The organism is Variovorax sp. GW821-FHT09B05 (assembly GCF_059418265.1).
This window is the reverse complement of sequence record NZ_JBWKPN010000004.1, coordinates 336,999-392,462: the sequence shown is the minus strand read 5'-3', so window position 1 is coordinate 392,462 and position 55,464 is coordinate 336,999. Positions and strand designations below refer to the sequence as shown.

The 55,464-nt window shown below is 69.5% G+C and carries 54 protein-coding genes (2 of these 54 running past the window's edge); 28 read left to right on the top strand and 26 right to left on the bottom strand.

Going from position 1 to position 55,464, the window contains the following annotated elements; translation table 11 throughout:
- The 7 genes from AC07RM_RS13565 to AC07RM_RS13535 all read left to right on the top strand — a co-directional run.
- Positions 1-1,016, top strand: partial view of an ABC transporter substrate-binding protein gene (locus AC07RM_RS13565; RefSeq protein WP_093354963.1) — the 3' portion only. It extends 88 nt beyond the left edge of the window; the window shows 1,016 of its 1,104 coding nt (coding positions 89-1,104); its start codon lies beyond the left edge, outside the window; the stop codon is at positions 1,014-1,016.
- Between the two features lie 18 nt (positions 1,017-1,034).
- Positions 1,035-1,820, top strand: coding sequence for a class II aldolase/adducin family protein (locus tag AC07RM_RS13560; protein ID WP_495334840.1), 786 nt, complete (start codon positions 1,035-1,037; stop codon positions 1,818-1,820).
- Between the two features lie 128 nt (positions 1,821-1,948).
- Entirely contained in the window at positions 1,949-2,734 is a 786-nt protein-coding gene (locus AC07RM_RS13555; protein WP_495334839.1) for an alpha/beta fold hydrolase, read from the top strand.
- Positions 2,735-2,809: 75 nt separating this feature from the next.
- Positions 2,810-3,490, top strand: coding sequence for a heavy metal response regulator transcription factor (locus AC07RM_RS13550; RefSeq protein ID WP_495334838.1), 681 nt, complete (start codon positions 2,810-2,812; stop codon positions 3,488-3,490).
- The gene (locus tag AC07RM_RS13545) at positions 3,487-4,893 is read left to right on the top strand and encodes a heavy metal sensor histidine kinase (RefSeq protein WP_495334837.1); all 1,407 of its coding nucleotides are present in this window, start codon (positions 3,487-3,489) and stop codon (positions 4,891-4,893) included. Before AC07RM_RS13550 ends, AC07RM_RS13545 begins: the two co-directional genes overlap by 4 nt.
- 202 nt (positions 4,894-5,095) lie before the next feature.
- Complete coding sequence (locus tag AC07RM_RS13540) at positions 5,096-5,650, top strand: hypothetical protein (RefSeq protein WP_495334836.1); 555 nt, start codon at positions 5,096-5,098, stop codon at positions 5,648-5,650.
- Positions 5,647-6,000 (top strand): hypothetical protein, encoded by a 354-nt coding sequence (locus tag AC07RM_RS13535; RefSeq protein ID WP_495334835.1) that lies wholly within the window; start codon positions 5,647-5,649, stop codon positions 5,998-6,000. The genes AC07RM_RS13540 and AC07RM_RS13535 overlap by 4 nt, the downstream gene beginning before the upstream one ends.
- Positions 6,001-6,003: 3 nt before the next feature.
- On the opposite strand, the gene AC07RM_RS13530 is transcribed toward AC07RM_RS13535, so the two are convergent.
- The 4 genes from AC07RM_RS13530 to AC07RM_RS13515 are packed head-to-tail and all read right to left on the bottom strand — an operon-like array spanning position 6,004 to position 10,513.
- The gene (locus AC07RM_RS13530) at positions 6,004-6,999 is read right to left on the bottom strand and encodes a quinone oxidoreductase family protein (protein ID WP_495334834.1); all 996 of its coding nucleotides are present in this window, start codon (positions 6,997-6,999) and stop codon (positions 6,004-6,006) included.
- Between the two features lie 14 nt (positions 7,000-7,013).
- Positions 7,014-8,096 carry an isocitrate/isopropylmalate dehydrogenase family protein gene (locus tag AC07RM_RS13525; RefSeq protein ID WP_495334833.1) on the bottom strand — a complete coding sequence of 361 codons (1,083 nt, stop codon included), beginning with the start codon at positions 8,094-8,096 and terminating at the stop codon, positions 7,014-7,016.
- Between the two features lie 13 nt (positions 8,097-8,109).
- Positions 8,110-9,486, bottom strand: coding sequence for an MmgE/PrpD family protein (locus tag AC07RM_RS13520; RefSeq protein ID WP_495334832.1), 1,377 nt, complete (start codon positions 9,484-9,486; stop codon positions 8,110-8,112).
- A 49-nt stretch (positions 9,487-9,535) separates the two neighbouring features.
- Positions 9,536-10,513 carry a Bug family tripartite tricarboxylate transporter substrate binding protein gene (locus AC07RM_RS13515; RefSeq protein WP_495334831.1) on the bottom strand — a complete coding sequence of 326 codons (978 nt, stop codon included), beginning with the start codon at positions 10,511-10,513 and terminating at the stop codon, positions 9,536-9,538.
- A gap of 103 nt (positions 10,514-10,616) precedes the next feature.
- Between AC07RM_RS13515 and AC07RM_RS13510 the strand changes: the two genes are divergently transcribed.
- The 3 genes from AC07RM_RS13510 to AC07RM_RS13500 all read left to right on the top strand — a co-directional run bounded on the left by AC07RM_RS13510 (position 10,617) and on the right by AC07RM_RS13500 (position 12,213).
- Positions 10,617-11,564 carry a LysR family transcriptional regulator gene (locus tag AC07RM_RS13510; RefSeq protein ID WP_495334830.1) on the top strand — a complete coding sequence of 316 codons (948 nt, stop codon included), beginning with the start codon at positions 10,617-10,619 and terminating at the stop codon, positions 11,562-11,564.
- Between the two features lie 61 nt (positions 11,565-11,625).
- Entirely contained in the window at positions 11,626-11,943 is a 318-nt protein-coding gene (locus AC07RM_RS13505; protein ID WP_495334829.1) for a hypothetical protein, read from the top strand.
- A gap of 18 nt (positions 11,944-11,961) precedes the next feature.
- Positions 11,962-12,213 (top strand): hypothetical protein, encoded by a 252-nt coding sequence (locus AC07RM_RS13500; RefSeq protein WP_495334828.1) that lies wholly within the window; start codon positions 11,962-11,964, stop codon positions 12,211-12,213.
- On the opposite strand, the gene AC07RM_RS13495 is transcribed toward AC07RM_RS13500, so the two are convergent.
- The 4 genes from AC07RM_RS13495 to AC07RM_RS13480 form a co-directional block, all read right to left on the bottom strand.
- Positions 12,202-12,843, bottom strand: a complete 642-nt coding sequence (locus AC07RM_RS13495; protein WP_398493442.1) for a class I SAM-dependent methyltransferase — start codon at positions 12,841-12,843, stop codon at positions 12,202-12,204. The genes AC07RM_RS13500 and AC07RM_RS13495 overlap by 12 nt on opposite strands.
- 439 nt (positions 12,844-13,282) lie before the next feature.
- The gene (locus AC07RM_RS13490) at positions 13,283-13,615 is read right to left on the bottom strand and encodes a hypothetical protein (protein ID WP_495334827.1); all 333 of its coding nucleotides are present in this window, start codon (positions 13,613-13,615) and stop codon (positions 13,283-13,285) included.
- Positions 13,616-13,829: 214 nt separating this feature from the next.
- Entirely contained in the window at positions 13,830-15,359 is a 1,530-nt protein-coding gene (locus AC07RM_RS13485) for a tripartite tricarboxylate transporter permease (RefSeq protein ID WP_093354916.1), read from the bottom strand.
- Between the two features lie 10 nt (positions 15,360-15,369).
- The gene (locus AC07RM_RS13480) at positions 15,370-15,795 is read right to left on the bottom strand and encodes a tripartite tricarboxylate transporter TctB family protein (protein WP_177239571.1); all 426 of its coding nucleotides are present in this window, start codon (positions 15,793-15,795) and stop codon (positions 15,370-15,372) included.
- A 215-nt stretch (positions 15,796-16,010) separates the two neighbouring features.
- On the opposite strand from AC07RM_RS13480, the gene AC07RM_RS13475 reads away from it, so the two are divergent.
- Positions 16,011-17,210 carry a hypothetical protein gene (locus tag AC07RM_RS13475; RefSeq protein WP_495334826.1) on the top strand — a complete coding sequence of 400 codons (1,200 nt, stop codon included), beginning with the start codon at positions 16,011-16,013 and terminating at the stop codon, positions 17,208-17,210.
- Positions 17,211-17,237: 27 nt separating this feature from the next.
- Here AC07RM_RS13475 and AC07RM_RS13470 read toward each other — a convergent pair whose 3' ends face one another.
- Entirely contained in the window at positions 17,238-18,053 is an 816-nt protein-coding gene (locus tag AC07RM_RS13470; RefSeq protein ID WP_495334825.1) for an MmyB family transcriptional regulator, read from the bottom strand.
- Positions 18,054-18,445: 392 nt separating this feature from the next.
- Between AC07RM_RS13470 and AC07RM_RS13465 the strand changes: the two genes are divergently transcribed.
- Positions 18,446-19,315 (top strand): helix-turn-helix transcriptional regulator, encoded by an 870-nt coding sequence (locus AC07RM_RS13465; protein ID WP_495334824.1) that lies wholly within the window; start codon positions 18,446-18,448, stop codon positions 19,313-19,315.
- A 26-nt stretch (positions 19,316-19,341) separates the two neighbouring features.
- Here AC07RM_RS13465 and AC07RM_RS13460 read toward each other — a convergent pair whose 3' ends face one another.
- Positions 19,342-20,496, bottom strand: coding sequence for a helix-turn-helix transcriptional regulator (locus tag AC07RM_RS13460; RefSeq protein ID WP_495334823.1), 1,155 nt, complete (start codon positions 20,494-20,496; stop codon positions 19,342-19,344).
- Positions 20,497-20,693: 197 nt separating this feature from the next.
- Here AC07RM_RS13460 and AC07RM_RS13455 point away from each other — a divergent pair, with 197 nt between their 5' ends.
- The 3 genes from AC07RM_RS13455 (at position 20,694) to AC07RM_RS13445 (ending at position 23,047) form a co-directional block, all read left to right on the top strand.
- Complete coding sequence (locus tag AC07RM_RS13455) at positions 20,694-21,731, top strand: phosphate/phosphite/phosphonate ABC transporter substrate-binding protein (RefSeq protein ID WP_495334822.1); 1,038 nt, start codon at positions 20,694-20,696, stop codon at positions 21,729-21,731.
- Positions 21,732-21,811: 80 nt separating this feature from the next.
- Positions 21,812-22,360 (top strand): DUF6886 family protein, encoded by a 549-nt coding sequence (locus tag AC07RM_RS13450; protein WP_495334821.1) that lies wholly within the window; start codon positions 21,812-21,814, stop codon positions 22,358-22,360.
- A gap of 75 nt (positions 22,361-22,435) precedes the next feature.
- A complete protein-coding gene (locus tag AC07RM_RS13445) occupies positions 22,436-23,047 on the top strand; it encodes a CHAP domain-containing protein (protein WP_495334820.1) in 612 nt (203 codons plus the stop codon).
- A 32-nt stretch (positions 23,048-23,079) separates the two neighbouring features.
- Here the strand turns inward: AC07RM_RS13445 and AC07RM_RS13440 are convergent, their stop codons facing one another.
- Positions 23,080-24,651, bottom strand: coding sequence for a PGAP1-like alpha/beta domain-containing protein (locus AC07RM_RS13440; RefSeq protein ID WP_495334819.1), 1,572 nt, complete (start codon positions 24,649-24,651; stop codon positions 23,080-23,082).
- Positions 24,652-24,663: 12 nt separating this feature from the next.
- Complete coding sequence (locus AC07RM_RS13435; protein WP_398495960.1) at positions 24,664-25,458, bottom strand: CHAP domain-containing protein; 795 nt, start codon at positions 25,456-25,458, stop codon at positions 24,664-24,666.
- A gap of 240 nt (positions 25,459-25,698) precedes the next feature.
- On the opposite strand from AC07RM_RS13435, the gene AC07RM_RS13430 reads away from it, so the two are divergent.
- Positions 25,699-26,457 (top strand): hypothetical protein, encoded by a 759-nt coding sequence (locus tag AC07RM_RS13430; RefSeq protein ID WP_057591046.1) that lies wholly within the window; start codon positions 25,699-25,701, stop codon positions 26,455-26,457.
- Positions 26,458-26,561: 104 nt separating this feature from the next.
- Here the strand turns inward: AC07RM_RS13430 and AC07RM_RS13425 are convergent, their stop codons facing one another.
- From AC07RM_RS13425 to AC07RM_RS13390, 8 genes are all read right to left on the bottom strand, one after another.
- Positions 26,562-27,587: a hypothetical protein gene (locus AC07RM_RS13425; protein ID WP_495334818.1), complete on the bottom strand. Its 1,026-nt coding sequence runs from the start codon at positions 27,585-27,587 to the stop codon at positions 26,562-26,564.
- A gap of 284 nt (positions 27,588-27,871) precedes the next feature.
- Positions 27,872-28,948 (bottom strand): AraC family transcriptional regulator, encoded by a 1,077-nt coding sequence (locus AC07RM_RS13420; RefSeq protein WP_495334817.1) that lies wholly within the window; start codon positions 28,946-28,948, stop codon positions 27,872-27,874.
- Between the two features lie 133 nt (positions 28,949-29,081).
- Positions 29,082-32,447, bottom strand: a complete 3,366-nt coding sequence (locus AC07RM_RS13415) for a glycosyltransferase (RefSeq protein WP_495334816.1) — start codon at positions 32,445-32,447, stop codon at positions 29,082-29,084.
- A 168-nt stretch (positions 32,448-32,615) separates the two neighbouring features.
- Positions 32,616-32,918 carry an I78 family peptidase inhibitor gene (locus AC07RM_RS13410; protein ID WP_495334815.1) on the bottom strand — a complete coding sequence of 101 codons (303 nt, stop codon included), beginning with the start codon at positions 32,916-32,918 and terminating at the stop codon, positions 32,616-32,618.
- Between the two features lie 87 nt (positions 32,919-33,005).
- Positions 33,006-34,046: a hypothetical protein gene (locus tag AC07RM_RS13405; protein WP_495334814.1), complete on the bottom strand. Its 1,041-nt coding sequence runs from the start codon at positions 34,044-34,046 to the stop codon at positions 33,006-33,008.
- Complete coding sequence (locus AC07RM_RS13400; protein ID WP_495334971.1) at positions 34,043-35,044, bottom strand: hypothetical protein; 1,002 nt, start codon at positions 35,042-35,044, stop codon at positions 34,043-34,045. The genes AC07RM_RS13405 and AC07RM_RS13400 overlap by 4 nt, the downstream gene beginning before the upstream one ends.
- A 265-nt stretch (positions 35,045-35,309) precedes the next feature.
- Positions 35,310-35,450, bottom strand: coding sequence for a hypothetical protein (locus AC07RM_RS13395; RefSeq protein ID WP_495334813.1), 141 nt, complete (start codon positions 35,448-35,450; stop codon positions 35,310-35,312).
- A gap of 2 nt (positions 35,451-35,452) precedes the next feature.
- Complete coding sequence (locus AC07RM_RS13390) at positions 35,453-35,974, bottom strand: helix-turn-helix domain-containing protein (RefSeq protein WP_208508864.1); 522 nt, start codon at positions 35,972-35,974, stop codon at positions 35,453-35,455.
- Positions 35,975-36,072: 98 nt separating this feature from the next.
- On the opposite strand from AC07RM_RS13390, the gene AC07RM_RS13385 reads away from it, so the two are divergent.
- From AC07RM_RS13385 to AC07RM_RS13360, 6 genes are all read left to right on the top strand, one after another.
- Positions 36,073-37,056: a Bug family tripartite tricarboxylate transporter substrate binding protein gene (locus AC07RM_RS13385; protein WP_495334812.1), complete on the top strand. Its 984-nt coding sequence runs from the start codon at positions 36,073-36,075 to the stop codon at positions 37,054-37,056.
- A 5-nt stretch (positions 37,057-37,061) separates the two neighbouring features.
- Positions 37,062-37,712 carry a glutathione S-transferase family protein gene (locus AC07RM_RS13380; RefSeq protein ID WP_177239567.1) on the top strand — a complete coding sequence of 217 codons (651 nt, stop codon included), beginning with the start codon at positions 37,062-37,064 and terminating at the stop codon, positions 37,710-37,712.
- 17 nt (positions 37,713-37,729) lie between these two features.
- Positions 37,730-38,524, top strand: coding sequence for an aldolase (locus tag AC07RM_RS13375; RefSeq protein ID WP_495334970.1), 795 nt, complete (start codon positions 37,730-37,732; stop codon positions 38,522-38,524).
- Positions 38,525-38,557: 33 nt separating this feature from the next.
- Positions 38,558-39,250 carry a glutamine amidotransferase gene (locus AC07RM_RS13370; RefSeq protein WP_495334811.1) on the top strand — a complete coding sequence of 231 codons (693 nt, stop codon included), beginning with the start codon at positions 38,558-38,560 and terminating at the stop codon, positions 39,248-39,250.
- Positions 39,247-39,957, top strand: a complete 711-nt coding sequence (locus AC07RM_RS13365; RefSeq protein WP_495334810.1) for an MOSC domain-containing protein — start codon at positions 39,247-39,249, stop codon at positions 39,955-39,957. Before AC07RM_RS13370 ends, AC07RM_RS13365 begins: the two co-directional genes overlap by 4 nt.
- A gap of 100 nt (positions 39,958-40,057) precedes the next feature.
- Positions 40,058-41,689: a hypothetical protein gene (locus AC07RM_RS13360; protein WP_495334809.1), complete on the top strand. Its 1,632-nt coding sequence runs from the start codon at positions 40,058-40,060 to the stop codon at positions 41,687-41,689.
- A gap of 51 nt (positions 41,690-41,740) precedes the next feature.
- Here the strand turns inward: AC07RM_RS13360 and AC07RM_RS13355 are convergent, their stop codons facing one another.
- From AC07RM_RS13355 to AC07RM_RS13340, 4 genes are all read right to left on the bottom strand, one after another.
- A complete protein-coding gene (locus AC07RM_RS13355; RefSeq protein WP_495334808.1) occupies positions 41,741-43,252 on the bottom strand; it encodes a Fic family protein in 1,512 nt (503 codons plus the stop codon).
- Between the two features lie 56 nt (positions 43,253-43,308).
- Positions 43,309-43,566, bottom strand: coding sequence for a hypothetical protein (locus tag AC07RM_RS13350; RefSeq protein ID WP_495334807.1), 258 nt, complete (start codon positions 43,564-43,566; stop codon positions 43,309-43,311).
- Positions 43,567-43,590: 24 nt separating this feature from the next.
- The gene (locus AC07RM_RS13345; protein WP_495334806.1) at positions 43,591-45,270 is read right to left on the bottom strand and encodes a tannase/feruloyl esterase family alpha/beta hydrolase; all 1,680 of its coding nucleotides are present in this window, start codon (positions 45,268-45,270) and stop codon (positions 43,591-43,593) included.
- 261 nt (positions 45,271-45,531) lie between these two features.
- Positions 45,532-46,179 (bottom strand): TetR/AcrR family transcriptional regulator, encoded by a 648-nt coding sequence (locus tag AC07RM_RS13340; RefSeq protein ID WP_495334805.1) that lies wholly within the window; start codon positions 46,177-46,179, stop codon positions 45,532-45,534.
- Between the two features lie 206 nt (positions 46,180-46,385).
- Between AC07RM_RS13340 and AC07RM_RS13335 the strand changes: the two genes are divergently transcribed.
- From AC07RM_RS13335 to AC07RM_RS13310, 6 genes are read left to right on the top strand one after another with little or no spacing between them, the layout of a single operon-like run.
- Positions 46,386-47,852, top strand: a complete 1,467-nt coding sequence (locus AC07RM_RS13335) for an ABC transporter substrate-binding protein (protein WP_495334804.1) — start codon at positions 46,386-46,388, stop codon at positions 47,850-47,852.
- 5 nt (positions 47,853-47,857) lie between these two features.
- Complete coding sequence (locus AC07RM_RS13330) at positions 47,858-48,823, top strand: ABC transporter permease (RefSeq protein WP_398495985.1); 966 nt, start codon at positions 47,858-47,860, stop codon at positions 48,821-48,823.
- Positions 48,824-48,834: 11 nt separating this feature from the next.
- Positions 48,835-50,031, top strand: a complete 1,197-nt coding sequence (locus tag AC07RM_RS13325) for a M20 aminoacylase family protein (RefSeq protein ID WP_495334803.1) — start codon at positions 48,835-48,837, stop codon at positions 50,029-50,031.
- Positions 50,028-50,939: an ABC transporter permease gene (locus AC07RM_RS13320; RefSeq protein WP_495334802.1), complete on the top strand. Its 912-nt coding sequence runs from the start codon at positions 50,028-50,030 to the stop codon at positions 50,937-50,939. The genes AC07RM_RS13325 and AC07RM_RS13320 overlap by 4 nt, the downstream gene beginning before the upstream one ends.
- Positions 50,940-50,959: 20 nt before the next feature.
- Positions 50,960-51,964 (top strand): ABC transporter ATP-binding protein, encoded by a 1,005-nt coding sequence (locus AC07RM_RS13315; RefSeq protein ID WP_495334801.1) that lies wholly within the window; start codon positions 50,960-50,962, stop codon positions 51,962-51,964.
- Positions 51,961-52,953: an ABC transporter ATP-binding protein gene (locus AC07RM_RS13310; RefSeq protein WP_495334800.1), complete on the top strand. Its 993-nt coding sequence runs from the start codon at positions 51,961-51,963 to the stop codon at positions 52,951-52,953. Before AC07RM_RS13315 ends, AC07RM_RS13310 begins: the two co-directional genes overlap by 4 nt.
- Positions 52,954-52,966: 13 nt before the next feature.
- Here AC07RM_RS13310 and AC07RM_RS13305 read toward each other — a convergent pair whose 3' ends face one another.
- Together AC07RM_RS13305 and AC07RM_RS13300 are read right to left on the bottom strand one after the other, a co-directional pair.
- Entirely contained in the window at positions 52,967-54,916 is a 1,950-nt protein-coding gene (locus AC07RM_RS13305; protein WP_495334799.1) for an AMP-binding protein, read from the bottom strand.
- A 24-nt stretch (positions 54,917-54,940) separates the two neighbouring features.
- Positions 54,941-55,464: the 3' portion of an enoyl-CoA hydratase-related protein gene (locus AC07RM_RS13300; RefSeq protein WP_495334798.1), read on the bottom strand. 292 nt of this gene lie beyond the right edge of the window; the window shows 524 of its 816 coding nt (coding positions 293-816); its start codon lies beyond the right edge, outside the window — the gene reads right to left on this strand; it ends in the stop codon at positions 54,941-54,943.

Here is a 55,464-nt window from a genome sequence, read left to right as displayed (position 1 = left end):
AGCCCCTGAAGAAGGTCACGCTGGCCGTCGGCGGCGTGAGCGTGCTCAACGCGGCCTATCCCTGGCTCATGATGCCGCTGGCGCTCGGCTACTGGCGCGACGAGGGCTACGACGTCGAGGTGGTGGCCACGCCCGGCTCGCTGCAGACGGTGCAGCAGCTCGCCGCGGGCAGCATTGCGCTGTCGCAGATGAGCGCGGGCGCCCTGATCCAGGCCAACGTGATGAACAACCTGCCGATCCGCGCGATCAGCGTGAACAACGTGCTCGACTGGGCCGTGGGCGTGCAGGCCGACGGACCGGTCGCGAAGGTGGCCGACCTCAAGGGCAAGAACATCGGCATCGTGAGCCTGGCCAGCGGCGGCCTGCCGATGCTCAAGGCGCTGCTGCGCGCCGGCGGCCTCGATCCCGACAAGGACGTGACCATCGTCGCCGTGGGCACCGGCGCGCCCGCGCTGGAGGCGCTGCGCGCCAACCGGGTGCAGGGGCTGATGTTCTGGCACACGGCGCTGGTGGGCTTCGAGAATGCCGGCGGCCGGCTGCGCTACCTGTCGGACCCCGCCTGGGAGACCTTCGCCGACTTCAGCCTCGCGACCACGCAGCGCATCATCGACAGCGACCCGGCGATGGTCGAGGCCATCGCGCGCGGCGTGGCCAAGGCCAGCCTGTTCACCGCCACCAATCCGCAGTGCGCGCGCCAGCTGCACTGGAAGCGCTTCCCGCAGAGCAAGCCCACCGGCGCCGACGAGGCCACGCTGGCGCGCAACGACGATCGGCTGGTGGCGGCGGTGGTCGGGTCGATGGACAAGGCACGGCGGCTCGACGGCGGCCAGGCCTGGGGCCGCGTCGATGCGGCCGGCTTCCAGCGCATGCAGGACTTCCTGTTCGACAACAAGGTGATCGACAGGAAGGTGGCGCCCGAGACCTTCGTGATCCGCACGCCCGGCTTCGCCGAGCGCGTGGACCGCTACGACCACGAAGCGGTGATCCGCCAGGCCAAGGCCTGTGCCATCTCCTGAGACGAAGGAGCGCGAACGATGACCCCGATGGATGGTGCGTATGCGGCGGACGCCGCCGGACCGAAGCGCTCGCAGGCCGAGATCGCGGTGCGCTGCGACCTCGCGGCCGCCTACCGGCTGATCGCGCTGCACGGCCTGGACGACAGCATCTACACGCACATCTCCGCGCGCGTGCCCGATGCCGAGAACCAGTTCCTGATCAATCCCTTCGGCCTGCTGTTTCGCGACGTCACGGCCGGCTCGCTGGTGAAGATCGACCTCGAGGGCCGCCGGCTCGAGGACTCGCCGCACGACGTGAACCCCGCGGGCTTCACCATCCACAGCGCGATCCATGCGGCGCGCCACGATGCCGCCTGCGTGCTGCACACCCACACGGTGGCCGGCGTGGCGGTGTCGACGCTCGAGGAAGGGCTGCTGCCGCTCAACCAGTGGTCGCTGCTGTTCCACCAGCGCGTGGCCTATCACGACTTCGAGGGCATCGCGCTCGACCTCGACGAGCGCGAGCGGCTGGTGGCCGATCTGGGCGCCACCGCCAAGGTGCTGATCCTGCGCAACCACGGCCTGCTGACCGTGGGGCGCAGCGTGGCGGACGCGGTGCTGACGATGCTCGCGCTCGAGAAGGCCTGCCGGGCGCAGATCGCGGTGCTCTCGACCGGGCGGCCCGTGCGCGCGATCCCCGAGGCCATCCGCCAGAAGACGCTGCGGCAGCTCGAGAGCGGCGACGGCAACCGCATGAAGGGGCAGACCGATCCCGACCAGCGGGCCTGGCACGCCATGCTGCAGCGGCTGGCACCGGCCAGATGACATTTTTGTAATCGAAATGTGCGATCCAGGTCGAGGGCCTGGCGCCACAGTCCGCTCCAGAGCAGTGCCGGTCGTCACTGCAAGACCCTCGGCGCCGCAGCCGGCGCCGCCAGAACCTGGAGCCTTTCATGCATCGCAGAACCCTCATGGGCCGCATCGCGGCCATCGCCCTCGCCGGTGTCTTCTCCGCGGCCGCCGCCAGTGCGCAGACGGCGCCTTCGGCGCCGGTCGCCGTCCACAACGTGGTGCTGGTGCACGGCCTCTATGCCGACGGCTCGAGCTGGGGCAAGGTGATTCCGCTGCTGCAGGCCCAGGGCCTGCACGTGACCTCGGTGCAGAACCCGCTGAGCGACTTCCAGGACGACGTCGACGCGGTCAAGCGCGTGCTGGCGCAGCAGGCCGGCCCCACGCTGCTGGTCGGCCACTCGTATGCCGGCATGGTGATCAGCGAGGCGGGCACCGACCCGCACGTGGCGGGCCTGGTCTACATCGCGGCGCGCGCGCCCGATGCCGGCGAGGACTACCCGGCTCTCACTCGCAAGTTCGCGGCCGCGCCCGCCGGCGCCGGCCTGCAGTGGGACACCAACGGCTGGGGTTCGCTGAGCCAGCCGGCCTTCCTGAAGGACTTCGCAGGCGACCTGCCGCCGGCCGAGGCGCTCGCCTACTACGCGGTGCAGCAACCGTTCGCGCGCGCCATCACCACCGCCAAAACCACGGCGGCGGCCTGGCACGACAAGCCGACCTGGTATGCCGTCTCGCGCCAGGACCGCACCATCGATCCCGAGCTGCAGCGCTTCATGGCCCAGCGCATGAAGGCCAGCACGGTCGAGCTCGATGCGAGCCATGTGTCGCTGCTGTCGCAGCCCCAGGCGGTGGCCGACCTGATCGTGAAGGCGGCGCAGGGCCGGCGCTGAGCGCGCGGCCCGGCGATAGACTGCGGAACCGCCGCGCCGGTCGAGCCGCCGGCGGCGCCCCCGGAAGGACACAACATGCGCGTGCTCGTCGTCGAAGATCATCCCAAGCTGGCGGACTACCTGCGCAAGGGACTCACCGAGAACGGCTACGTCGTCGACGTCGCGGCCGACGGCATCGATGGCCGCCATCTCGCGGTGAACGGCGAGTACGACATCGTGGTGCTCGACGTGATGCTGCCCGGCATCGACGGCTTCGCGGTGCTCAAGGCGATCCGCGCCACCAAGGACGTGGCGGTGCTCATGCTGACGGCGCGCGACCAGGTCGAGGACCGCGTGCGCGGCCTGCAGGACGGCGCCGACGACTACCTGGTCAAGCCCTTCGCGTTCTCGGAGCTGCTGGCGCGCCTGACCGCGCTGCGCCGCCGCGGCGTGCGCTCGGGCGGCACCTCGGAACCCACCGTGCTGACCCTGGGCGAGCTGCAGCTGGACCTCGCGCGGCGCAAGGCCTCGCGCGGCGGCCAGGCGCTCGAGCTGACCAACAAGGAGTTCCTGATCCTGGCGCTGCTGATGCGGCGCCGCGGCGAGGTGCTGTCGCGCACGGTGATCGCCGAGCAGGTGTGGGACATGAACTTCGACAGCGACACCAACGTGGTCGAGGTGGCGGTGCGCCGCCTGCGCGCCAAGCTCGACGAGCCGTTCGAGACCCCGATGCTGCGCACCGTGCGCGGCATGGGCTACGTGCTGGAGTCCGCGTGAAGGCACCGCGGGTGCGCTTCGGGTCGATCTCGGCGCGCCTGGTGCTGATGCTGGCGGTGGTCGCGGTCGCGGTGTTCGCGGCCACCGGCTACCTGCTGCACAAGGCGCTCGAGCAGGTGCTGATCGCCGACGAGCGCTCGGACCTCAGCGGCAAGACCGAGGTGGTGCAGCACTTCATCGACGAGGTGCGCACGCCGGCCGACCTGCCGATGCTGCGGCGCCACCTCGCGGCCACCAGCGTGGGCGGGCGCTACCGCTGGAACGTGTGGCTGATCGCGCGCGACGGCGAGATGCTCTACGGCGCCGAGCCGATGCCGCCCACATTGCGCGGCGAGGGCAACAAGGTCTGGCTGCAGCGGCAGGACGGCGTGGTGCTGCGCGGCGCGCATTACCGGCTCGACGAGCACGCCATCTTTCCGGGTGCGCAGGTGCTGATCGGCATGGACCCGCGGCCGCGCGCCGAGATGCTCGACCGCTACGACAACTACGGCCTGCTGGTCGGCGCGCTCGGCGTGCTGTGCACCGTGGCGCTCGGCGCCATCGCCACCCGACGCGGCCTGCGCGCGCTCGCGGACCTGTCGCGCGAGGCCTCGGTGATACGCCCCGGCGGGCTGTCGCAGCGCCTGACCCTGCCGGCCGACAGCACCGAACTGCTGCCGCTGGCCCTGCGCTTCAACGAGGTGCTGGCGCGCATGGAGGATGCGTGGACCCAGCTCGAGGGCTTCAATGCCGACGTGGCGCACGAGCTGCGCACGCCGCTGGCCATCATGATCAACGGCGCCGAGCTCGCGCTCGCGCGCGACCGGCCCCAGGACGAGATGCGCGAGGTGCTCGAGTCGCACCTCGAGGAGCTGCGCACGCTGGGCTCGATGGTCAACGACATGCTGTTCCTCGCGCGCGCCGACCGCGGCGACGCGGCCGAGGACCTGCGCGAGCTCTCGCTGGGCGAGCAGGCGCGGCAGGTCGGCGAGTTCGTCGAGGTCTTCCTCGAGGAGAAGCGCCAGCGGCTCGAGATCGAGGGCGATGCCTCGGTGCCGGTCAACCGCGTGCTGCTGCGCCGCGCGCTCGTGAACTTGCTGACGAACGCATCGCGGCATGCGCCGCAGGAGGCCGTGATCGGCCTGCGCATCGAGGCACTGCCGGAGGGTGCGCGCATCACGGTCGCCAACCCGGGCGACGCGATTCCGGAAGAAGTGCGGCAGCACATGTTCGAGCGCTTCTGGCGCGGCGACAGCTCGCGGCCCAGGACCGGCGAGCGCTTCGGACTCGGGCTGGCGATCGTGCGCGCCATTGCGCGCATGCATGGGGGGGAGACCTTCGTGCAGGGCGCGGCGGGGACCAACGAGATCGGGTTCACGCTCGGTAGCCGCGTCGCCGCATCGACGCCGAGCTCGCCCGCGTAGGTCCACCCCGGCCCGCCCGGTCGTTTACTTGGTTTCGGGGATTCCCCGCATCGACCGGCCTGCCTACGCTTGCCGCGATGTCCAGGCGAGTTCCTCGGCCACTCACCGGGACCGGCGAAATGCCGCGCTTCTTCACCAGAGAAAAGCGGGCCCGCTTTTCGCACCATCGCACAGGCCGATTGCAGAGCAGGAGGAGCAATCCATGACCGACATGCATCTATCGCCCGACATCATCGCCAATGCGTCCTTGGTCCCGAGCGCGGCCGTCGACAGCGGCGAGATCAAGATCACTTTCGTCAACTACTCGAAGTTCGAGCTGCGGCGCGACGTCACCGGCTACACCAAGGACTTCGCGTTCGGCAGCGTGACCTCCTCGCCGGGGCCGGTGCTCAAGGCCCGTTCGGGCATGGAGACGCTCGACATCTGCCAGATCGCGTTTTCATGGATCGCCGACGGCGCCAACAACGCCTACGTCACCTGGTACAGCCCCGAGATCCCGGTGCGCTTCGGCGTGCGGATCGTCGCGCCGGTGCAGGTCTTCGGCATGGGCAAGCGCCCGTACTGGGACGTGTGCTGGGACAACAACCCGGGCCGGGATCCGCAATGGGCACGCTCGGGATCGGATCCGTCGGACCCCAGGACCTTCTTCGCCGACGGGCATGTCGGCGGCCTCGCGGCCATCGGCCGCGCGCAGTCGTGGCACACGGCGCTCGACCTGACCGTGACCATCAGCGACTACACGGGAGGCAAGCCATGAACGACCTGCTGATTCTCGAGATCGAGCAAGGACGGTGGGTCGCACGGGTCGCCAACACCGACATCCAGTACGTCTTCAAGTACCTGGTGGAGGAACCTCAGCTAAGCAGCCTCTGCGTCCAGTCGCTCGCCATGGCCATGCAGTCGGGGCGCCAGCAGGTGATCAACAGCATCGCGGGCAACGGCATCTTCGATCTTCCCCCCGGCACACAGCCCCAGACGGTGGTCGCCGAACTGTTCGACGCGACCGCGGCCCTGCGTTACGAGGAGGCCACGATCTTCGTGGCGCAAGCCGTCCTGGCCGACGAACTGGAGGAAGCGGGAATCGCGCTGCTCGCCGCCGTGCCCTGAGTCTCAGTCCGCTCCCGGCAGGCGCAGCACGATCTTCCCGATGTGCGCGCCGGCCTCCATGCGCGCCTTGGCCGCCGGCAACTCGGTGAACGCCACCACCTGGTCGATGCGCGGCCGGATGCGCCCGGCCGCGAACAGCGGCAGCACCTCGGCGACGAAACGCGGCACGCCCGAGGCGCGCTGGGCCTTGGTGCGCAGCTTGTTCGAGACACCGAACAGCACCAGCCGGCGCGCATGCAGGGCCTCGAGGTCGAGCTCGGCCTGCAGCACGCCGTCGACATGGCCCACGGTCGCGTGCCGCCCCTCGAAAGCCATCGCGCGCAGGTTCTCGGCGAAGACCGAACCGCCGACCGTGTTGACGACGAGGTTCGCGCCCTTGTCGCCGGTGGCCCGCAGCACGGCCGGCGCAAAATCGGCGGCACGGGTGGGCAGCGCGACATCGAGCCCCAGCGGCGCGAGGGCCGCGAGCTTGTCGGCCGAGCCCGAGGTGCCGATGACGCGCGCGCCGAGCGCCTTGCCCAGTTGCAGCGACGCCACCCCGACGCCCGAGGACACGCCGTTGACCAGCAGCCATTCGCCGGGCTGCAGCCGGCCCTGCAGCACCAGCATGTCGAACGCGACCAGGAACGCCAGCGGAATGCTCGCGGCCTCTTCCCACGACAGCGCCTGCGGCACGGCCATGGCCTCGGCCGCTTCCATCAGCGCGTACTCGGCGAAGGCCCCGGCGCAGCGGCCCATCACGCGATCGCCGACTTGAAATCCACTAACGGCATTTCCAACATCGACCACCCTGCCTGCACCCTCCCCGCCGGCCGGCCGCCACGCACCCGAAGCGCCGTGGCTCGCCAGGAACTCGCCCCGGTTGAGCGATGCCGCATGCAGGCGCACCAGCAACTGTCCCGGGCCCGCGGTGGGCACCGGCACCTCGCGCTGCTCGAGCACGCCGCCCGCCTCGCTCATCCGCATCCAGAAGGACTGCATGGTGGCCACTTCGGTCATCGAGAGATTCCCCTTCAAACACTCAGATGGCGCAGCACGGCCTGCGTGAACGCCACCGTGTTGCCGCTGCCGCGGATGTCGCCGGTGCGCGCCGAACGATCGGCCAGCGCGGCCGTGGTGGCGCGCGACATCGACGCCGCCATGCGCACCGCGCCCTCGTTGCCGCGGCTGTGGCCGAGCCAGTCGAACAGCATGCGCGTCGATTCGATCATCGCGTAGGGATTGGCGATGCCCTGGCCCGCGATGTCGGGCGCCGAGCCGTGCGTGGCCTGTGCCATCGCGATATCGCCGTCGCCGATGCACAGCCCCGGCGCCATGCCCAGGCCGCCGACCAGGCCGGCCGCCTCGTCCGACAGGATGTCGCCGAACATGTTGGTCGTGACCACCACGTCGAAGCTCTGCGGATCGCGCACCAGCCGCATCGCGAAGGTGTCGACGATCACGTCGTCCACGCGCACGTCGGGGTACTCCTCGGCGAGCTTCCGGCACTCCTCGACGAACATCCCGCAGCCGAGCTTGAACACGGTGTCCTTGTGCACATAGGTCAGGTGCTTGCGGCGCTGCCGCGCGAGTTCGAAGGCCGCGCGCGCCACGCGCCGGCTGCCGGTGCGGGTGATCACGCGCACCGACAGCGTGACCTCGTCGTTGGGCCGGAACTCGCCCGAGCCCGCGACCATGTTGCGGTCGGGCTGGAAGCCCTCGTTGTTCTCGCGCACGATCACCAGGTCGACGCCGTCGTGCAGGCAACCGATGTCCGGGTACGAGCGCGTGGGCCGCACGTTGGCGAACAGGTTGAAGGTCTTGCGCAGGATCGGATGCGGGTTGATCGCGTTCGGTCCCTTGGGATAGGCGCGGTGGCCGATGGGCCCGAGGAGCCAGCCGTCGAGCGTGCGCAGGGTCTCGAGCGTGCCGGGCGGCAGGGTGTGGCCGTGGGTCTGGAGCGCGCGCGCGCCGATCGGCAGTGGATGCCAGTCGATGGCCACGCCGTGCAGCTCGGCGGCCGCGCGCGCGATGTCGACCGAGGCCGGCACGATCTCGTGGCCGATGTCGTCGCCGTCGAGGATGCCGATGCGAAGCGATGGAATGCTGTTCGTCATGCGTGCCTCCTGTTCAAGCCGACGGTGCGGTCAATGCGGTCAGCGCGCGCAGGTCGGGCAACGCGGCCAGCGTGCGGCACACCTCGGTGATCCGGCCCGAGCGCTGCGCGCCGAGCAGCGGCACCGCGAGCGCGTCGAACTTGGCCTCGAGCTGCGCATCGGAGAGCGGGTTGTGCATCGAGCCGATCGCGTGATCGACCTGTACCTCGACGCGCCGGCCGTCGCGCAGCAGCGCGCTCACGTGCACCGATTCTTCCGCGATGCCGTCGTCGACCACCGCCTGCACCCGGTTGCGCAGCGCGACCACGCGCGGGTCGTTGACCACCGCATCCGAGAACTCCTCCTCGCCCGCGCGGCCATGGATCAGGCCCACGGCGCAGCCGTGGTAGACGCTGAACTTGCCCTGCAGCCCGTCCTTCGGCTCCTTCTTGCCCGTGAGCTCGAGCACCAGCGAATGCACGCGCAGCTCGATACGCTCCACGTCCTCGGGCGCGATGCCCTGCGCGCGCAGCCGCACGCAGGCGTCGATGCTCGGATGGATCACGATGCCGCAGGCGAAGGGCTTGTAGGTGTTGAAGGAGATCTCGAAGCGCTCGCCGAGTTCGTCGGTGACCTCGTGCCAGGCCCGCTTGTCGGAAGCCACCTGCACGAAACCGCGCGGCGCCTCGAGCGCCCGCTCGCTGGCCGTGAAGCCCTGGCTCGCGAGCAGCGCCGACATCAGGCCCGCGCGCGCCGCGGCGCCCGGATGGAAGGGCTTGGTCATGGTGCCGAACTGCTCGCGCAGGCCCACGGGCTGCGAGGCCGCGATGCCGATCGCCATCGCCGTGCGGTGTTCGTCCAGCCCCAGCAGCCGCGCGCAACCCGCGGCCGCGCCGAGCATGCCGGTCGAGCCCGTGATGTGCCAGCCACGGTCGTAGTGGTCGGGGTACATGGTGTTGCCGATACGGCAGGCCACGTCGATGCCGAGCACCAGCGCGTCGATCAGCTGGCGGCCCGAGGCCCCGCGGTGCTCGCCGAGCGCGAGCAGCGCCGAGGCGACCGGGCCGGCCGGATGGATGATGGTCTTGAGGTGCGTATCGTCGAAGTCGAAGGTGTGCGAGGTGATGCCGTTGAGCAGTGCCGCGCTGGCCATGTCGACCTTGTCGGCGCGGCCCGGCACACTGGCCTGCGGCGCCGGCTCGAGCAGGCGCACGGCGGCGATCGCGGCCTCGGCCGCCTCGTGGCGCGCGGCGCCGATCGCGCAGCCGAGCCAGTTGTAGAAGGTGCGGTGCGCCTCGCGCTCGACCGCGTCGCTCCAGCCGCGCGACGGATGCGTGGCGACGAAGCGGGCCAGGATGGCGGTGACGGGAGGGGCCGAGGTGTCGGCGGAAACGTGCGTGTTGCGGGCCACTGGTGTTCTTGCTGGTTGCGTTGAGAAAAGGAAAGGGAGCCGGCCGGGCCTACTCGTCGAGCTGGATGTTCCGGGCCTTGGCGAGCGCGGTCCACCGCGCGATCTCCGAGCCGATGTACTTGCCGAACTGGTCGGGCGTCATCGGCCAGGGCTCGACGGCCTCGCTCGCGAGCTTCTCGGCCAGGTCGGGCGCCTTGAGCACCGCGACCTGGGTCTCGTTGAGGCGGCGCACCACGTCGGCCGGCATGCCGGCCGGGCCGACCGAGCCGTACCACTGCATCGCGTCGAAGCCCTTGAAGCCGACCTCGTCCATGGTCGGCACGTCCTTGAGCTGCGCGCTGCGCTTGCTGCCGGTGACGGCCAGCGCGCGCATGCGGCCCGAGCGCAGGTGCGGCAGCGCCGCCGCGAGCCCCGGGAACATGGCCTGGGTCTGGCCGCCGAGCACGTCGTTGATGGCCGGCGCGATGCCGCGGTACGGCACGTGCACCATGACCACGCCGGTCTCCTGCTTGAACAGCTCCATCGTCATGTGCGTGAGCGAGCCCGCGCCGGCCGAGCCGTAGCTCACCTTGCCGGGGTTGCGCTTCACGTAGTCGACGAACTCGGCCACGGTCTTCGCGGGCACCTCGGCATTGATGGCCAGCACGTTGGGCGTGGCGCCGATCATGCCGATCGGCGTGAAATCCTTGATCGCGTTGTAGCTCACGCGGCGCGTCGCGGGCGTGGTGCCGTGGGTCGCGACATAGCCCTGCATCAGCGTGTAGCCATCGGCCGCGGCACGCGCCGTGTTCTGGCAGGCCACCACGCCGCCGCCGCCGCTCTGGTTGTCGATCACGAAGGGCTGGCCCAGCGCGCGGCCCCAGCGTTCCGCGACCACGCGGGCGATCATGTCGTTGCCGCCCCCGGCGGCGACCGGCACGATGTAGCGGATCGGCTTGCTCGGAAAGTCCTGCGCGATCGCGAAGCGGGGCATCACGATGGCGGCCGAGGCCGCGGAAGCGGTCAGCAGCAGTTGGCGGCGTTGCATGTCGGTGTCTCCTTGTTCTGCCGCGCATCTTCTGCCTGGGCGTCATTGCAGTAAATTGCAAGTTTTTGGGGGTTTATTGCATGAACTGCATGAGTGAGACCCGATGCTGAAGCCCTCGCTGGCCGACCTGCGCGCCTTCGTCACCGTGGGCGAGCTGCAGAGCTTCGCCGCGGCGGCGCGCACCCTGCACCTGTCGCAGCCCGCGCTGTCGCGGCGCATCTCGCACCTCGAGGAGCTGCTGGGCGTGCGCCTGTTCGACCGCACCACGCGCAGCGTCGAGCTCACCCTGCTGGGCCGGCGCTTCCTCGGCCAGATCCGCGGCCTGGTCGACGACCTCGACCGCTCGGTGCTGAGCCTGCGCGACGCGGCCGAGCTCGAGGCCGGCGACGTCACCATCGGCTGCGTGCTGTCGACCGTGCACCACTTCATGCCACCGGTGATCCAGGCCTTCCGCGCGCGCCATCCGCATGTGCTGGTGCGCATCATCGAGGAGGGCGCCGACGAGGTGCTTGCGAGCGTGAAGCAGGGCGAGGCCGATTTCGCGCTCAACTACATCGGCATGCAGGACCCCGAGGTGGAGTTCACGCCGCTGCTCAAGGAGCCCTATGTGCTCGCCTGCCCCGCGGACCATCCGCTGGCGCGGCGCAAGTCCGTGGGCTGGGAGGAACTCGCCCAGTACCCGCATGCGCGCGTCTCGCAGGCCAGCCGCAACCGCCTGTTCATCGACCAGGCCCTGGCCGAGCTGCCGCCGCTGCCGCGCCCGGTGTGCGAGGTGCGCCATGTCTCCACGCTGATCGGCATGGTCGAGAACGGCCTCGGCGTGGCCGTGGTGCCGCAGCTCACGCTTCCGCGCAAGCCGGCCGCGGTGGTCGGGGTGCGGCTGGAACGGCCAGAGATCGGGCGCACCATCGGCGTGATCCGGCGCGCGGGGCGCAGCCTGTCGCCGGCGGCGGCGGCGTTTCTGGAGATGCTGGCGCTGGCGAGCCGCTCGAGTGTGAAGCCGGCCAGGCCGACAAAGACCCGGGCGCAGCAACGGCGGCGAGAGCCCTGAAAACCCCAACGACACCGTCGACGATGCGTTCCACGCAGGCTTCATGGCTCGCACATCGAGATTGGGCATCATCGAACGGCGCCAGATTCCTCTCGAAGTCCTGAACCGCGCAATGATGGTCGCCAACGAGAAAGAAAACTGCGAGGAGTCCGCATGGGCAAGCGCTGCATCATCACCGTCGACGGTGGACGAGCAGGACACCGTGGCAGTCCTGGATTTCCTGCGGGGACTGCTTCGCCATGGGAAGCTCCGTGCTCCATTCGCCAACCGGAAAGAGACCCATCGAGCCCACCACCGCCACTGCCATGATTCCGGCGACGACGATGGCCTCCGGGTGCAAGCCCAGGGGCTCGTGCCGAAGGAATGCGTTGACGACTAAGAGTCCGACTGAAGTGCCATGATCGCCAAAGTCATCGTGACCCTGTCGTGGGCCGCACTGGGTTTTGCCATGGCGGCCGGCGTCCTCGCCGCCTTCGGGGCGCTGCTCCACGTCTTCGCGCTTGCCGGCGGCCTGCTGCGTGGCTTCCGGCACGACGACGCCGCCGACGACCGCCGCCAGGCAACGCATCTGCTGGCTGCCGCCGGCATCTGCGCGCTGGTCGCTGCTGCCGTCGGCGGCCTCGTCCTTCTCATCGCGTCATTCCAGTGAACCAGGCTTGCGCTTCGCGTAGAACACGTGGTGGCCCAGCGGGCTTCCTGCCTCGGCGATATGCTCATCGGTGAGCAATTCCATCCCGGCTTCCGCAAGCCAGGCCTTGTAGGTCTGCGAATCCGCGTGGCTCCAGTACATCTCGGCGCCCTCGACCCCCAGCCAGTCCTGCTCCGTGCCGGTCCAGGCACCGCTTCCCAAAGTGGCGACGAAGAGGCCGCCCGGCTTCAGCCAGCTCGCGATGCGCTTGAAGAGATCGGGCTGCTCTTCCAGGGGGACGTGGATGATCGCGTAGAAGGAAACGACCGCATCGAACGAGCCCGGCGGGAAGCGCAGCGCCGACATGTCTTCGCACAGGAATTCGGCCGCCGGTACGAGTGACCTGGCGCGCTCGATCTGCACTGGCGAGATGTCCACGCCGACCACGCTGCCGAGTGCGGCAAGCGCCCGGGTGGTCGGCACGCCGCAGCCGCAGCCCAGGTCGAGGAGGCGGGCGGACGGCGCGAGGTCGTTGGCCAGACGTGCGGTCCACCGCGCGTAGACGGGATCGTCGTCTGCCTCGTTGCCGCTTCGGTAGGCGAGGGACACCTTGTCGTAGCCGTCTCGAACGATCTGTTTGGGGTCTGTCATTTTTTATGCTCCCGGTGTTGAGGCGTGTGGGTGGCGAATCCAACCACGTCGGTGCGCGCAATCGCTGCCTCGCCTCAATGAGGCGACGAGAGGCGCTCGGCAGGATCAAGGCGAAGGATGAACCCTCTTTCCTTCTGGAGAAGAACGGACGGCAATGACGAAGTTTCGAGAATGTCCGTTCGGATAGCGGATTCGACGGTGATGCTGCTGCGCTACTAGATCGACGGGCGCCTTGGTGCCATGGTCAAGTGGTACTTCGTACATCCCGCATCACATCGAATGTCCGCACTGGCTCCATTACCCCGCAAAGTAAAAACAAGCGCGCCTCCGCATTGGACACACGCCTTCTCTTCGCCACGCATCGCCGCTTGGATCAGCGCATCCTGTTCAGCCAGCTCCGCGTGAATGTCAGCCCGATCAGGCAAGTTCTTGTGTTTCATCATGCATGTCCCAAATCATCGAGCCGCCGAAGCTCCTCGGCCCCCTCCTCTGATGCCTGCAAGATGTTTCGCAGGATCTCGGGAGTGATGGGCCGGCCAGCCTCACTGACAAGAGGCCGATGCCCGCCGCGCTCCAGTGCCGAAAGCACCGCACGCGCTTTGGCAAAGACGTCTTCCGTTCGATCGGAGAAAAGCGCCTGATCGAACACGGGCTTTCCGGTGGAAAGGCGGTCTCGCACATCGAGAACGCCGAGCTTCGTAATGCGCCGGATTTCGCTCACCAACGAAGCGGACGGGTCGCACGGCGCTGTGGAAATGGTCACGCGGCTCATCTTCGTTGGGAGGCGACAGGGAATGGATGGTCTTGGCCGGATGCTACCGCCATGGACATGCCGGCAAACGAGGATCGCCTTCCCCCAAAAAGAAAACGCCCGATGAGATTCATCGGGCGTCCATCGCCGGCTTCAACGGGCCGGCTCCGTGTCCTTCTCAGGCATCAGCCTTTGAAGAACGGATCAACGAAAGCTTGGCAGCTGCAACCGCCTCTCACGCCCCATGCGCCTCGCTCGCCGGCACCACCGCCGGCCCCTCGCGCCGCGCCTTCTGGATCGAGCGCACGAAGGCCACGAGCTGCCACACCACGAACACACCGATCAGGCCCAGCAGGGTCGCGCTGATCGGACGGTTCACGAACACGCCGAAGCTGCCGCGGCTGATCAGCATCGCGCGCCGGAAGTTCTCCTCCAGCATCGGCCCGAGGATGAAGCCCAGCATCAGCGGCGCGGCATCCAGCTCCAATCGCATGAAGGCGTAGCCAAGGCAGCCGAACACGGCGGTGATGAAGATGTCGTCGAGGCTGTTGTTGACGCTGTAGGTGCCGATGCAGCAGAAGAACAGGATCGACGGGAACAGCACGGCGTACGGGATCTTGAACACCGACAGCCAGTAGCGCACCAGCGGCACGTTGAGCGCGAGCAGGAAGCAGTTGCCCACCCACATGCTGGCCACCAGGCCCCAGAACAGGTCGGGGTGGCTGGCGATCATGTTCGGACCGGGCTGGATGCCCTTGATCACGAACGCGGCCAGCATCAGCGCCATCACCGGGTTCTCGGGGATGCCGATGCTCATCAGCGGGATGAAGCTGGTGCGCGCGGCGGCCTCGTCGGCCGCGGCCTGGCCGGCCACGCCTTCGATGCAGCCGGTGCCGATCTCGTGCTTGTACTTGCTGACCTTCTTGTCGATGGCGTAGGCCGCGAACTGGGCGATCGAGGGACCGCCGCCGGGCAGGATGCCGAGGAACGAGCCGATGGCACCGCCGCGCAGCGCGCTCGGGATGATGCGCTTGAACTCGGCCCAGGTCGGGATCAGGTTGATCTTGCCGTTGAAGGGCGAACGCTCCTCGCGCGCGTCGAGGTTCTTGGTGATCTCGGCGATGCCGAAGCAGCCCAGCGCGATGCTCACCAGGCCCACGCCGTCGGCGAGGAAGGGCAGGTCCATGGTGTAGCGCTGCATGCCGCTGTTGACGTCGGTGCCGATCTGGCCGAGCAGCACGCCGATGAAGCACATCGCGAGGCCGTTGAGCAGGCTGCCGGTGGTCACGAAGCTCACGCAGACGAAGCCCACGAGCATCATCGAGCAGTAGTCGGCCGGGCCGAACAGGAAGGCCACCTCGCCGAGCATCGGCGCCATCCAGGCCAGCACGACGATCGCGATGGTGCCGCCCACGAAGCTCGAGAAGCCCGCGGTGAACAGTGCCAGGCCGGTCTGGCCCTTGAGCGTCATCGCGTACCCGTCGATGCAGGCCACGATGCTGCTGGCATGCGGGATCTTCATGGTGATCGCGCTCACGCTGTCGCCGTACTGGGCGCCGTAGTAGATGCCGGCCAGCATGATCAGCGCGCCGCCGGTGGGGATCGAGTAGGTCAGCGGCAGCAGCAGGCTGATGGTGGCCAGCGGGCCCAGGCCCGGCAGCAGGCCCACCAGGGTGCCCACGGTACAGCCGATGGCGCAGAACAGCAGGTTCTGCATCGTGAGCGCGTGCGAGAAACCGAACGCGAGATTGTTCAAGACTTCCATGGCTTCGTCCTCAGAGCAGGGGCAGGTTCAGGCCCAGCAGCTTCTGGAGCGCGAAAGCCATCGCGATCAGGCCGAGGGAAATCTTGACGTTGCGCACCCACGAGTACGAGAGGCCGGCAGCCGTCGAGGCGAACACCATGAACACGATGCCCGCGACCATGTTGATGTGCTCCGAGATCAGCGCGAAGCCGCAGAGGCTGCCGATCACGATGCCGATGTTGCGCAGGTTGAGTTCCATCGGCTGGCGCGCGACGAAGCGCGAGCGGATCACGGTGGCCACGCCGATCAGGCCGAGCAGCACGCTGACGATGAACGGGAACATGCCGGGCCCGGCGCGCGAGAAGTCGCCGATCGGGTAGTTGCGCGCGGCGGTGATGCCGAACAGGAGGGAAATGGCAATGAGGAAGAGCCCTCTGCCTAGGTTGCGGTCGTTCATGTCTGTCTCTGTGGGCGTGCCTGCGCAGCGCGCCTGCGGCCTGTTGTGATGGAGGCAGGGATGCTCGGCGTCGGCGGCTGACCGAAAACTGACACGCGGGCCTCGGGAACTACGTACGGCCGACTACGCCGCAGGTAATCGACGGCCCGCGCCGGTGCGGCGAGGATGCGCGCCTTGCGTCGCTTCTACGCGTTTACCCGAATACCGGAGTCCGCTTGAATCCCTTCCGAACCCTCGCCCCGATCCGCCCCGCCTGGCTGCTGCTGGCCGGCGCGGTCCATGTCGCCGCGCTCGCGCAGACCGCGACCGTGACGGCCTCGCCGCCCGCCGCGCCTTCTCCCATGGCCGCGAACGCACCCGACGCCTGCAGGCTGATGCCGCGCGCCGACATCGAGGCGCTGTTCCCCGGACGCCCGGTCACCGACAAGGGCCCCACGCTGAGCCCCCTGAGCCGCGGCCCGCAGTACGCCGAGAGCTGCGCCTACGTGGTGCGGCTGCCGAGCCCGACCTCGACGCTGGACTTCGCGCGCTTCGCGAACCTGACCGTGATCCGCTGGGGCGACTCGCCCGTGGTCGGCCGTGGCACCGCCAAGGACAGCTTCGCCTCGATCCGCACCGCGCGCGAACGCGTGGCCACCGACCCCAAGCTCAGCCTGCGCATCGAGCCGCTGGCCGGCGTGGGCGAGGAGGCCTTCATGGAGACCAGCGCGCACCGGGTCGCGGTCTATGCGCGCAAGGGCGACCTGATCGTCTCGGCCAGCCTCGACGCCTATTCGAGCCAGACGCCCGGCAACGCGAGCGCGCTCGCGCGCCAGGCGCTGTCGCGCTGGCAGCCGGGCACCGGCATGGTGGCGGCCGCGGCGCCGATCGCGACCCAGGCGGCGGTCGAGGTGCCGGCCGACACGCGCGTGTCGCAGACCGCGCCCGCCGACCAGTGGCCCGATGCCTGCGCGCTGATGACGCCCGAGGACGTGAAGGCCGTGTTCCCCGACATGACGATCGCGGCGCCGGTGCAGTTCAAGGGAAAGATCACGCACGAGTCGCGCGAGAACCGCATCGAGGAGATTCCCAGGCCGATCGGCTGCCTCTACAACGTGCGCCGCACCGACACCCTCGACGGCAAGCGCGTGACCGTCTCGCACCAGGTGCAGATGAGCGTGCGCAACCTCGCGTCGACGCCCGCGTTCTCGCAGCGCTACTTCGAGGTCTCGAAGAAGGTGGGCGAACCCAAGACGCCGGTGGCGGGCCTCGGCGACGAGGCGAACATCGACATCCTCAACCGCATCCAGATCCGCAAGGGCCTGCTGAGCGTGGAGGTACGCGTGGGCGGCGGCGAGCGCGATGCGGCGCTGCACGCGGTGGCGCGCGAGCGCGTCAACGCGCTGGCCGCGCGCGTGGCGGCGAAGCTGCCCTGAGGCCACGCCGACGCCGACCTCACCGCTTCAGCAGCAGGCCTCCGCGTCGGCATCGGCGTCGCTCATCACCTCGCGCGTGTGCGCATCGGCCGCGAACCACAGCTCGATGCGCAGCGACGAGGAATTGATGTCCTGCGGAATGCCGAAGGCACTCTGGAAGGTGGAGAAGTTCAGCACGCCCAGCGGCGTGTCGAAGCTGAGGTTGAGGCTCGGCGTGGCGAGGCCGAGCGAGGGCACCTCGGGCAACCGGCCGTAGCGGCGGTGCAGCGAGTCGGCCAGCCGATCGACGCGCGGCCGCAGCGACGGGCGCAGCCAGCTCTCGGTCTGCAACTGCGCGAGCAGGCTGGCACCGACCTGCGCCGCGTTGCGCGAATGGCTCAGCAGGCCGTCGTCGTGCGCCACGCAGTCGATCATGTCCAGGCCCTCGAAGCGGTGGTCGATGGCCTCGCAGTAGCCGGGCATCACGACCGTGCAGAGCCACTGGCCCGCGCAGTTGGTCGCGAGCATCTTCCAATCGGGATCGAACACCAGGCCCGGCAGCGGGTTGTGCAGCTGCACCATGCGCTGCAGCGCGGCCTCGTTGGCGTCGGTCATGCCGATCCACGACGCGCCCTCTTCGCTGGCGACGGTGGTGAAGCCGCCGAGCGACAGCGCCGCGTTGCGCAGCGAGGTCGGCGCCTCGACCTCGTTCATCCAGGCCAGCAGCAGGTCGCGGCTCGGCGCGGCTCGGCCGGTCTCGAGGAAGCTGACGTGCCGCTGGGAGACGCCCAGCCGCAGCGACAGATCGAGTTGGGAGATGTTCTTGCTCGCCCTCGTATGGCGCAGCAGCAGAGGCAGGCTCATGGGATCGGGGTCCAGGGATCGAAAAGCCCGCCATTGGACCTGAACGAGAGGCGAAACGCTTCGTCGCGAACGCAACAAACACGCGTAATCCGGGTAACAGGCGGTAGCGCCTTTGCACATGGTGCGAGGCCATTATCTGGAAGGTTATCGACGCCCTCCAGCCAGGGCGGCAACATGCCCTTCGCACCGGTGCCAGGGGCCTCTCGCGCACGGGTCGCAGCGCCGGTCCGGCGTTCCCCGGACCGCACGCTCGCCGCGCGACACGCGCGGCCTCCAGCCTCCTCGTCCACCGCATCGAACCCTTGCCCGCCGCCCATGTCTTCCTGCCGTACCGACGCAGCGCGCGCTCGTCCGAGCTGCCGCAGCCACGCGCCGAAGCGCTACTGTCCGCCATGCCATCGGAAGACCCGGCGGTGGGCGGCATGACGGGGCTGCCGCTGCACAGCGCGGCGCCGGTTCGTTTCGTCACGGACGGCCCGCTGCCGCACGCCGTCGACGGCGGCGCCGCGGCCGGCGAGGACGACCCGCTGCTGCGCATGCGCCCGATGCTGCAGGCGCTGGGCTTCCAGTGGTTCGCCTACGGCACCGTGGCGCTGGCGCAGGGCCGGTGGCGACCCTCGAGCTTCTTCACCGGCCATGCCAATCCGCGCTGGACCGAACGCTATTTCTCGCAGCAATACCAGGAGGTGGATCCGCGCGTCGATGCCGCGCAGCGCAGCGCCGGCCCCTGGGTCTGGGACCGCGACAGCCTCGCGCGCCAACACCCGCCCGAGGATGCCCGCTTCGCGCTGCACGAACGCTTTCTCGAGGACCTGCGCGCCAGCGGCATCGGCAGCGGCGTGCTGTTCCGGCTGCCGGCACCGCCGCTGTCGTTGCCGCTCGGCGAGCACACGCTGGTGAGCCTGCAGTCGGAGCGCACGGACAGCGCGTGGATCGGCGCCGGTATCGTCGCGCTGGCCCGCATGCTGGCCGAGGACTTCCACCGGCGCGTGCAGTCCTGCGGCCTCGCTTCGGCGCGGACCGCGGACCGGCTCGGCGACATCGGCAACGCTTCGAGGATGCTCAGCGCGATGCAGCTGCGCATCCTCGAGGAACTGCGGCAGGGCCGCGGCGACAAGGAGATCGCGCACCGGCTGCAGATGTCGGGCCATGCGGTCGACTACCACCTGCGGCAATTGCGCGCGCGCTTCAAGGTGCGCAACCGCGTGCAGCTCGTGAACGCGGCCGCGCGCGCGATGCTGCCGGGCGCGCCGGCCGCCTGAGCGCGATGTGCGCGAGGCCTTTCGGCTCACTCCTGCGGAAAGCTCGCCACCAGCAGGCGCACCAGCTCGGCCTGCCGCTGCACGCCCAGCTTGGCGAAGATCTGCTTGAGGTACTGCCGCGCGGTGCCCGCCGACAGCGCCATGAGTCCGGCCGCGCCGGCCAGGTCCTCGCCCTTGCCGAGCAGCACGGCCAGCTCGGCCTCGCGCGCCGTGAGCCCGTAGGCCTCGACCAGCCGGGCCGCGGCGATGGTGCCGTCGGTGCCGGCGTTGTGCACCATCACCGCGACGCGCGCGCTGCCGAACTCGGCCTGCGCCGAGAGGCTGGCCGCCGGCACGATCGACAGGATCAGCGGCCGCAGCGGCAGCGCGCGCCGGATGGTGACCGGCAGGCCCTGCGCCGCCACCGCGCCATCGCTGAGCGCCGCGCGGCGCGACTCGGGCGCGAGCTCGGCCGCGAGCCGCACCGCCTGCTGCAGCCGGCGGTCTTCCGCGCCGTCGCGCGCGCGCAGGCCTTCGCGGTCGGCGCGCAAGCCGCAACCGGGTTGCGCCAGCAGCGCGCTCGCGCTGCGGTTGAGGAACACCACGCGGCCCGCGGCATCGAGCAGCAGCACCGCCTGCGGCGCCAGGTTCAGCATGTCGTGCGCCGCATCGACGCTGGCGCGCGTGCGCTGCCGCAACTGCGCATGCAGCTGCTCGATGGTCCGCAGGTGCGGCACCAGCGCCTGGATCGAGGCCAGCTCGTCCTCGCGGAAATCGTGGCCCGACTCGAGCGAGCGGCAGTAGCTGAGGCCGCGCCAGCCGTCGTGCTCGCGCCAGTACGACACCGCGGCCAGGCCGCCGTTGAGCGGCCGCAGCACCTCCTGGTAGAGCTCGGTGCTGGCCATCGCCCGGCGGCTCAGGAAGGTGGAGGTGCGCACCGGCAGGCCCGAGGCCGTGAGCCGGACCAGCGACTCGTGGTCGGCCATGGTGAGCCACTGGCCGAGCTCGCGTTCCTCGACCTGGCCGAACTGCGTGCAGGCGCGCCACTCGGTGTCGCCGTCGTGCATGCTCGTCATCACCACGTGCTCGGCGCCGATGCACTCGCGCAGCACGTTGAGGTCGATGCCGCCGGCACCCGGCGCCGCCACCTCGGCATACAGCCGCCGGACCGCGTCGGCCAGCGCCGTGGATTCCAGACCCATGTTCCCTCCTGTTCGGGAGTAGCGCGCGCGGGCGCGGATGCGCAGACTCCCTCCTCTGCTGTCATTGGCCGGACGGCGGTCGCGCCACGGCGCGCCGCAACGCGTCCGGGCCGTGCCAGCGTTTGTCGTGAACCCGCATGGCGCCGTCCTTCCTCACCCTTTCACATGCACCCCCGGGTGCCACCCGCCGCGACGCATTGCTGCGTGTCGCGCGCGGCGGCGCCGGCGTGCTCCTGTTGTCGGGCTCGCGTCTCGCGCCAGCCTCGGCGGCCTCGAGCGAGGCCTTCTCCCCTGTGTCTTCCGCCCGGTTGCGCTTCGCCCTGCCGCTGCTCGACGAGGCCCTGGCCTCGCGCGCCGCGTGGGAACCGCTGCTGCACCCGCTGTGCGCCGCCGTCGGTTGCGCGCTCGAGACGGCCACGCTGTCCAGCCTCGAATCGCTGGCACGGGCCGTCGCGCACGCCGAGGTCGACGCCGGCTTCCTGGCCCCCGAGGCCGCGCTGCAGGCGGTGGTCGAGGGGCGGATGCGGATTCTCGCCCAAGCGAAGCGCCCGGTGGCGCAAGACCCCAACCGCGCGGTGCTGCTGGTGCGCCGCGCGGCCCCGCCCGACGCGCTCGACCGGCTGCTGGCCGAGCCCCAGGACTGGCGCATCGCCTACGGCGAGCGGCGCTCCATCGCGGGCTATGTGCTGCCGCAGGCGCGGCTGTTCCTGCCGCGCGGCATCGACATGGAGACCGCCTTCCGCACCGAGACCGTCGGCTCCACCTTCGCGAGCAGCCTCGCGCTGGCCAACGGCGACGTCGACATCGCGACCGGCACGCTCGACGACCACCGCCTGTTCTGCCGGCGCTTTCCGCCCGAGGGCCGGCAGCTCAGGATCGTCTGGCAATCGGAGCCCCTGCCCGCCGAGCGCTTCGCCATCCGCGCCGACTGGCCGCGCGCCACGCGCCAGGAGGTCCGCCGCTTCCTGCTGCGCTACGGCGCCGCCACCGGGCCGCGCAGCGCCCGGGAACGCGCCGTGCTGCGCGCGCTGAACGCGCCGGCCGGCTACGAGGCAGCGCCCCACGCGACCCTGCTGCCGGTGGCGCAGCTGCAGCGCGACCTGGCGCTGCAGCGCGTGCGCGCCGCCCAGTGGACCAGCGACGCCGCGCGCGGACGCCGGCTGGCGCAGATCGCGGCCGAGTACGAGCGGCAGAAGGCGGTGCTGCTGCGCGACGAGGAGCGGGTCGCGGGCTGAGTGCCGGTGCGTCATGGCCACCGGTCTCCGTGGCTTTTCCGCAGCCCGCTTCGGGCTTCGTGCGAGGATCGCGGCCGCCCATGCCCGCGAACGTCACTCCACTGCCCCTGAAACTCTGGCACGTCAGCGAACAGCCCGACATCGCCGTCTTCGAGCCCCGGCTGCCGCCGAACCGCGACGCGGCCGTGGCCACGCCCGTGGTCTGGGCCGTGGACGACGCCTGCCTGCCGCACTACCTGGTGCCGCGCGATTGCCCGCGGGTCGCGTTCCGCGCGCTGCCCGCGACCACGCGGCACGATCTCGCGCACTTCTTCGGCGGCGGCAGCAGCCGGCACGTGCTGGCGATCGAGCAGGACTGGCATGCGCGCGCGCAATCGACGCCGCTGTACCTGTACGCGTTGCCGGCCCGGTCGTTCCGCTGCGTCGATGCCAATGCCGGCTACCACGTGTCGGACCAGGCGGTACAGCCCGAGGCCGTGCATCGCCTCGCGCAGCCGCTGTCGTTGCTGGCCGAACGCGGGGTGGCGCTGCGCGTGGTGCCGCAGCTCTGGCCGCTCGCGCGCGAGGTCGTCGCATCTTCGCTGGGCTTCTCGTGCATCCGCATGCGCAACGCACGCGCGCAGGACTGAGGACGATGGACGAAGCCCCGCCCCGCTGCCGTTAAGCTTGCACGCGCGTCCCGCTCCTTGATGCCCTCGCCTTCGATGCTGCTTCGCCGCCCCGCCCTTCTGCTCGCCACCCTCGCCGGCATCGCCGCGCTGGCCGTCGCCGGCTACTGGGGCGCCACCTACTTCAACCTCAACCCCACGCGCGAGGTCGGCGCGGTGGTCGACGAGTTCAACGGCGTGAAGGTCTACTACAACGGCGGCGTGAACAACGCCGAGGGCCGCGCGCTGTCGAGCGACGGCTACAACCTCGGCATCCAGTACCAGTGCGTGGAGTTCGTCAAGCGCTACTACTTCGAGCGCTTCGGCCACCGCATGCCCGACGCCTACGGCCACGCCAGGGACTTCTACGACGCGACCACGCCGCAGGGCATGCCGAACACGAAGCGCGCGCTGCTGCAGTACCGCAACGGCCAGGCCGAGAAGCCGCGGGTCGACGACCTGATCGTGTTCGCGCCGACGTTGCTCAATCGCTATGGACATGTCGCGATCGTGGCCAGCGTGGGAGACCGCGAGATCGAGATCGTGCAGCAGAACCCCGGGCCGTTCGGCGAGAGCCGCGCGCGGCTCGCGCTCGATGCGCAGGGCGGGAACTGGCGCGTGGCGGGCGGTACCCTGGGCTGGCTGCGGCGCGCGCAGGCACCGTCCTGAGCCAGGTGACGCGCGGGTGAGCCTTCCCCGCCTCAACGCCAGGGGCGCATCTCCACGCGCAGGGTGCCCGTGAGGCCGGGCCGGACGTCCTGGATGATCGTCATGTCGAAGGCATAGCCGTCGGCGCCCTGCAGCGGGTACAGCGTGGCCTCGATGCCGGGCTTGCCCGGATGAACGTCCTGCGCGCCATAGAAGACGCGCCACCCGTACTTGGCGGCGGCATCCGGAAAGGCCTCGACGATGATCAGGTCGCGATAGACGAAGCCGCCTTCGTAGTGGCGCTTGAGGAACAGCAGCCCGTCGATCTCGTAGTCGGGCACCAGCACCTTGACGTCGAAGGCGAAGCTCACCGAGCCCGAGGCCACCACGCTCTTGCTCGGGTCCAGGAACAGCGAGAACAGGTGCGGGCTCTTGCCGCGGTCGGGCGTGCGCGCTCCGCCCTTGGCCGGAAACAGCTCGTCGTAGCCGCGGAAGATGGCCGAGTTCTCGCGCGCTTCGCGCCGCGTGATCTGCCACTGGGCGCCTCGCACGCTGGCCACCACCTCGAACTGGTAGGAGGCCTTCACGCTCTTGCCGTCGTCGAGCGCCGCCTGCACCTCTTCGGGCAGCGTGATGTCGTCGATGTCGAGGATGCCGTCGGCGCGCAGCTGGCCGAACAGGAAGCGCGTGAGGTTCTGGTAGCCCTCTTCCGAATTGACGATGCCGTAGTGCCCCGAATGGCTGCGATTGACGAAGGCGCGCGGGGAACCGACGTCCGTTCCGTCGGCCGCCAGCCCGTGGGTGGTGGCGTTCTCGATGCGCACCAGGCCGTCGCTGGCATCGCCCGCGGCCCATGACGAGAGGCCGCCCGCCACCGCATAGTCGCGCGCGTTGGTGCCCACCAGGTTGAACACCCGCTCGGGCGGGAAGTTGGTCACCAGCGACACGTCGTCGCCCTTGGGCACGGCCATGTAGCCGGCCATGCGCTCGCGGTTGAAGTTGTTGACGTCGCCGAAGGACAGCCAGCCCGGCACGTTGCGCACGATGCGCATGTCGATGCCGTTGTGCGGCGTGGCATAGGTGAAGAGCTTGTCGACCGCCGCGCGCGCCGCAGCCGAGCCCAGCCTGGGGTTCTGCAGGAAGGCGCGGCAGACCAGGCCGCCCATCGAATGCGCGACCAGGTAGACCTTGAAGTCGGTCGGCGTCATCGCGTTGTTCGGGTTGGCGCACACCCGGTCGCGCAGGCGCAGGATCAGCTGGTCGAGCCCCTGGGCGAAGGTCTCGATCGCCGGCGTCTTGCCGTTGCCGAAGTCCTTCGAGGCATCGTCGTAGTAGCGGTAGATGACGATGCTGCGGTAGGGCACGGCCTGGTCGGCGCGCGTGGCGGCCATCAGGTCGTCGCCATCGACGAACACGTCCTCGTAGCGGTGGTCGCCCATCAGCCGGACCAGCGGCGACTCGAAGTAGAAGCGGCGCATGTCGCCGGTCCAGGCCATGCGCGTCTTGGTCGAGCCGATGTTGAAACCCATGTAGGGATCGGCCACGGTCTCCTCGATCTCGCCCTGCGTGGCGGCGAAGCCGCGCACGTAGATGATCGGGTGGTAGGGATGCTGTGCGTTGCTCATGGTCGGCGTTCCTCAGAGACCCGCGTAGTCGATGAAGCCCTTGTTCACGCTGTTGACCTTGCGGGTCAGCCGGAACACGCCGATCCCTTCGCGCGATCCGCCGACATTCGAATTGCCCTCGAGCGTCGTCATGATCCCGCCCGTCACGCTCTCGACCAGGCCGGTATGACCCAGGCCGCCACCGTGGTCCATGATGAAGATCATGCCGGGCTGCAGCACGGCCGGGTCGGCCTTGGCCGCGGATGCGTTGATGCGGCGCGCACCCTTGGAAGGCGCGCCGTTCCAGTGCGCGAGGCAACCCGCGGTCTTGAACAGGGGGTTGGCGCGGCCGAGCTGCCGGGCCGCCTGCTCGAAGCACCAGTAGACGTAGGCCGCGCACCACGAGTGGCCACCGCCGAGCCCGGTGCTGCGCAGGTAGGCCTCCACGTCGGGCCCCCGGTTGGAGCCGGGCGGCACTTCGCGCACCCGGCGCGCTTCCTCGCCCGACGCGACTGCCAGCGCGCGCTTCAGCAGATCGTCGGTGGTGCTGGTGGCCACGGGCACCTGGTCGTCGCCGAACAGGGCTGCCCAGGTGATGCTGCCGACCTCGCCGTCGATCTTCAGCGCATGGCCTTCGCTGTCCACGCTGCGCGACTGGAAGAGCTTGACCGCGCTCTTCATCATCGGGCCGAAGCTCGGCTGCTGGGGATCGAGCTTGACCGCTTCGCCGCCCTTCAGGACCAGCACCCGGTTCAACCGGTTCTTGAGTTCCTTGACGATGCGGGCATCGGTTTCGCCCTGCTTGATGACGCGGCCGGGATATTGCATGGCATGGTCCCCCAAGTTGATCGAATCGACCTCGAATCCACCGTGCGACTGACATGCCCGCCGTTGCACGCGGGCCCTGTCCTTGTTGTTGTGGGTTCGAGTCTTTCACCGCCGCCATCCCACGCCTATATCCCGCTTGCTCTACTTCCTCGGGAGGATGGTCGGTGCCGGGCGCGCGCCGTACCGTCGCGCCCATCGGCAGGTTCCCTGCGGCACGGCGGACTTCGCGTCCGGTTCCCCATGAGCGATCTTCCTTCCCAGAAATCATGGCTGGAACGGGCCACCACCGCGGTGGGCATTGCGGGGTCGCTGGTCACCGTCGCGCTCACGGCCTGGAACGCCCAGACCAAGCAGCAGATCGATCAGCGCGAGGCGGACCTCAAGATGCAGACCGCCGCGCTCGACGCCGAACTGCGCCGGCGCAGCACCAGCGTGGAGGAATCCAAGGAACGGGTGGAGCGCTACAAGTGGGTCTATGGCCTCGTGCCCGAACTCAGCGCGACCGACGGCTCCAAGCGCAACGCGGCACTGGCCATGGTGCGGCTCGCGCTCTCCAAGGAAGAAGCCGAGGGCCTGCTCGCCGGGCTGCAGCAGTCGCCCGATGAACAGGTTCGCAAGGCCGCGGCGCAGGGCGTGGCCACCATCGCCAACATCGAGAACGCCGAACTCGTGCGGCTGGTGTCGCAGGTGAATGCCGCCGGTGCCGACGAGCGCCGCCGCGCGACCGGTCGCCTGCAGCGCGACTTCAACGATTCGGCCGAGGCCATTTCGCTGGCGTTGAAGCTGCTCGATGCGAGCCAGGTCGACAAGCTGTCGCCGAGCGGGTTGATCAACGTTCTCTATTTCCTGTCGCGCACGGATCCGCGCGCATGGACGCCGACGGAAATCGCCGCGGCCAACCGGGTGCTGCCGGGCGTGCGTGCGCGCAATGCCGGGCCGCAGACGCAGGCCGAACTGGGGCGGGTGGAGGACACGGTGAAGGCGGCGGGGCGGCAGTAGCCCGCGTCGCGCCAGCCGCCCGCCGCGGCGATCGCGATCTTCCGGCCCTGCTTCGCCGAGAAGATCATCGCGGGGCCGCGACGATGAACGTCAAAAGGGCCGCGTTAGCAAAGCAGCCCGCGGCAATCGAATGCCGTCATGAAGACGATGTAGGGACGGCCACCATCGTCGTAGCTCCGCCAGGGCCTGGCGCCCGTGGCGCCTTCGCGGTTGAGGATGGCCATCAGCTCCGCCGCCTGCTCGATGGTGTTCGGCCTGGCCGCCGTCGTCACGTCCACCGCCTTGAACTTGAAGCTCGACACCTGCGCCTCGTCTCGAACGTAGAGGTTCACCAGCTTCTCGGCGACGAGTGCCGATGTCACGAACACCGAACCCTTGGCACCCTGCTCGTTCTGCTCCGCGACGAAGCCGGTGCTTCCGCCGGACTTGGCGGTCACCAGCTCGAAGGCGCAGCGAGCGGTCGATGGCGTCTCCTTCACCAGGGCAAGGCCCGCGCCCCGAACCTGGGTGCCGCAATAGCCCAGCTTGCCCAGGTCGTTGAGCGGCCGGAGCAACTCCTCCGGGCTTCCGGCCATAAGAGGGACCTTGATCGCGTCCACGTACTCGTACTGGATCGCCTCACCCGTCACCTTGCTGAAGACGTTCTTCGGCGAGGTACCGCCGCTGGGCGTGAGGCGATAACCCTCCGCGCCCTGCGCCTGGAAATCGGCCAGCGTCAGCGGCGCGCCCGTCGAGACGAAGCGATGGTCGTAGCGGGCCGTCTGGCCCTTGCGCTGGTAGATCGCTCGCCATTGGCCGCGCGCGGAGGCATCGACGAAGACGATCCGATCCAGCAGGTAGCCGGCGAAAGCGGGACTCGTGAGTTCCGTCGTGAAGGCATCGAAGCCGCTTGCATCGACGTTCCCCAACAGGAAGGTGTAGGGCGTCGTCTGCATCGGGCGGGTGGCCGGTTGTTCCGTGGCGGGATCGGGCACGGTCGCAGGCGGATTGCGAGCCCCCTCGATGCCCGCCAGCGCGGCCGCCGTGGCCGGCGGCAGTCCGGCATAGCCGTCGCTTCCTCCTCCACCGCACGAGGCCAGGATGGCCGAGATTCCGAGCATGGTCGGCAGCAGGCGAAGCGATCTGTTCATTGATTTCTTGTCGGGGCGGGAAAGCGACGCGACGGTGCATGCGCTTGCGGTCGCAAGAGACGCCCCTGCCGCTGGCACGACCAGCGCGAGCCTGCGGGCTCCGTGCGTCGACCTCTCTCCTCGTCCCCTGTGTAGTTTTGTGTGTCAGCGAATCTTACGTGGGAGATGCGCTGTCCCGGACCGCGTCGCTCGCTCGGCAGAAGAATTTCTTCTTACCGTTGCACGAATCGCACGCCTCGTCCCCTGCGTCGTCCCCGCACGGCAAGCGATCTGACGCTCGCCCCTCAGACCGCCCGCGACGGCCAGGTCCCGAGTTCGCGCTTGTAGGCGCGCGCGAGGATCGCGCCGGTCGAATAGCCCACCGCATCGGCCGCCTGCTGCAAGGTCAGCCGGCGTTCGCGCAGCAGCCGCGACGCCAGGTGGATGCGCCAGCGCGCCAGGTACTGCATCGGCGAGAGATTCATCTGCGCGCGGAATCGCGTGGCGAAGGCCGTGCGGCTCATGTGGCACAGCGCGGCGAGCGATTCCAGCGTCCATGGGTCCGCGGGCCGGGCGTGGATCGCCTCGAGCGCCGTGAGCAACCTCGCATCGGAAAGATCGGGGCCCGAGGCACCCGCGATGGGCATGCCCGCCTCCGGCCTGCGCAACCAGGCCAGCACCGCGTGCTGCATCAGCGCGCCCAACAGCTCGGTCACGCCCACGCCGTTGCCGCCGGCCCTGCGGTCGGCCATCCAGCGCACCGCGTCCGCCATGGCGCGCAGCCAGGGCGCGGCATCCGCGGCGCGCAGGTGCAGCACGGACGGCAGCGATGCCACCAGCGGATGGGCGGCCAGTTCCACCGACCGGTAAAAACCGCCGCTCCACACACTGTGGTCGCCGCCCGCCGGCGCGTGCCGCTCGGCACCGGCGGCGCCGGCGGAATGCGTCAGCAGTTCATCGAGGCTCGACGCGGGCAGGCCGGGGTCCGAGAAGACACGGTGCGCATCGCCGCGCGGCAGGAACACGACATCGCCATGCCGCAGGTGCAGCGCCGGCTCCCTGCCGACCTGCAGCCAGCAGTCGCGGCCGCCGACCACGTACAGCGGCGTGCGCCGCAGGCTCTCGACGCGAACGCAGAAGCGGGGACCGAGCTCGACCTGGAAATGCAGGGCCGGCTCGAAGCGCATGCTCTGGACGACGGACTCGGGCGCGGCCTCGGGCACCGGGAGGCGAGGCGCCTGCCTGGCCAGCAAGGCCGCGAGCGCGGCCGAATCCCCATGCCGCCAGCGCTCCGAAGACCGCCCGGGCCGGCGCGGCGCGGCATGCGGCGACAACGAGGACGGGGTCTGTCCGCGCCGGCAGGAGAAGGACATCCAGAGCATGAATTCGTGGTGAAAGGGTGGTGGCATGGGCCCGAAGAACCCACCCGCGATTTGTAAGCCCTTCCCCTGCTTCCAGCCCCCTCCCATCCGTGAGTACCGACCCGGTTTTCGGATCGGCCATTCGGACTACGCCTCAGGCGCCGGGGCCGCTGCCGTGCGCGGCGATCGGGATCACCGAGGAGCGCCATGCGCGCCGGGTGGTGCCCACGACGCGGGCCGCGGCCGGCGCGGCGGCGATGCGCTGCAGGTAGGCCTTGAGCTCGGCGGCCTGCTCGTCGTAGCCGCGGATGCGCGGCAGCATCGCGTTGACGCCGCCGGCCGGCAGGCGGTCGGGGCTGGCCAGCGCGTCTTCGATCGCGCCCCGGAACGCGTCGGTGTCGCCGATCTCGACCACGCGCCCGTTGACGCCGTCCACGATGTCCTCGACCACGCCGCCCGCCGCGGTCGCGATCACCCAGATGCCGCGGGCCAGGGCCTCGCGCACCACCAGGCCGAAGCTCTCCTTCCACAGCGAGGGCACGAGCAGCACGTCGATGTCGTCGTAGAACGCGTCCATCTCGGCCTGCTCGAAGGGCGCCACCACGCGCACCTGGCCCGACACGCGCCACTCGGCGGCGGCGACGGACGCCGCCCCGGTGCGCAGGGCGATGTCGGTGATGACCAGTTCGTAGCCGCCCGCGCGCATGCCCTCCAGCACCTGCTGGAGCCAGAAGTAGCCCTTGTGCACCGCGCGGCCGCCGAGGTAGGCCATGCGCAGCGGCGACCCGGGCCGGCGCGCCGGCCGCGGGCGCGCGGGCAGCGGCACGCCATTGCGATTCACCGCGATCTGCTGCGGCGCGACGCCGTTCGCCACGTAGAGCTCGCGCTGGAATTCGCTGGGCGCCAGCAGCAGGCTCGCGCGGTCGAGCACGTCGCCGAGGAAGAACCTGCGCTTGAAGGTGAAGCCGCTGTCCGGCACGCACTTGGAACAGGCGCGCAGGTCGATCGCCTTCTGGTTGCAGTACACGCCGTTGTCCTGCACCATGAACTGGCGCTCGCACAGCCACCAGGCGTCGTGCAGCGTGATGGCGTAGGGCACGCCGGCCTCCACGCAGGCATGGGCCATCGTCGCGCCGAGCCGCTGCACCGAATGGAAATGCACGACATCGGGCCGCAGCGATTTCAGCAGCCGCGCGAAGATCTCGCCCACCTGCGGATCGTCGTAGTCGAGCGCGCGCTGCGTGTCGTCGGCCACCTGCACGGCGATCACCGGCAGCCCGTCGACCTCGTAGCGCATCACGCTGTAGGGCTCGAGCTCCGACCCGAGGATGGCGGTGAAGACGGTGACGTCGCAGCCATCGGCCTGCAGCCGGCGGCACAGCTGCTCCGCGACCACGGTCGCGCCGCCGAAGCTCACCGGGGCGAACAGCACGTTCACGGCCAGCACCTTGAGGCGCGTGGCGGGCGCCGGCAGCAGCGGTCCGATCACCTGCTGCAGCTGCCGCGCGGCCACCACCTGCGGGTGATAGCGCGACAGCACGCTGCGGCGGGCTTCCTCCGCGATGCCGTGGCGCAGGCCGGCATCGAGCACCAGCCGGGTCAGGGCCGCCTCCCATTGCTCGGGCGTGTCGGCGATCATGCCCGTGCGGCCATGCTCGATGCCTTCGCGGAACGGCCCCGTGCCCGAGCAGATGCTCGGCACGCCGAGGATCGCCGCCTCGATGAACTTGATGTTGCTCTTGGCTTCGTTGAACAGGCTGTCCTCGAGCGGCGCGATGCTGATCTGCCACGAGGCGAGCGCGCGCAGGTAGTCGTCGCCCTGCAGGAACGGGATCTGGAACACCCGGTCGGCGAAGCGCCGGAACGGCGCCGGCAGCTCGAGCGGGCCATGGATGGCGAGCCGCACCTGCGGATGGCGTTGCATCACGGCCAGCAGCGCGGACGCCACGATGCCGAAGTCGCCGTCGTGCGTGCGCGAGCCGCTGCCGTAGCCGATGGTGACGAAGCGCGGATCGGTCTTGACCGGGCGCCGCTCGAGTTCCGCGGCGAGCGCGAGGATGCCTTCGTCCAATGCATTCGGCACCACATGCGTCTTGCCGGGAACGATCTCGCCCATGCTGCGCGCGATCGCGGCCGTGCTCCCGATGCCATGCTGGCAGTGGCTCAGCATCTGCCGGTACTGCGCCGTCGTCTCCTTCGACGATGCCATGCGATCGGACGGAGCGCCCGAGGCGAGCAGTTGCCGGCGATAGGCGTCCCAATCGAAGATCAGGTCGTCCACGTCGAAGAAGCTGGGCACGCCCAGCCGCCGGGCCTCGGTCGCCAGCAGCACCATGTGCGGCGCGGCCGGCACACGGTAGAAGATCAGCAGGCCATGGAACGGCAGGGCCGCGCGGCAGGCTTCGGCATCGCGCCAGCTGAGCACCGTGGTCTCGAGGCCCAGGTGCTCGAACATGTCGACCTTCTGGTCGACCCGGTAGCGCTTGCAGGCCGGTATCGACAGCTCGGCGACGATGAGGATGCGCGCGCCCAGGCTCTGGCGCGACAAGGGCGTGAGCGGCGCGAGCCAGGGCCGGTGCCGCGCGGGATCGCGCGACGGCAGCGCGGCGATGGTGTCGAGCGACGGGCGGGCGCGCCCGGTCGATCGATGCGCGACCCAGCGCTGGGCCCACCGCAGCAGCTGCCCGCGGCGCCGCTCGTAGAAATCGCCGTGGCGGGTGCCCGCCGGAAAGACGCGCAGCCGCAGCCTTCCGTAGAACAGCACCAGCTGCAATCCAAGGCTGGCTTCGAAGCCTTCGATGCGCGCGGCCTGCGCCGCGGCATGCGCCTTCAGCGCGAGGATGCGTGCATCGCGCTCGGCGATCTCCACGTCCTTCTCGAGCGATTCGAAGTGCCGGGTCTCGAGCATTTCCTCGGCCCGCTCGCGCTTGGCCGTGACTTCCGCGGCATGGCTGCGCAGCCGTTCCAGCTCCTGCACCAGGCCCTCGATCCTGCGCGCGAGCACGCCGTCGAGCGGCGGCACGCGCGGCCCGAGGCACAGCACGCCGAGCCCCAGGCCCTGTTCGAATTCGAAGGACGGATGGCGCTGCCGCAACAGCGCCCAGAGGCGGCGCAGCTTGCGGCCGGCGCGGGTTCCGTGCACCAGCACCAGCGCCTGCGGGCCGAGCTTGGCGCGCCACGGCGCGAGGTCCAGCGTGGCCAGCCGCGCCGGGTCGCCGGCATCGACATGCAGCAGGTCGATGCTGCCGTCCGCGAAGGCCGCGGCCGCCTCGCGGTGGCCCGCGAGCCGCGCGTCCACCGTATGGCAGGCCGCGCCGCGCGCGGTGGACTGCCTGAAGGTGGCAGCCGGCACGCCGCCCTCCGCGCCGAGGTCGACGACGATGGCGGGCCGCGTGTGCTCGAGCAGCAGCGCGACGAAGGGCGCATGCACGCTCCAGGCGCGCGATGCCTGGGCCTGTGGCGCGGAGGGGCCCTTGGGTGCGAGGCCGCAGGCGGCGGTGAAGGTGGGGAGCGTGGACATCGGAAGGCTTTGCGCGGGCGAACTCGGAGCCCGACGATTCTTCCGACATGCGGCGCCACCGACTACAGCCGGCAGAACTGAAATCGCAGCCCGGCGTTCAGTCGTGTGGCGCCGACGCACGGCCCCGCGCCGCGCGTGCTCATTCCGCCGACGCGCGCTGCCACTGCCTTAGCCGCAGGCGGCGCGAACGATCTTGCCGGTGGCCGGGTCGGTCTCGATCGTCACGCGCTCGCGCCGGTAGTCCATCGTCGCGGGCTGTCCGGGCTGAAGCTGGCGAACGAGGGAGGCTCCAGTCGACTGCCGGGCCTCGGCATCGCCGATGCGGTTCTTGCCCGCGAGGGCGCTCGCCGACTCCGGCCGGCAGATGCCGAAGGCGCCGTCGTCACGCGCCTGCGGCGCGCTGCAGGCGGCGATCGACAGGACGGCCAGCGCCAGGGTCGCGGCCGGTATCAATTTCGAGGTGGAAGCCAAGGCACATCCTTTCCATGAACATGAAGCAATGCCTGCGTATTCCACCATGGCCGCCGCGCCACGGCATCGGCACGGGCCGGCGGCCGCTCACCCGGTCGCGGTGCGACGGCGCTTCCATATGACGCTGTCCACCAGGTAGTGATGGAAGTTCAGGACGAAGTGCGCAATGAGAATGGTCGGAAGCCCGAGCCACAGCAGGCTCTCGCCGATGCGGCTGGCGGCGAGGTACAGGAGGGCACCGCCGATCGCGCAGGGCAGGAAGAAGCGCATCGGCGGCATCAGCACGGCGCGCCATGGCGTTGCGCGTGCCGGTGAACTTCTCGCCCTCTCACCCTCCTTGCCCTCCTCGCCCGTCGTGTCGTCGCGCTGCCGTTGGCGATAGACGAACACCAGGTACTGGATGTTGTGCCAGACGTTGACCACCAGCCAGCCGATGGTGATGTCGCTGATCCAGACATAGCCGACCAGCGAAACGATCAGGTGGGACAGCACGAGGCTGTCGAACGGTCCCGCCGCCTGCCTCATGCGCCTCGAATACGCCAGGCATGCCAGCCAGCACGCGGCGCCGACGAGGGCTGCAATTCCCGCGGCCAGGGCCCACGCCTGCGGAACCGGCGGCAGCCAGATCGGGTAGCCGAGGAAGCTGTCGGCCCCCTGTGCACTGCGATGCAGATAGCCCCACGCGGGGAACAGATAGATCAGCCCATAGGGCAGGCTTCGCCAGGGCATCGGGGGCCGCCGGTCGCAGCGCCTCGCGATGCCGTAGCACTGGCGGGAGACATGGAAGGACTGCGCGAGGAAATAGAGGGCGAACAGTCCGGCCGCCTCGTAGGCGAGCGCGACGATCGTCAAGCCCGCCAGTACCAGGATCGGTGCGATGAAGACCAGCGCCTGGCGCATGCGGGGGCGCGAGGACATCGCGCCCAGGCGCGTGTAGGTCGCGACGATATGGGGATTGGCCAGCAGCCAGATGTCGATGTAGAGGATCGCCAGCATCATCGGCGTGGACCACGATGCCAGCGCGCCGGCCGCCAGCGCCGCGAGCAGGTTGCCGACGACCAGCCAATGCTCGCGTCGCATCGAGCCGATGGCGACGTTGCCCGACACGGACTGCGCGTGCGCCGTCATGTCACGACGGGCGGCGTGGGCGGGGGCCGAGGCGATCCGAGGGGCGCCTGCTTGGGCGGGATCGAAAACACGGAGCCGGGGCGCAGATGGCGTTCGAGATCGGCTCGCATGGCTTCGTAGGCCGCGCTTCGGGCCGCCGTGAACCTCGACTCGAGCGTCGCGCGGCCCACGATGCCGGACAAGCCGGCCGGCGGAAGCTGCTGGTAGGGGTCGTACTCTTCGATGACCTCACAGGGATGGCAGCGTCGGTCCGCGTCGTACTGGCCGCGGAACTTCAGCGTGTAGATGGCACCGCCGTCCTTGCCCGGATCCACGGGGAAACTGAAAGCCAGCGTGTCTTCGGGCGTCCTGATGCCGCCAAGGCTTTCGACGGGGATGAAACCGGCATTCCTGTAGGCGCCCGCGACGGCCTCCTTGAGACTGGAGAATTCGATACCGGTGAAGGAGTTGCCGAACAGGTTCCGCTCACCGGCCCACTGCCGCTTGTAGTTGAAGCGTTCCCACGCGGGATCCCTATGCCCGTTGGATTCGATCGTGGCGTACGCGTTGTCGATGGCCGGCACGAGCAGCGCGCTCAACTCGTACTGCGTCATCCATGGAAGCGTCTCGAACTCGGACGCATTCCTGATCTCGGCGAACCGCAGGAAGCAGGGGTTGCACCGCTTTCTCTCGTCGGGCAGCTCGTCGGCCGAGACGAAGATCATCGGCTTCGGCTCGACCTTCGGATAGGCATCGAACCTGAACTGGAAGATCGTCGACTTGTTCTTCTGTGCGTCCACGGCAACGAGAGAGAAGCCCGATGTCCGGAAAGCCTTGCTCACCATCGACCTGAATTCCGTGACGGTGATCTTCTGATAGGCCGCGGCCGGAATGGAGGGCCGTCCGATCTTGTAGCTGAGACCCAGCACACCCGGCAGCTGCTGTTGGGCCGAAACGGCCAGTGCGGCCAGCAAGCAGCATCCGCCCAGCAGGGCCTTGCAAATACGGGAGATGACCATCACGCATGCCTTCTGTCAAAGCGCGCCGCGCGCGCCAGGTCGATCGGGGTGGAAGCGAGCTTCGGGGACTCGGCCAAGTACGCCGCGATGGGCGCAGTGCACGGCCCTCCTCGTCCCGCGTGTGCCTGCGGGACGAATCTTAGGGGTGGGAAGAAGCGTCCCGATGACGGATCGATCACATGCCGGCGGAATTTCGTCGCGGCGTTGCGCGCATCGCACGCCTCATCCCACCGGGGGATAGCCAGCAGGTGTGCGACCCCGGCGTTCAGTCGACATGGTCGTATCGCTCGACCTGGCAGGCCTCGGTCCCTGGCTGCGTCGCGCACACCGAATACGCATGCGGCGGCGTGTTCGCGCAAGCGGCGAGCAGCAGCGCGGCGAACGACAGGAGCAGCTTTGGCCGCATGCTCATTCCGCCTGCGCGATCACCAGCAGCACCGAGGCCGGCGTCTTCCCCACCGACGTGATCTTGTGCGGGATGCCCGCGTTGAAATGCGCGGTGTCGCCGGCCGACAGCGTTTCGGTGCGGCTCGCGAGCTGCAGCGTGATGCGGCCCTTGAGTACATGGAGGATCTCCTCGCCCTCGTGGTGGCTCATCGGGTGGTTGCGCACCGGCTCGTCGGTCGGGTGCAGCACGAAGGCCACCATGCGGTGGCCCGGCAGCGAGCCCGACACCAGCCGCGCCGCGCCGCCCGCGGTCGCCGGCTGCTGGCGATGGATGACCACCGGGTCCTCCTCGGACGACTCGGCGAACAGCTCCTCGACCTGCACGCCCAGCGCCTTCGACAGCTTGAGCGCCGCGCCCACCGAGGGCGTGGACACGCCGCGCTCGAGCTTGGACACGTAGCTCTTGGTCAACCCGGTGGCCTGCGCCAACCCCTCCAGCGTGAGCCCCGACTGGACCCGCAACAACTTCAACTTGATGGACATGACTTTTCTTTAGGACACTTGTGTCCTAAAATGGATTTGTTTCTCGAACCCGATCGCACACGCAACGCGGCCGATCCCGCGCCGCACAGGAGTATGGTATGTCCGCACCTTCGCCGTTCCGCCGCTGGATCGCCCCTGTCCTCGCCCTGACGCTGGCCTGCGTCGGCGCGGCGGCCCAGGCCCAGCCCTACCCCGCCAAGCCGATCCGGCTCGTGATCCCGTTCGGCGCCGGCGGCATCACCGACATGGCCGGCCGGCTCATCGGCCAGGCGCTCGGCGAGGAACTCAAGCAGCAGGTGGTGATCGACAACCGTCCCGGCGCGGGCGGCTCGATCGCCGCGCAGGCCGTGGCGCAGGCGCAGCCCGACGGCTACACGCTGCTGCTCGGCACGGTCGGTACGCAGGTGGTCAACAAGATGATCTATGCGCGGCTCGGCTACGACCCGGCGGCGCTCACGCCCGTTTCGCTGGTGAGCAACTCGCCCTATGTGCTCGCGGTCGCGGGCCTCGATGGCGTGAAGGACCTGCCCGCGCTGGCGGCCTATGCGAAGAAGAATCCCGGCACGCTGAACTTCGGCTCGGCCGGGAACGGCAGCTCGCCGCACCTCGGTCTCGAACTGTTCAAGCTCGCGACGCACAGCGACATCCTCCACGTGCCGTTCAAGAGCGGCGCCGAGGCCGTGAACGCCGCGCTCGGCGGCCAGGTCCAGATCGTGATCGACGCGATTCCCGTGATCCAGCCGCAGGCCAAGGCCGGCAAGCTGCGCATGCTCGCGATCGCCGCCGACCATCGCAACCCCGCCGTGCCCGACCTGCCCACCAGCAAGGAACAGGGCCTGGGCGAATTCCAGATCGGTTCGTGGAACGCGCTGCTGGCACCGCCCGGCACGCCGCCGGCCCAGGTCGCGCTGGTCGACGAGGCACTGGCGCGCGCGCTCAAGCGCCCTGCCCTGGTGGCGCGCCTGGCCGAGCTCGGCATCGAGCCGCTGCCCACGGGCGCCGCCGCCTACGGCAAGCACCTGCGCGCCGAGACCGAGAAGTGGACGCGCGTGGTGCGCGCCGCGGGCACCAAGGTCGACTGATGGCCATGAAGCTCCACGACACCTTGCGCTCGGGCAATGCCTGGAAGGTGCGGCTGATGGCCGGCCTGCTCGGCGTGCCGCTCGAGCGGCACACGCGCTCGATCGACCGCGGCGACCTGCGCCGGCCCGACTTCCTCGCGATCGCGCCGCTCGCGCAGGTGCCGGTGCTCGAGCTGGACGACGGCCACTGCATCGCCGAATCGATGGCGATCCTCCACTTCCTCGCGCAGGGCTCGCCGTGGTGGCCCGCCGAGCCGCTCGCGCAGGCGCGCGTGCTGACCTGGCTGTCCTTCGAGCAGGAGCGCCACATGAAGCCGCTCGCGAAGCTGCGCCTGCACCTGGCGCTGCACCGCGACCGCGATCCGGCGAGCCCCGAATTCCGCGCCTACCGGCACGAGGCCCTGGCCGCGCTCGCGCTGCTCGAAGCGCGGCTCGAACGGCAGGGCCCCGACGGCTGGGTCGCCACCGACACGCACCCGAGCATCGCCGACGTGGCGCTGTACCCTTACACGCGACTCGCGCCCATGGGCGGCATCGAGCTGCAGGGCTTCGCGGCGATCCGCGCCTGGCTCGCGCGCATCGAGGACCTCGACGGCTACCAGGCACTTTTTCCCGCGCATCCCGAGAAGACCTTCTCGACCAGCGAAACCCCTTAAGGAGATCCCCCATGGCACTGCAAGACACCTTCGAACTCGCGAAGGAAGAACTCGTCGCCCAATCCATCGTCCAGATGGACCAGCACTTCGCCGAGAGCCCCTACACGCCGCGGCAGAAGCTCGCGCTGACCTGCCGCATCCTGTTCGACAACGGGCACGACTCGGGCCTCGCGGGCCAGATCACCGCGCGCACCGGCAAGCCCGGCGAATACCTCACGCAGCGCCTGGGCCTGGGCTTCGACGAGATCGCCGAGGACAACCTGCTGACGGTCGACGAGGACCTCCACGTGCTCGACGGCGCGGGCATGCCCAACCCGGCGAACCGCTTCCACTCGTGGGTGTACCGCGCGCGGCCCGACGTCAACTGCATCATCCACACCCATGCGCTGCATGCCTCGGCGCTCGGCATGCTCGAGGAACCGCTGAAGATCAGCCACATGGACAACTGCGTGCTGTACGACGACGTGGCCTTCGTCGGCGAATGGCCCGGCGTGCCCGTGGGCAACGAGGAGGGCGAGTTCATCTCGACCGCGCTCGGCCAGAAGCGCGCGCTGCTGCTGTCGCACCACGGCCTGCTGGTCGCGGCCACGAGCATCGAGGAAGCCTGCGTGCTGTCGATCGCCTTCGAGCGCGCCGCCAGGATGCACCTGCTGGCCGCCGCGGCCGGCACCATCCGGCCGATCGACCACCGCCTTGCGAAGGAAGCGCACGACTGGATCGTGCGGCCGCGCCGCAACACGGTGGCCTTCGAGTACTACGCACGCCGCTCGCTCAAGGACCCACGCAACGCGGACTGCCTGCGCGCGGCCTGAGTTCCATCGCCCTTTGACAAGGAGTCCTTTGCCATGCGATGCATCGCGCTGCAGCACCTGGCCTTCGAGGACCTCGGCCTGTTCGCGCCGGTCCTGCGGGAGGCCGGCTGGACCATCGACTACCGGCAGGCCGGCGTCTCGCCGCTCGAGCCCTCGGAATGGCGCGAGGCCGATCTGGTCGTCGTGCTCGGCGGCCCGATCGCTGCCTACGACACCCGCCTCTATCCCTTCCTGCACGACGAGATCGCGGGCCTGCGCGCGCGGCTCGCGCTGCGCCGGCCCACGCTGGGCCTGTGCCTTGGCGCGCAGCTGATGGCCAGCGCGCTCGGCGCGCGCGTGTACTTCTCGGGCACCAAGGAGATCGGCTGGGCACCGGTCGCGTTGAGCGCGGCCGGCCAGGCGTCGTGCCTCGCGCCGCTGGCCAACGTGCCGGTGCTGCACTGGCATGGCGACACCTTCGAGCTGCCCGAAGGCGCGGAGTTGCTCGCGAGCACGGCCCTCACGCCGCACCAGGCCTTCAGCCATGGCCGCAATGCACTCGCATTGCAGTTCCATCCCGAGGCCGATCCCGCGCGCATCGAACCCTGGCTCATCGGCCATGCGTGCGAACTCGCGCAGGCCGGCATCGATGTTCCGGCCCTGCGCGGCCAAAGCTCCGCACGGGGCAACGCGCCGCAAGCAAGCGCCTCGGCGATGCTGCGCGCCTGGCTGGGCCAGCTCGAATGACGCTCGCGCCGGTGCGCATCGACGCATTGCTCGTGGGCCCCATCGCACCGCTGCCCGATGGCCGCACACCCAGCGGCATCGTCAAGTCGCCGAGCGACGATGCGCTGTGGCTCTCGGCCACCGGACTCGCAGGCGACGCGCAGGCCGACCTGCGCATCCATGGCGGTCCCGAGAAGGCGGTGCACCACTATCCGCGCGAGCACTACGCCGCGTGGTCCGCATGGAGCCGCCGCCATGACCTGCTGGCCGCGCCCGGTGCCTTCGGCGAGAACCTCTCGACCGTGGGCTGGGACGAATCCAGCGTCTGCATCGGCGACGTGCTGCGGCTCGGCGAGGCGCTGGTGCAGGTGTCGCAGGGCCGGCAGCCCTGCTGGAAGCTCGATGTGCGCTTCGGCGAACCGGGCATGGCGCGCGAGATGCAGGACAGCGGCCGCACCGGCTGGTACTACCGCGTGCTGCAGCCCGGCGCGGTGCAACGCGACGCAGCGATCGCGCTGGTCGAGCGGCCGCATCCCGAGTGGCCGCTGTCGCGCCTCATCGCCCTGCTGTTCGCACGCGACGAGCGCTTCGCGCCCGAGTGGGAACGCGCGGCCGAACTGCCGGCGCTCGCCGAACGCTGGCGCGCCACCTTCCGGCGCCGCGCGGCCTCGCGGCAGGTCGAGGACTGGACACCGCGCCTGTGCGTGCCGGGCGCGGACCCGCGCTGATGCAAGGCGGGAATACCCGCAGCCCGTGGACAGCCGACTGACAGCGCCGTCCGCGAACATGGGGCATCGATCGCGGGAGACACCCGCGCACAGGAGACACATGCCCTTCCCGACCTTCCGGCCGGCCGCCGCCGCCATCGCCGCGTGCATCGCCCTGGCCGCCTGCACGACCGCCCCCACCGCTTCCACGCCCGTCGCACGCGTCGTGCCGCCCACCGACTGCAAGGCCTGGGTCGGCACCGACCGCAACGCCGAGCTGCCCGGCTACACCCTGCGGCAGGCCGACGGCACCTCGCGCTGCGTGCCCCTGCTGCTCACCGCCGCCCACGCGCCCGCCGGCTACGCGGGCGACTTCCACGTGCAGGAGTTCACCGACGCCAAGCTCAAGGAACGCTGGGCCGCGTGCAAGAGCGATGCGGCCTGCTTCAAGCGCATCAACGACCAGATGCAGCGCTGGCTGCCGCCGAACAAGGAGCGCGCGACGCGCGTCACCGGCATGGTCGATCCGGTCGGCAAGATCGATTCCGACGGGCAGGTGAACCTGCGCGACATCCGCAAGCCGGGCTTCTTCGCGAAGGCGCCGTACAACGAGGCGGTGGCCGAGGCGAACGGCCGCACGCACGTGGTGGAGTTCACCGTGCCGCGCGATCCGCTCGAGCGCCTCAAGCTCAACATGCAAGGCGACATCAAGCTGCGCGGCTGGTACGTGGAGGGCGCGGGCGTCGACGACGGACGCGGCGGCCGCACGCGCGCGCTGGTGATCATGAGCCCGGGCGGCGGCGGCCAGCTCACGGCCATCGACCATCCCGACGAGGTGACGGTGCGCGTCGATCCCGCCACGCGCCGCGCGACTTCGGTACGCTTCCCCAACGCGACCACCGAAGGCCCCGGCATGCGCTTCTGGCGCGACCACCTGCATGCGCTGAACCGCGCGGGCTTCGACGTACTGGCCTACGACCGGCGCGGCGAAGGCCTGTCGGGCGGCTTCAGCGACACCAACACGCTCGAGCAGAGCGAGGACATCTTCCGCGTGCTCGCGCAGATGGACAGCGGGCGCGGCCTGCGCGTGCTGATGGCCTCGGGCCAGGAGCTCGAGGGCGCACCGGCGGCCGGCAAGCTGATGGCCGGCATGAAGTCGCGCGAGATCCCGCTGCTGCTGCTGGGCTACTCGCGCGGCTCGATGACCACCGGCTGGGCCATGACCAAGAACTACGCCGGCGGCTGCAGCTACGACATGCCGACCGAGCAGTGCAGCGCGCCCAAGGGCTACGCCAACATCAAGGGCGCGATCCTCTACGCCTCGTTCGTGAGCGGCGCGGGCTACCTGCCCGAGGCGCCGGACCTCGCGGACCGCAACCTCTTCCTCGGCGGCATGGCGGCCGACAACTACGTCGCCTTCTATCCCAACTCGGCGGTGCTCGCGAACATGCCGAAGTGGCCCGCCGTGTTCTTCGCCAAGGGCCTGTGGGACCGCGCCGAAAGCCTCGAAGGCACGGTCGCGGCCTATGACCGCGTGCGCGGGCTCAAGGACATCGTCGTCTCGCGCGGACCGCACTCGATGGAGACCTGGCCCCGGCAGGAACTCGACCGCGTGCGCAGCCGGATGGTCGCGTTCGCGACGGCCGCCGTGCAGGGCCGCACCGCGCTGCCGCAAGCGCCGCAATGGACGGACCTCAAGGGCCTCGTCGCGACCACGCCGGACGTGTGGGAGATGTCATCGAAGCCGCGCTAGGAGCGGTTCATTCGGGCCGGCGCCGCGCGCCGATGCGGCGTGACCGCGAGGTCAGGTCGAAGGCTTGTCCTGCCCCGACGGCTCGAACGCCCGCGCAACGATCGCCTCGATCGCATCGATCTCGGCGGGCTTGAGCATGTACAGCTCTTGCGACTTGCGACGGCGCTCCGGCATCCTGCAATGGTTTTGCTGGATCCACTGGATCAACAGATTGATCGTCCTGTTCGGCAGGTCGAAAGCCGAATCGATTGTCTCGAAGGCCTGGTCGTAGGCCTGAAGGTAGGCCGTCTCCTCGAACAGCGTCTGCTCCAGGGCCGCTTCCGCACAGGAGGTGACGAACTCGGCGGCCGCCTGACCGGCCCAGTTCCCGTAGATCATGGGCGACGACCTGAACTGGAAATCGAACCGGGCACCGTCGATGTAGGTCACGTCCCAGAGAGCGCGCGCTGGCTTGCTGAACGTCTCCAGAGCCTGCAAGTAGTCTCTCTCGTGCTTCTTCATGGCCACCGACAGGGGCAGGATCGCGGGCGTTCCGTGGGTCTGCGGCAAGGCGCCGTTGTAGTTCAGGCTGTGGTGAGCCAGCAGTCGGGAAAGCCGGCCATTGCCATCGATGAAGGGATGCAGGAAGACGAAGCCGAAGCTCACCAGCGCTGCCTTGATCAGCGGTGGAACGTCGTCACCAGCATTGGCCATCTGCATGAATCCATCCATGAGCCCGGGCAGGACCTCGGGCGGTGGCGGCAGGTACCGGATCGCCAGGACGCCATGGCCGCCGCGCTGCAACCAATTCTGGCGACTTCGAAACGCGTGTTCGGACAGCTCGGGCCGACTGATCACCGCCTGTTGCAGTGCGGCGATGTAGGACTCGGTGAGAGGCCTGCGATCCGCCAGATGTTGCATGGCTGCCATGAAGGCACGCGCCTTGTCGGGCGAAGCATCCTCGTTCTCGATGGCATAGGAGTCGCGCGTCTCGCTCAGGTACGCCCAATCCATGACGCGATCGACCAGATCGACGTTGCCCGGATCGGTCACCCAGCGCTCGAGCCTTTCGAGTACCTTCGCTCCGCGGCGCTCGAGCTCGGCGTCGCGAAGCATCACCGGGCAGTAATGGTACGGACCGAGGCCGTTGAAGTTCACGCGCAATCGGGTGCTCTTCTCCCATACCGGGCCGGTGTAATGCTCTCGAGGGTCGAACATGTCGAGGTAGTTGCCTCCCGTCGTCGGCCAGGGCAGCGGCAGCTCCCGTGCGTTGGCCTTTTCCCAGACGAACGCCAGTCGCCGCAGGTTGGCCGCCTTGGGCTGCTCGACGAGTGCCTCGGCCATTTCCTCGGCAGGCACCAGCTTCATGGCTTCGTGCAGGATCGCCAGTTCGACGCCCTCGTGCTTCAGCCCGAATTGCGCGTGAATCAGGATGGAGGCATCGTCGCGCGGCGCGACCTGCCTGGGTACTGCCAGCAGGTCTGGCAGGGCCTCCACGCGCGTGACCGGCTTGATGCGTGCCGGTCTTCTCAAGGGGGGCATGCGCAGCGGGATGCGCGACAGCAACGCCTCGTAGCCAATCATCACCGCCTCGCTTTTTGCTTACCGGCTTGGATTTTCATTTAGAAATCGATATTTACCTAAGTTTTTACATACTCATCCCCAGCCCTCGCCCCCTTCGCCCTCAGCGGCACCAGCCAGCGCCCGGGATCGAGCGACACCTGGTCGTCGCCAACCAGCCGGCCGCCGAGCTCGCGCCATCTGACCGCGGCCATCACTGAACCGATATTGGCCAGGCTGGTCTGCATGAGTGCGGCCTCGACGGGATCGTGCAGCGGCTGCATGTTGGGGCGTCTTGCATCGATCAACACCAGGTCGGCCTGCTCGCCCGGCGTCACGGTGCCGATGCGGGCCGACTGCGGCTAGCTCGTCGCACAGCGGTAGCTGGACGCAGCGTTCAGATCGCCAGACCCGTTGTACTTCGGCCAGCTCGGATAGATGCAAAGAGGCCGGGTGCGACCGGCCGTCGCAGGGTTCGCATCGGTCGCCATGAGCTCTCCCGGCGCCTTGCCGCGTTCCACCCAGGCCTCCAGTGCGTCCAGCACCGGCACGCCGCCGGTCGCATTGAAGTGCCCGGTGCCATGGCCGTATCCCGGCACCTGGTAGAAGCGCAGGAACGCGTCGACCTGCGGCCGGCCCAGCTTCAACAGCAGCGCGTTGTAGTAGTCGACCGATCCCTGGAAGGGGATCAGCGGATCGGAGGTGCCGTGCACCAGCAGCCACTTGCCGCCGCGCGCGACGAAGGGCTCGATGTTGGTGCTCGTGGCGTCCATGACCCCGGACAGTTCCTGAATGCGAGGCAGGTAGCTTCCCGGTGACGCGCCATCGAGGCCGATCGACAGGCCCAGAGGGTCCATCAACACCGCGTTGCGGATGAAGGCGTCGGGCAACGCCCCCAGGCTGCCCAGCACCAGTGGATTCGGCGGAACCGGAAAGGTCGCGGTCGCACCCAGCACCGAGGCGTAGTCCGTGGACGGCAGGAAGCCGGGATTGCTGGTCGCGCCGCTCTTGAACGCATAGGAGAACTCGGTGCGCGATTGCAGCGTGTCGACGGTCTTGATCTGGGCATCGGACAGGCAATCGTCTCCTGCATCCGCCCCGCCCTTGCAGCGCAGGCTCTGCGGCTTGAACGTGCATGCGGCGACGTTGCCCACGATGCCGTCGACGGCGCCATCGAGCGCATCGCAGGCCGCGAGTTCGGCCGTGCGCAAGGTCTGCAGTTTCTTCGGACTGAGGAAGCCGACGCCGCCATCGCCCCACAACGCACGCGTGCCGACCTGGATGGTCATCATCTGCGGCATGTAGGCATAGGCCGGGAAGTACGTGACCACGCCGTCGTAGTCGGCGGGCCACTTCTGCATGACCTGCATGCCTTCGTGGCCGCCCTTCGAGCCGCCCATGAAATAGGTCCTGGCCGGTGCCTTCCCGTAGCGCAGGCCGATCAGCTTCATCGCCACGTCGCGCGTCTTCTTCAAGGCATCGCCGGCGTAGTTCCGGAGCATCTCGCTGTTCGATGCGAAGGCGGTGTAGAAAGGGTCGGTCGGCGGTGCCTGATGCCCCGAGTCGTCGGCGAAGATGGCGTATCCGCGCTGCAGCGGACTCGCGCCCGATGTCAGCGGCGTGGTCACGAGGTCCGGGACCACGCCGTCGAATCCGCCGCCACCGAAGTGCATCGCATGGCCGTTCCAGTTCGTGGGAAGCACGAGGGCGAACACGATGTCCTGCGCCCCTTCGGAGACGGAAGCGATGCGGCCCTTGAGCATGCAATGCTCGCCCGTCTGCCCCGCGCTCGGCACGAGGGCCGCTTCGGTGACCGTTGCGCCCTGGGTCGGCAGTCCGATCGCGGCACTGTCCACCTTGGCTCCCCGAAGTGCGGCGCATGCCGTGCCCGCCGAAGGCGGCGATGGTGGCGGCTGCGTAGTGGCGACCGCCGACGGATCGATCTGGATGGCGCCACCACCCCCTCCACCGCCGCCGCACGCCTGAAGAAGAAGTAGGACAGCCAGCAATGGCACGACGCGTCGTTTCTTGAATCCCCGCATGGATCTTTGTCTCCGTTGAAGTTGTTGATGCGACCTTGGACCTCGTCGCAACCGGCGCCTTCCACTTGCAAGGCAGTTGCGAAAAGTCCGCGGATGCTACGTGGCGAGTTCGCGCGTAGCGATTGCGAAAGGCCGCATCCGCATGGCAAAAACATTCATGTGGCGCACGGCGCGCAAGCCGATGGAATCGGCGCGGGGATGTGCCGCCCTGCGCGTGAGCGGCGACTTCGCCTCACGAGGCGATGAAGAACACGGAGCCTGCTAAGCCCCTCGCGCAGCCTTGCCCGCCGCCTTCGGCACGAACAGCATCTTCTCGACCTGCGCCAGCAGCCGCTTCGCGAAATCGGCATCGAGCTCGGCATGCTCGAAGAGCAGGCGATACCAGACCGGCCCGAACAGCAGGTCGAGCACGATGTCGTGGTCGACGTCGGCAGCGATCTCGCCGCGCTCCTGCGCCTTGCGCAGCAGGCGCAGGCCCGATTCGCGCCGCGGCAGCACCACCTTGTCGCGCAGCAGGGCCGCGGTGGCCTGGTCGTACTGCGCCTCGGCCACGAGCGAGCTGAGGATCGTGCGCCATTCGCGGTCCTGCACCCGCTCGACCGTCGACACGAGGTAGCGGCGCAGCTCGCTCTTGAGCGAGGACGCGTCCTCCACGATGGCCGTGTCGGGCAAGCCTTCCATGTAGAGCTCGATCAGCAACGCCCCCTTGCTCGGCCAGCGGCGGTAGATCGAGGTCTTCGAGACGCCGGCCAGCGCCGCGACCTGTTCCATCGCGAAGCGCGCATAGCCATGCACGCGCAGCACCTCGCGCGCGGCTTCGAGGATGGCGTCGTGCGTCTGCTGCCGGCGGCGCCGGGCGCGCGGTCCCTGTTCCACGGGCTCGGAACTCTGGTCGGGGGTGTCCTTCATGGTCATGGCGCGATTCTGACATTCCGATGGCTGTTGACATACGGTACGTACCGTTCTAAAGTTTTAGATACGGTGCGTACCGTTTACTGGAGTCAATCATGCCGCCTCGGGCTCTCCGCCGCTTCGCCGGCCTTCTCGCCCTCATGCTTTGCTGTTCCGCGCACGCCGTTGCGTTCAAGTGGGCGTCGCAGGACGACGCCGCGACCATGGACCCGGATGCCTTCAACCACGGGCCGACCATGACCGTGCTCGGCCACATCTACGAAGGGCTGGTGCGGCGCGACCGCGAGCAGCGCATCGAGCCCGCACTCGCGCAGTCGTGGACCCAGCCGGCGCCGACCGTCTGGCGCTTTCGCCTGCGCGAGGGCGTGCGCTTCCACGACGGCAGCCTGCTGACCGCCGAGGACGTGGTGTTCTCGCTCAAGCGCGCGATGACGCCCGAATCGGACATGAAGGTATTCGCCGCCTCGATCGCCGACGTGAAGGCGGTGGACGCCACGACCGTCGACGTCGTCACCGAATTCCCCAACGCGGCGCTGCTGCAGTCGCTGCCCGAACTCAAGGTGATGTCCAAGGCCTGGGCCGAGAAGAACGGGGCGCTGCGCCCCGCCGACATGCGGCAGAAGAGCGAGAACTTCGCGACCCGCAACGCCAACGGCACCGGCCCCTTCAAGCTCTCGGTGCGCGAACCCGACGTGCGCACGGTACTGGTGGCGCACACGGGCTGGTGGGACAAGCCCGGCACCAACATCACCGAGGCGACGATGGTGAAGATCTCCTCGGCCGCCACCCGCGTGGCGGCGCTGCTGTCGGGCGAGCTCGACTTCGCCTACCCGATCCCGCTGCAGGACATTCCGCGCGTCGAGGCCTCGACCGGCTACAAGGTGCTGCAGGGGCCCGAGATCCGCAACCTGTTCCTCTCGATGGACCAGGCCAGCCCCGAACTGCGCTACGCGAGCGTCAAGGGCAGGAATCCCTTCGCCGATCGCCGCGTGCGGCTGGCGATCTACCAGGCGATCGACATCGAGGCGATCGGCAAGCGCATCCTGCGCGACTCGGCGGTGCCCACCGGCATCCTCGTGCCGCGCGGCGTGAACTCGGTCGACGCCGCCATGGTGGCGCGGCCCTTTCCCTACGACCTCGCGGCCGCGAAGAAGCTGCTCGCCGAGGCCGGCTATCCGACCGGCTTCGAGGTCACGCTCGACTGCACCAACGACCGCTACGTCAACGACGAGCAGGTCTGCACCGCGATCGCCGGCATGCTCTCGCGCATCGGCGTGAAGGTGGCGGTCAACGCACTGCCGGGCGCGCGCTTCTTCACCAAGGTGGGCGCGGGCGACTCGAGCTTCAATTTCTTCGGCTACACGCCCGTCAACCTCGATGCCTACAACACCCTCAACGTGATGATGGCGACGCGCGACGGCAAGGCCGGCCAGTGGAACGTCGGGCGCTACAGCAATCCCGAGGTCGACCGGCTGATCGGCCAGGTGCTGACCGAGATGGACCCGCAGGCGCGCACGCGGCTGGTCACGCAGGCGATGACCCTGCACCGCAACGACGTGGGCCACATCCCGCTCTACCAGCAGGGCCTGGCCTGGGGCATGCGCAAGAACGTCGACGCGGCACTGCAGAGCGACAACCGCGTCAACCTGCGCTTCATCAGCGTCCGGTAGGCCCGATGCTCGCGTTCTTCATTCGCCGGCTGCTGGCGGCCGTCGGGGTGCTGGCCACCGTCGCGTTCATCGCCTTCGGCCTGTTCAAGCACGTGGGCGACCCGGTCACGCAGATGCTGGGGCCCGATGCCAGCGATGCCGACCGCGCGCGCGTGCGCCAGGAGCTGCGGCTGGACGACCCCTTCGTGCTGCAGTTCGCGCGCTTCTCGGCGCGGCTCGCGCAAGGCGATCTCGGCGTGTCGCTGCGCCAGGGCCGGCCGGTGCGCGAACTGCTGGCCGAGCGCCTGCCGGCCACGCTCGAACTCAGCCTGGTCGCCGCCTTCGTCTCGGTGGTGGCCGGCCTGTTCCTCGGCGTCGCGTGCGCGGTGCGCCCGCGCAGCTGGTTCGCGCGCGGGACCATGGCGCTGTCGCTGATCGGTGCCTCGCTGCCCACCTTCCTGATCGGCATCCTGCTGATCCTGGTCTTCTCCGTCACGCTCGGCCTGCTGCCCTCCTACGGCCGCGGCGAGGTGGTGGCCATCGGCTGGTGGAAGAGCGGGCTGCTCACGCGCGACGGCTGGCTGCACCTCGCGATGCCGGCGGTCACGCTCGCGCTGTTCCAGCTCGCTCTGATCGTGCGGCTCGCGCGCGCCGAGATGATGGAGGTGCTGCGCGCCGACTACATCCGCTTCGCCCGCGCGCGCGGCATCCGCGAGCGCGCGATCCTCTACCGCCACGCGCTGCGCAATGCGCTGGTGCCGGTCGTGACGATCGTGGGGCTGCAGCTGGGCGCGGTCATCGCCTTCGCCGTGGTCACCGAAACCGTCTTCCAGTGGCCCGGCCTCGGCGCCCTGTTCGTCGATGCGATCGGCTTCGCCGACACGCCCGTCATCGCCGCGTACCTGTGCTTCGTCGCGGCCATGTACGTGTGCATCAACCTGGTCGTGGACATCCTCTATGTCGCGATCGATCCCCGTCTCGAGACAGCCTGAAAGCGGCCCGCATGAATCCCACGCCTCCCATGGCGCGCACCGTCGAAGCGGTGCGCGCGTTCCACGACGACCTGGCCCGGCTGCGGCAGGACCTCCACGCGCATCCCGAGCTCGGCTTCGAGGAGGAACGCACCGCCGCGCGCATCGCCGCCTTCCTGCAGGCGCTCGGCATCGAGGTGCACCGCCACGTGGGCCGCACCGGCGTGGTCGGCGTGCTGCACGGGCGCTCCACGGCCAGCGGCCGCAGCATCGGCCTGCGTGCCGACATGGACGCACTGCCGATCCAGGAACTCGGCGATCCGGCCTACCGCTCGTGCATCCCGGGCCGCATGCACGGCTGCGGACACGACGGGCACTGCGCGATCCTGCTGGGCGCCGCGAAGTACCTGGCGCAGACCCGCGACTTCGACGGCACCGTCTACTTCTTCTTCCAGCCGGGCGAGGAAGGCCATGCCGGCGCGCGCGAGATGATCCGCGACGGCCTGTTCGAGCGCTTCCCCGCGCAGCAGGTGTTCGCGCTGCACAACTGGCCCTCGCTGCCCGCGGGCACCATCGCGCTGAACGCCGGGCCGATGATGGCGGCGATCGACCGCTTCTCGATCCGCGTGCAGGGCCGCGGCGGACACGGCGCCCATCCGCAGCAGGCCATCGATCCGATCCTCGTGGCCTCGGAGATCGTCTCGGCGGTGCACACCATCGTGAGCCGTAACGTCAATCCGGTCGATGCGGCGGTCATCAGCTTCCAGTCCTTCCAGTCCGGCGCGCCCGAGGCCCTGTCGGTCATTCCGGACCACGCGCAGCTGCACGGCATGGTCAAGTGGTTCAAGCCCCAGGTGCAGGCCGTGCTGCGCGAACGGCTGATCGAGACCGCGGAACGCGTGGCACTGGCCTTCGGCGCCCAGGGCGAGGTGCACTACGAAGAACTCTACCCACCGACCATCAACCACCCCGAGGCCGCCGAAGCGCTCGCGCGCGTGGCTTGCCGAGTGGTCGGCGAGGCCCACGTGGTCCGCGACATGGAGCCCAGCATGGGATCGGAGGATTTCGCCTTCATGCTGCAGCAGCGGCCGGGCGCCTACTTCCGGCTCGGCCAGGGCATGACCGACGGCCGCTTCCTGCATCACCCGCGCTACGACTTCAACGACGCCACCATTCCGGTCGGCAGCGGCGTGTTCGCGGCACTCGCCGAGGACCTGCTCGCGCCATGAAACAGCTCTGGACCCGATGGCTCGACAGCGATGTCGGCCACAGCTTTCGCAGCTCGCCGGTCGCCATGGCGGCTGCGGTGATCGCACTCGGCTGCTTGCTGGCAGCCGTCTTCGCGGGCTGGGTGTCGCCGCACGATCCCTTCGACCTGACCCGGCTTGAGCTGCTCGATGCGCGGCTGCCGCCGGCATGGGCACCGGAAGGCAACGCCAGCTACCCGCTGGGCACCGACGACCAGGGTCGCGACATGCTGTCGGCCGTGATCCACGGCCTGCGCATCTCGCTGATCGTGGGCCTGGCCTCGGTCGCGGCCTCCGCCGTGGTCGGCGTTGCGCTCGGATTGCTGGCCGGCTTCGCGGGCGGCTGGGTCGACGCGCTGCTCATGCGCGTGTGCGACGTCATGCTGTCGTTCCCGCCGATCCTCACCGCGCTGCTGATCGCCGGCGTGGCGCGCTCGCTGCTGCCGAACGCGCACGCCTCGGTGGCCTTCGCCGTGCTGGTGCTCGCGATCTCGCTGAGCGGCTGGGTGCAATACGCGCGCACCGTGCGCGGCGCGACGCTGTCCGAGCGCCACAAGGAGTACGTGCAGGCCGCGCAGGTCACGGGCGTCGCGCCCTTTCGCATCATGCGGCGCCATGTGCTGCCCAATGTGCTCGGACCGGTGCTGGTGCTCGCGACCATCCAGGTCTCGACCGCCATCGTGACCGAGGCGACGCTGTCCTTCCTCGGGGTCGGCGCGCCGCCGACCTCGCCCTCGCTCGGCACCTTGATCCGCGTGGGCAACAACTACCTGTTCTCGGGCGAATGGTGGATCGCGCTCTTCCCCGGCCTGATGCTGATCGCGGTCGCGCTCAGCGTGAACCTGCTGGGCGACTGGCTGCGCGACGCGCTCAACCCGAGGCTGCGATGAGCACGCCAGGAACGGACTCCATGAACATCCTCGACGTCGAAGACCTGGTGGTCGAATTTCCCGGGCGCCACGGCACCCTGCGCGCGCTCGACGCGGTCAGCTTCTCCATCGCACCGGGCGAGATCCTCGGCGTGGTCGGCGAATCGGGCGCCGGCAAGTCGCTGACGGGCGCTTCGATCATCGGCCTGCTCGAACCGCCCGGACGCATCGCGGGCGGCCGCATCCGGCTGCAGGGCGAGCGCATCGACCAGCTCGATCACGAGGCCATGCGCCACATTCGCGGCCGGCGCATCGGCTCGATCTTCCAGGATCCGCTGACCTCGCTCAATCCGCTGTTCACCGTCGGCCAGCAACTGACCGAGGCCATCCGCACCCATCTGCGGCTCGATGCCCGGCAGGCCCGCGCCCGCGCGATCGCGCTGCTCGACGAGACCGGCATCCCGGCCGCGGCGCAGCGCATCGATCACTTCCCGCATCAGTTCTCGGGCGGCATGCGCCAGCGCGTGGTGATCGCGCTCGCGCTGGCGGCCGAGCCCGTGCTGATCGTGGCCGACGAGCCGACCACCGCACTCGACGTGTCGGTGCAGGCGCAGATCGTCGCGCTGCTGCAGCGCATCTGCCACGAGCGCGGCGCCGCCGTGATGCTGATCACCCACGACATGGGAGTGATCGCCGAGGCCTGCGACCGCGTGGCCGTGCTCTATGCCGGCCGCGTGGCAGAGATCGGGCCGGTGCACGACGTGGTGCGGCACGCCGCCCATCCTTACGCAGCCGGGCTGATGGCCTCGATTCCCGACATGGACTCGTCGCCCGAGCGGCTCGCGCAGATCGACGGCGCGATGCCGCGCCTGAACCGCATTCCTCCCGGCTGCGCCTTCCATCCGCGCTGCGGCCAGGCCTTCGCGCGCTGCACGCAGGAACGGCCCGAACTGATCGCCGCGGGCGCGACGCATGCCGCCTGCTGGCTGCATGCGCACACCACGGCAAGCCCTCTCTCCCCCCACCCTTCCCTCGCCCTCCCATGACAGCCCTCGTCCAAGCCCACGACCTCGCGCGCACCTTCGACGTCTCGCCGCCCTGGCTCAACCGCGTGCTCGAGCGCAAGCCGCGCGTGCTGCTGCATGCGGTGGACGGCGTGAGCTTCTCGATCGAGCGCGGCAAGACGCTCGCGCTGGTCGGCGAATCGGGCTGCGGCAAGAGCACGGTCGCGCGCCTGCTCGTGGGCCTGTACGCGCCCACGCGCGGCGGGTTGCAGTTCGACGGCCAGGACGCGCACGCGGCCTTCAAGACCGCCGAGGGCCGCAAGCTGCGCCGCCGCATCCAGATGATCTTCCAGGACCCCTACGCGAGCCTCAACCCGCGCTGGATCGTCGAGGACATCATCGGCGAGCCGCTGCGCGAGCACGGCATCCTCAGCGACAAGGCCCAGCTGCGCGAGCGCGTGGGCCAGCTGCTGCAGTCGGTGGGCCTGTCGCCGCTGGACATGAGCAAGTACCCGCACCAGTTCTCGGGCGGCCAGCGCCAGCGCATCTCGATCGCGCGCGCGCTGGCCACGCAGCCCGAGTTCCTGGTCTGCGACGAGCCCACCTCGGCGCTCGACGTGAGCGTGCAGGCGCAGGTGCTCAACATCATGAAGGACCTGCAGCGCGAGCAGGGCCTGACCTACCTGTTCATCTCGCACAACCTCGCGGTGGTGCGCCACGTGGCCGACCAGGTGGGCGTGATGTACCTGGGGCGGCTGGTGAAGGTGGCGGACAAGCAGAAGCTGTTCGCGACGCCGCAGCATCCGTACACGCGCATGCTGCTCGACGCGATCCCGCAGATGAAGCACACGGGGCGCGCGCGCACGCCGGTGCAGGGCGAGGTGCCGAATCCGCTCAATCCGCCCGCGGGCTGCGCCTTCCATCCGCGCTGCCCGCATGCCAATGCGCGCTGCTCGGCCGAGCGGCCGAAGCTCCAGAGCATCCGTGGCGTGCAGGTGGCTTGCCATGCGGTGGAAGAGGGCCGTGCCTGAACGGCCCCCGGCCTCAGGGCGTGTCGGCGAGCCGCTGGATCGCCTCGACCGCGCCGGGATTCTCGAGCGCCGAGAGGTCGCCCGGCGGCTGCCCCGCGAGCACGCGGCGGATGACCCGGCGCATCGCCTTGCCATTGCGCGTGCGCGGCAGATCGTCGACGCAATGCACGATCGCGGGCCGAAAGGGCTTGCCGAGAGCAGCCTCGATGGCGGCCGCCGCACGCGTCGCCAGGTCGTCGCTGTCCGGGGCTCCATCCCCCGCCGACTGCGGTACCAGCACCAGCACCAGCTTCTGTCCCTTCACCGGATCGGGCAGGCCGACCGCGGCGGCGTCCTTCAGCGGCAGCGCGGCCAGCAGCACGGCCTCGACCTCGGCCGGCCCGAGCCGCTTGCCCGCGATCTTGAGCGTGTCGTCCGAGCGGCCGAGCACGAAGAAATGGCCCTCGCCATCCTCGTAGACCAGGTCGCCATGCACCCAGCGGCCCGGCACCGCCTGCCAGTAGGTCTCGAGGTAGCGTGCATCGTCGCGCCAGAAGCCCTGCGTCATGCCCACGAAGGGCTGCGCGATCGTCAGTTCGCCGGGCACGCCGACCACGCGCGCGCCGGTGTCATCGGCCGCGAAGGCCTGCACGCCCGGCGAAGCGCTGTTGAAGCCCGAGGCCTTGATCGGCCGCACCGGCACATTGGCGAGGATGGCGCCCGACGCCTCGGTCCCGCCCGTGTAGTTGATGAGCGGCAGCGCGCCGCGACCGAAGCGGCGGAAGAACCACTCGAAGTGCTCGGGATCGAGCACCTCGCCGGCCGCCATCAGCATGCGCAGGCTGCGCAGGTCACCCCGCGTGGCCGCGTCCGCATGCGCCGCCAGGCTGCGGATCAAGGTGGGCGAGGCGCCGAAATGCGTCACGCCATGCCGCTCGATCATCGCGGCGAAGCGCGACCAGTCGGGGAAGTCGGGCGCCCCGTCGTAGCACAGCAGCGTGGCGCCGGCGATCAGCGCGCCGATGACCGTGATCGGCCCGACGATCCAGCCCATGTCCGAAGGCCAGCACCAGGTGTCGCCGGCCAGCAGCTCGAAATGGAAGGAGCTGTCGTGCGCGATCTTGAGCGGAAAGCCGCCATGCACATGCACCGTGCCCTTGGGTGCGCCCGTGGTGCCCGAGGTGAACACGATCATGAAGGGATCGTTGGGGTCCATCGAGACGAAGTCCGCCACCGGCTCGGCGCAGGCGACCTCCTCCCATCGCCGAAGCTCGCAGCGACCCTCGATGGCGTCGCCGTCGCCGAGCACCACCACCTGCGCGAGCACGGGCAGGCGCCCCAGCGCCTCGTTGACGGCCGCGGCCGCCGACACCCGGCGGCCGCGCCGCATGAAGCCTTCGGCCGCGATCAGCATGCGCGCCTGCGCGAGCTCGAGCCGCGAAACGATGGCCTCGGCACCGAAGCCGGTGAACAGCGGCACGCACACGGCCCCGAGCGCGGCGATGGCGAGAAAGGCGATGGCTGCTTCCGCACCCATCGGCAGCATCAGCCCGATGCGGTCGCCGGGCGCGATGCCCATCGCGCGCAGGCCGCCGGCGAAGCGGCGCACGCGCAGCGCGAGTTCCGCGTGGCTGACCCTTTCGACGCGACCGTCCTCGGCCTCCGCGATCAGCGCAGGCTGCGTCGCGCGCCCGGGATCGCAGGACCAGCGCAAGGCGCTGCGCACCCAGTTCAATCGGCCGCCGTCGAACCAGCGCGGATGCGCGGCATCGGGTGCGTCGGTGCGAAAGCGCTGCCAGGGCGCATCCCAGACGATGTCGAGCTGCGCCAGCACGTGACGCCAATAGCTCGCCGGATCGTCCACCGAGGCCCGGTGCAGTTCGTCATAGCCCGCCAGGCCCATGCGATGGGCAAGCGCGGTGAGTGGCGCCGAGGCGATGCGTTCGGCATCGGGCCGCCAGAGCGTGAGATCGGGAAATTCCATGCATCGTCCTCCGTTCCTGCCGGCTCAGCCGCGTCGGCGCGCGGCACGGAAATCGGGCGCGCGCTTCGCGAGAAAGGCTTCCACGCCTTCGCGCGATTCCGCCGTGCCGTAGTAGAGCGCCAGCGCCTCGAAACCCAGCGCGCCGATGGCGCGGATGTTCTCGGAGTCCGCATTGAACGAGCGCTTCGCGATCGCGATGGCGGTCGGGCTCTTCGCCAGGATCTCGGCACACCAGCGCGCCACCTCCGCATCGAGTTCGTCGGGCGGAACGACGCGGTTGACCAGGCCCATCGCCAGCGCCTCGTCGGCACCGTAGCGGCGGCACAGAAACCACATCTCGCGCGCCCGCTTCTCGCCGGCCACGCGTGCGAGCAGCGCGGTGCCGAAGCCCGGATCGACCGAGCCCACCTTCGGTCCGACCTGGCCGAAGACCGCATCGGTGCTCGCGATGGCGAGGTCGCACACCGTGACCAGCACGTTGCCGCCGCCGATCGCATAGCCCTGCACGCGCGCGATCACCGGCTTGGGGATGTCACGGATCAGGCTCT

What these genes read in the sequence shown, in the direction of transcription:
- AC07RM_RS13560 (WP_495334840.1), top strand. Translation starts at nt 1,035, where the DNA reads ATGACCCCGATGGATGGTGCGTATGCGGCGGACGCCGCCGGACCGAAG.
- AC07RM_RS13555 (WP_495334839.1), top strand. Translation starts at nt 1,949, where the DNA reads ATGCATCGCAGAACCCTCATGGGCCGCATCGCGGCCATCGCCCTCGCC.
- AC07RM_RS13550 (WP_495334838.1), top strand. Translation starts at nt 2,810, where the DNA reads ATGCGCGTGCTCGTCGTCGAAGATCATCCCAAGCTGGCGGACTACCTG.
- AC07RM_RS13540 (WP_495334836.1), top strand. Translation starts at nt 5,096, where the DNA reads ATGACCGACATGCATCTATCGCCCGACATCATCGCCAATGCGTCCTTG.
- AC07RM_RS13535 (WP_495334835.1), top strand. Translation starts at nt 5,647, where the DNA reads ATGAACGACCTGCTGATTCTCGAGATCGAGCAAGGACGGTGGGTCGCA.
- AC07RM_RS13530 (WP_495334834.1), bottom strand. Translation starts at nt 6,999, where the DNA reads ATGACCGAAGTGGCCACCATGCAGTCCTTCTGGATGCGGATGAGCGAG.
- AC07RM_RS13525 (WP_495334833.1), bottom strand. Translation starts at nt 8,096, where the DNA reads ATGACGAACAGCATTCCATCGCTTCGCATCGGCATCCTCGACGGCGAC.
- AC07RM_RS13515 (WP_495334831.1), bottom strand. Translation starts at nt 10,513, where the DNA reads ATGCAACGCCGCCAACTGCTGCTGACCGCTTCCGCGGCCTCGGCCGCC.
- AC07RM_RS13510 (WP_495334830.1), top strand. Translation starts at nt 10,617, where the DNA reads ATGCTGAAGCCCTCGCTGGCCGACCTGCGCGCCTTCGTCACCGTGGGC.
- AC07RM_RS13500 (WP_495334828.1), top strand. Translation starts at nt 11,962, where the DNA reads ATGATCGCCAAAGTCATCGTGACCCTGTCGTGGGCCGCACTGGGTTTT.
- AC07RM_RS13495 (WP_398493442.1), bottom strand. Translation starts at nt 12,843, where the DNA reads ATGACAGACCCCAAACAGATCGTTCGAGACGGCTACGACAAGGTGTCC.
- AC07RM_RS13490 (WP_495334827.1), bottom strand. Translation starts at nt 13,615, where the DNA reads ATGAGCCGCGTGACCATTTCCACAGCGCCGTGCGACCCGTCCGCTTCG.
- AC07RM_RS13485 (WP_093354916.1), bottom strand. Translation starts at nt 15,359, where the DNA reads ATGGAAGTCTTGAACAATCTCGCGTTCGGTTTCTCGCACGCGCTCACG.
- AC07RM_RS13480 (WP_177239571.1), bottom strand. Translation starts at nt 15,795, where the DNA reads ATGAACGACCGCAACCTAGGCAGAGGGCTCTTCCTCATTGCCATTTCC.
- AC07RM_RS13470 (WP_495334825.1), bottom strand. Translation starts at nt 18,053, where the DNA reads ATGAGCCTGCCTCTGCTGCTGCGCCATACGAGGGCGAGCAAGAACATC.
- AC07RM_RS13465 (WP_495334824.1), top strand. Translation starts at nt 18,446, where the DNA reads ATGCCATCGGAAGACCCGGCGGTGGGCGGCATGACGGGGCTGCCGCTG.
- AC07RM_RS13460 (WP_495334823.1), bottom strand. Translation starts at nt 20,496, where the DNA reads ATGGGTCTGGAATCCACGGCGCTGGCCGACGCGGTCCGGCGGCTGTAT.
- AC07RM_RS13450 (WP_495334821.1), top strand. Translation starts at nt 21,812, where the DNA reads ATGCCCGCGAACGTCACTCCACTGCCCCTGAAACTCTGGCACGTCAGC.
- AC07RM_RS13445 (WP_495334820.1), top strand. Translation starts at nt 22,436, where the DNA reads ATGCTGCTTCGCCGCCCCGCCCTTCTGCTCGCCACCCTCGCCGGCATC.
- AC07RM_RS13440 (WP_495334819.1), bottom strand. Translation starts at nt 24,651, where the DNA reads ATGAGCAACGCACAGCATCCCTACCACCCGATCATCTACGTGCGCGGC.
- AC07RM_RS13435 (WP_398495960.1), bottom strand. Translation starts at nt 25,458, where the DNA reads ATGCAATATCCCGGCCGCGTCATCAAGCAGGGCGAAACCGATGCCCGC.
- AC07RM_RS13430 (WP_057591046.1), top strand. Translation starts at nt 25,699, where the DNA reads ATGAGCGATCTTCCTTCCCAGAAATCATGGCTGGAACGGGCCACCACC.
- AC07RM_RS13425 (WP_495334818.1), bottom strand. Translation starts at nt 27,587, where the DNA reads ATGAACAGATCGCTTCGCCTGCTGCCGACCATGCTCGGAATCTCGGCC.
- AC07RM_RS13420 (WP_495334817.1), bottom strand. Translation starts at nt 28,948, where the DNA reads ATGCTCTGGATGTCCTTCTCCTGCCGGCGCGGACAGACCCCGTCCTCG.
- AC07RM_RS13415 (WP_495334816.1), bottom strand. Translation starts at nt 32,447, where the DNA reads ATGTCCACGCTCCCCACCTTCACCGCCGCCTGCGGCCTCGCACCCAAG.
- AC07RM_RS13405 (WP_495334814.1), bottom strand. Translation starts at nt 34,046, where the DNA reads ATGACGGCGCACGCGCAGTCCGTGTCGGGCAACGTCGCCATCGGCTCG.
- AC07RM_RS13400 (WP_495334971.1), bottom strand. Translation starts at nt 35,044, where the DNA reads ATGGTCATCTCCCGTATTTGCAAGGCCCTGCTGGGCGGATGCTGCTTG.
- AC07RM_RS13395 (WP_495334813.1), bottom strand. Translation starts at nt 35,450, where the DNA reads ATGCGGCCAAAGCTGCTCCTGTCGTTCGCCGCGCTGCTGCTCGCCGCT.
- AC07RM_RS13390 (WP_208508864.1), bottom strand. Translation starts at nt 35,974, where the DNA reads ATGTCCATCAAGTTGAAGTTGTTGCGGGTCCAGTCGGGGCTCACGCTG.
- AC07RM_RS13385 (WP_495334812.1), top strand. Translation starts at nt 36,073, where the DNA reads ATGTCCGCACCTTCGCCGTTCCGCCGCTGGATCGCCCCTGTCCTCGCC.
- AC07RM_RS13380 (WP_177239567.1), top strand. Translation starts at nt 37,062, where the DNA reads ATGAAGCTCCACGACACCTTGCGCTCGGGCAATGCCTGGAAGGTGCGG.
- AC07RM_RS13370 (WP_495334811.1), top strand. Translation starts at nt 38,558, where the DNA reads ATGCGATGCATCGCGCTGCAGCACCTGGCCTTCGAGGACCTCGGCCTG.
- AC07RM_RS13365 (WP_495334810.1), top strand. Translation starts at nt 39,247, where the DNA reads ATGACGCTCGCGCCGGTGCGCATCGACGCATTGCTCGTGGGCCCCATC.
- AC07RM_RS13360 (WP_495334809.1), top strand. Translation starts at nt 40,058, where the DNA reads ATGCCCTTCCCGACCTTCCGGCCGGCCGCCGCCGCCATCGCCGCGTGC.
- AC07RM_RS13355 (WP_495334808.1), bottom strand. Translation starts at nt 43,252, where the DNA reads ATGATTGGCTACGAGGCGTTGCTGTCGCGCATCCCGCTGCGCATGCCC.
- AC07RM_RS13345 (WP_495334806.1), bottom strand. Translation starts at nt 45,270, where the DNA reads ATGCGGGGATTCAAGAAACGACGCGTCGTGCCATTGCTGGCTGTCCTA.
- AC07RM_RS13340 (WP_495334805.1), bottom strand. Translation starts at nt 46,179, where the DNA reads ATGAAGGACACCCCCGACCAGAGTTCCGAGCCCGTGGAACAGGGACCG.
- AC07RM_RS13335 (WP_495334804.1), top strand. Translation starts at nt 46,386, where the DNA reads ATGGACCCGGATGCCTTCAACCACGGGCCGACCATGACCGTGCTCGGC.
- AC07RM_RS13330 (WP_398495985.1), top strand. Translation starts at nt 47,858, where the DNA reads ATGCTCGCGTTCTTCATTCGCCGGCTGCTGGCGGCCGTCGGGGTGCTG.
- AC07RM_RS13325 (WP_495334803.1), top strand. Translation starts at nt 48,835, where the DNA reads ATGAATCCCACGCCTCCCATGGCGCGCACCGTCGAAGCGGTGCGCGCG.
- AC07RM_RS13320 (WP_495334802.1), top strand. Translation starts at nt 50,028, where the DNA reads ATGAAACAGCTCTGGACCCGATGGCTCGACAGCGATGTCGGCCACAGC.
- AC07RM_RS13315 (WP_495334801.1), top strand. Translation starts at nt 50,960, where the DNA reads ATGAACATCCTCGACGTCGAAGACCTGGTGGTCGAATTTCCCGGGCGC.
- AC07RM_RS13310 (WP_495334800.1), top strand. Translation starts at nt 51,961, where the DNA reads ATGACAGCCCTCGTCCAAGCCCACGACCTCGCGCGCACCTTCGACGTC.
- AC07RM_RS13305 (WP_495334799.1), bottom strand. Translation starts at nt 54,916, where the DNA reads ATGGAATTTCCCGATCTCACGCTCTGGCGGCCCGATGCCGAACGCATC.